We start from the raw sequence: 45343 nt of genomic DNA on the forward strand, positions 1-45343 counted from the left end.
ACTGTGTACGGGAGTTGGCGGCGGGCGACGCCCGCGCCGCGGCGGTCTGGCAGCAGGCCGTGGCCGCGCTGGCCGACGGACTGGTCACCGCCGTCACGCTGCTCGATCCGCGCACCGTGATCATAGGCGGCGGGCTTGCCGAGGCCGGCGAAGTCCTGCTGGCACCGCTGCGGGCCGCCATCGGGCGCCGCCTGACCTTCCAGCGAGCACCGGCCGTCGTCCCGGCGGCGCTCGGCGGGACGGCGGGCTGCCTGGGTGCCGGCCTGATGGCCTGGGACCTGCTCGACACCCTCGGCTCCTGACGGCACTCGGACCGCCAACTCACCGCCCCCGTACGGCGCTTCGCCAGGAGCGCCGTACGGGCACCTGCCGGACCCGGTCGGCCGTTCGGAACCGCCCGGGTCGTGCCGGCGCCTCACCAGATCCCTGCCAGCGCGGCGACCTCGGACTGCACGGACAGGTGCTCCCATGCCTCCCGGTCGCGGAGGTAGACCGGCTGCGCCGCCTCGATCGACCGGGTCTCGGCGCCGCCCGGCGTCAGCTTCCAGCGCACCGAACCGCTCACCGGGCGGGCGCAGGAATCCATGAACGACTGGGTGGCCGACCGCAGTTCACCGAACCAGCGTCCCTCCAGCGCCTCTCGCACCCACAGCTGCTCCAGGTGCATCTTCTCCCGGATGGTCTCGGCCGCCAGCACCGCCGCCTCCAGGTGCCGGTAGCTGCGCAGCAGCAGCCAGGCGGCCGGCATCTCGCGGATCTCCAGCACCTTCTCGCCGCCGCCCAGGTGCTCCAGCCCGCTGTACCGGCCGATGCCGAACGCGCCGACCCGCCGGTTGAGTTCCTCGATCAGCCGGATCATCGGCAGCTCCACGCCGTCGACGGCCACGGGGGTACCGCCCTCGAAGCGCACCTCGACGGTGTCCTCGGCGGAGTCGGGCCGACGTGCACTCCAGTGGTACATGTACTCGGGGACGGCGTGCTGCTCGGGGTCGTCCAGGAAGCCGGACTCGAACTCGCGGCACCAGAGGTTCGAGTCGCCGCTGACGACCCGTTCGCTCATCTGCGCCAGCCCGACCTCCTTCAGCTCCTGGATCTTGACCTCGCGGTCGACCGGGTCGAGGTCGTACGGGCTGCCGTAGGCGCCCTCGAAGCCGAGCAGGTCGAGGGCCCCGTTGAGCCGGCGCAGGGTGTTCTGGGAGCGGTTGGCGGTGTGCAGGATCGCCGCCGCGCCCAGCTGCCCGGCCAGCTCGACGGCGAACTGCGCGATCAGTGGGCGGCTCAGCGTGGAGCTCACCGGGTGGGTCCCCAGATAGACGGCCTGGCTGACGATCGCGGCCCGCACGAACTCGTCGGCGAAGATCTGGCGTCCGTCGACGACGTGCAGCCGGACGCCGAGCTCGTCGGCTATCCGCTGCTTCTGCGCGCTGGTCTCGTCCCCGCCGAGCTCCACGCTCAGGGCGTGGATGTCCTGGAACCCGGCGTTCTTCAACCGCAGTAGGAGGTAGCTGCTGTCCAGACCTCCGCTGAAGAGGGTGACGACGGGGGCCTGCGCGGGCAGCGCGTCGGTCGACAACTGGCGGAAGGAGCGGATCCGACGGTTACGGCGTTGCATGCTGGTCCTTCGGAACAGGTGGAGGAATGTGGGTCTGCTGGGGCCGGGGCGGTGAGGCGGGGCCTGCGGGTCAGTCGTCGGAGTAGGTGCCGAAGGACGAGACGGTCTCCGGCCACTGCCGCCGCTGCCACTCCCGGAGTTCGGGGTACGTCGCGTGTGCGGGCACGACCACCAGGCGCTCGTCGAACCACTGGGCCAGCGAGTCGCGCCGGCTGCGGAACTCCTCCCGGGTGGCCCCGCTCAGCACCACCTGCCCGACCGCCTCGGTGGTGCTCGCCAGTGCGTCCGCCATCTGGAATCCGTAGGGAAGTTCGAGCCGCAGGTACTCGACGCCGGGCAGCGCGCGCACCTCGGCCGGGGACGGATAGCCGACCAGGACACCGGGCCGGTTGTTGAGGTAGGTGGAACCCACCGTCTCGGGCCGGACCGAGGGCTTGATCTGCGGGTCGACACCCGAGGCGCAGCGGATCGCGGCCACCGCCAGGTCGACGCCGAACTTCGCTTCCACCAGCTCGGGTTGGAGCAGTCCGCCGGTCCGGGCCGCGCACTCGCCGAACACCAGCTTCCCGCTCTCCTGCTGGTGGAAGAGCTCCATGTGGAACACGCCGCGGTTCAGGCCGAGCGCCCGCAGCGCGGGCTCCGCCACCGAGCGCGCGAGCTCGTAGACGCCGGCGTCGGCGGTCGGGTCGAAGACCTCCACCTGGAGCGCCCGGCTGAACTCCACCGTGCTCAGGCAGGGCTCGCCGTAGGTGCTCACGCTGAAGAACTGGAGTACTCCGTCGAAGACCACACCGTCGACGATCCACTCGTCTCCCGGCATGAACTCCTCGAGCACGAAGGTGCGTTGCGGCATCCCGCTGCGCCGGTACTCGGCGCCCTTGGCGTGCAGTCCCGCCGTGCCCTCGACGACCGAGGTGTTCTTCGTGCCGGCGCCGGCGATCGGCTTGAGCACCGCCTTGCCGAACTCCTGGACCCCGGACCGGTCCGGGTGGTGGACGTCCTCGATGACCTGGGACTTCGCGACCTCGATGCCCGCCTCGGTCAGGGCCTGCTTCTGCAGCCACTTGTCCCGGAAGCGCACGGCGACGTCCGCCTCGACAGCCACCGAGATGCCCAGCACCTTGGCCAGTGCCGCCACGGTGACCAGGGCCATCTCGTCGCCGGTGTGGATGCAGCTGAAGTCACGGTCCGTCAGGCCCGCCCGGTGGAGGCTGAACAGCACGCTCTCCACGCTCGATGTGTCCTCGCTGAAGACCTTCTCGACAATCTGCGGGATTTCGATGAAACCCCAGTCGTGCAGACCTGGTCCGTACACCACGACGGGGTCGATGTCATTTCGGAGACAGGCCCGGATCAGGTAGGGGTCCGCGCCGATGATCAGGGCCGAGGGCCGGTTCTGCGACATGGCTGTTCCTTTGTTCTGAGGTCGATTCAGCTCGCTGAATTCATCCACTGCACACGGGACCGGCTCGGGCCCGGCGGGGGCGAGGATAAACGGGATTGCCGGAGCCAGGGCTGCGACCCGACGGTCGGCCCGGAATTCCGCGTGGGAACGGTGGAGGTACTAGCTGAGTTCCGTCACAAACCGCTCATGAAAGGTATGGCAGGCACATCTGCCGCCATCAGATCTTCGCTCGACGCACACCAGTCGACCGTTCATAACGTCCATCCCCCTGTCGTACGGCGCGGCAGCCTCAGGGCTCCCACCCGACTCAGGAGGCGCTGGCGATGCGGCACTTGACCATGATCCACCAAGTGGCAACTTTATGCAATGGCACATTTCACATGCGACTTTGCCACGTATCCGTCGCTCTATGTCCAGATACGTCCATATATTTCCCGTCGCCATCGGCACCTCGACCGACGCGACTCGGGGCAACCACTCCGGATCGACCGGACAGGCCCGCCGGCCCGCCTGATGATCCGTCAGCGAGCAGCACCGCCCGACCTGAGCACGTCGCGCCCCGAGCCCGACCCGCATCGCCGCACTGACCTGCGAATTCGCCCGGATACCCACTCCCGCAAATCACCGACCGCCTCGGTCGGTCGACCGATGAGATTCCATGAAATCGCTACAATCGCTGACACATCGGACAAAGTCGATCATTGCCATGATTTCGCATAAGGAGCTTGCGGGACGCCGTGTGATCGCTTAGTTTCCTTGAGGCCCTGGCCTGCGAGTCGTCTGACCGCAATTCCAGTGAACCGTTCCGAATTCCGCGTATTCCTTGCCTGAATACCGCCGGATCGCGGGGCTTCGGCGCCCCGTTCGAGCGTCCCGGAAATCCCGGATCTCACTCTTTCCGCCAGTGCCAAGAACCCGTCCGGCCCCGTAGCGGCCAGTTGTGTACGGATTCCGCCCGGGTTGCTGCCATGAGAAAACGGAGTCAGCCAGTGATGCACCAGAACGACGGCCCGGCCGGTCTCCGGCCGGGAGTCACCATCCACTCCCTCGTCGAGCGGCAGGCCGAGCTGGCCCCCGACCGGACGGCCGTGGTCGCGGGCTCGGACACCCTGACCTATGGCGAGCTGAACGCCCGGGCCAACCGGACGGCCTGGCAGCTGCGCGAACTCGGCGTCGGCCCCGGCACGTTGGTGGGTATCTGTGTCGAGCGGTCGGCCGACATGATCGTCGGTCTGCTCGCGGTGCTCAAGGCCGGCGGTGCCTACGTCCCGCTCGACCCCGGTTATCCGGCGGAACGGCTGGACTTCATGCTGCGGGACAGCGCCGTCCCGGTGATCGTCAGTCAGCACCGGCCGGCCTCCGCACTGCCGCCCCACGACGCGGCGGTGCTCCTGCTGGACGACAAGCTGTTGGACGGCGAGCCGACCACCGCCTACCCGGCGGAGAACCCTCCCGTCATCGGCCGGTCCGACCTCGCCCATGTCATCTACACCTCCGGGTCCACGGGAACGCCCAAGGGCGTGCTCGTCCCGCACAGCGGCGTGGTCAACCTGGTCACCGCCCAGAACTACGTCTCCATCACACCGGACGACCGCATCGCCGCACTCGCCACGCTGTCCTTCGACGCCTCCACCTTCGAGATCTGGGGGCCGCTGGTCAACGGCGCCACCTGCGTCGTCTACACCTTCGGCGGCGACGACCTGTCGAGTCTTTGCGAACAGGTCCAGCGCGACGCCGTCTCCGTCCTGCACCTGACCAGCCCGGTCTTCCGGCTGCTGGAGCCCGGCCACTTCCGGGCGATCTCGGGCGTCCACACGCTCCTGTTCGGTGGGGACTCCATCCGGTCGCACTCCGCCGACCTGGCCCGGGAGTCCTTCACGGGTCGGCTCGTCCACCTGTACGGGCCCACCGAGACCACCGGCTTCGCCACCTTCCACGACGTCCGGGCCACCACCGGTGACACCGCGATGATCCCGATCGGCGGTCCGATCGCCAACGTGCACGTCCGCGTCCTCGACCCGGCGGGCGAACCCGTCCCTGACGGGGAGTCGGGCGAGCTGTACGTCGGTGGACACGGGATGACCCGCGGCTATCTGGGCCGTCCGGAGCTCACGGCCGAGCGTTTCGTCGCCGAGCCGTTCGGGCCCGTCGGGTCCCTGCTGTACCGCACCGGTGACCTCGTCCGACGCGGCGAGGACGGGGCCCTTCGGTTCCTGGGCCGCCTCGACCGCCAGATCAAGGTGCGTGGTTATCGGATCGAACCGGGCGAGATCGAGGCCGCGTTCACCCGGCATCCGCTGGTCCAGGACGCGGTGGTGGTGGCCCGGGACGACGGCGCCGGCGACAAGCGCCTGGACGCGTACCTCGTCCCCGTAGGGCGACGGGCGGATCCGGACGGCGATCCGACGGCCGTCCGCGAGGCCGACCGACAGCTGGTGACCGAGCTCCGCCGGCACGTCACCGACCTGCTGCCGCGCTACCAGCACCCCGCTTCGATCACCGTGATCCCGGCCGTCCCGCTGACCGCGAACCTCAAGGTGGATCTGGCGAGGCTGCCGGAGCCGGCCGAGGAACGCAGTCTCACCCAGGACGCCCCGGTGCACCCGCGCAGCACCGTGGAGACCGCCCTGGCCGCACTCTGGGCCGGCCTGCTCGGACTCGCCGAAGTGGGGATCGACGACAACTTCTTCGAGATCGGCGGTGACTCCGTCTCGGCGGTGCAGATGGCCACGGCAGCGAGCCGGGCGGCCGGTGCCCCGGTCACCGTGCGCGACGTGTTCAGGTTCCCCACGATCCGTCAACTGTCCGCGCTGACCGGCCAGGTGCTGGAGAACGGCGGAGTGCTCTCGGCCGCCGCCCCGGCCACGACGAGGAGTTCCGAGTGAAGAGCGGCACGTCGTTCACCGCCCCGATGACCAGGGCGCAGAAGTTCCAGTGGTACGTCGAGAAGGGGCTGGCCGAAGGGCTCCGGCCGCTCCCGGCCTCGACGACCGAGACAGCCGAGTCGACCGCCCGCCGCCTGGTGCGCGCGCTGGAGGACCGGTTCGAGATCCTCCGCACCTCGCTCGAGGTCGTGGACGGCCGGCTTCTGCAGCGGGTCCACGCAGCGGGCGCACCGCTGGGGGCGGTCGAGGTCGGCCCCGGCCGGACCGTCCAGCAGTGCATGGCTGCCCTGGTGGACGAGTTCAGGACCCGGGAGCACGGTCGGGTCGGCCGGTTCCTGGTCCGGTTCCACCTGCTGCGGGACGGGGAGCTCGGCTGGCTGGCCGTGGTCGCCGACAACGTGGCCATGGACGCCGGGTTCCACCGCGTGGTGGACGAGGCGATCACCGAGGTCCTGGCCGGAACACCTGCCCCGGACTCCCCCGCAGGACTCCAACCGGCCGAGACGGCCCTCCGCGAGGCGGGCCCCGATGGCCTGGCCGAGCGGAACCGGGCGCTGGCACGGCTGCAGAAGCACTTCGCAGCGGCGCCGGCCCGCCTGCATCGCGGCCGCCCGTCCAGTGGCGGGTACGAGGGCCGCTTCTACCGCAGCACCCTGACCCTGCACGGCGCCGACCGACTGCTCGGCCGTGCGATGTCCAGCGCCGGGCTGCTGCCGTCGGCCCTGGTCCTGGCGGCGTTCTCCGAGTTGATGTGTCGGCGCGCCGGGAGCGACGCCTGCACCGTCAACGTGTCGCTGGACAACCGCCACAACGGCGAACTGCGGCGCGTGCTGTGCGCCACCGCCCAGCGCAGCCCCGTGACACTGCGTCGGCAGGACCAGGGCCTGCTCGCGGCGGCCGCCGACGTTCAGCAGGCCCTGGTCGCGGGACATCCCGACCACGGCAGGTACGACCCCTTCGACCTGATCCGGGAGCGGGTCGAGGCCCAGCACCGCCGGGGCATCGGCCTGTCCACCGATCTCGCCTTCAACTTCGTGCCGCCGCCTCAGGGTTGGACCGAGCTGATCGAGTCGGCCGACCGGGAACCGGCCGAGCACACCGGGCCCGCCTCGGCGCTCGGGTCACAGACCACCGACGAGATCTCCTACGAGTACGGGGCCAGCCTGTCGGTGCGGTGGTCCGGCCCGCACACCATCCGGCTTTCGGTGCACGGCGACTCGGACGTGCTGACGCCCGATCAGTGCGCCGCGCTGCTCGGCGGCATCGAGCTGGTCCTCGAACGGGTGGCTGCCGGTCAGGACTGCGCGATGGCGGACATCGCGGAGGAGGCCGGGCTCGACCGGCTGCACCCGGGTGGCTCCGAGCTGCGGGCCGACGACCGGTGGCTCGACCTCCGGGCGATGGAGCAGCGACTGCTCGGCCTGTCCGAGGTGGAGCGGGCCGAGCTGATCCTGCAGACCGATGACGAGTCGGGCGCTTCCTGGCTGACGGCTCGTGCCACGGTGGCCGCCGGAGCCGCGACCGAGCCGCTCGACCTTCGGGAGGAGCTGCTCCAGGCCGTCGAGACAGGCGAGTTGGCGGCCGTACCGGACTGGTACGAGATCCTCCTCGCCGACAGCTCGGACGCGGCGGACCCACCCGTGGTCCGCAGCGGTGACGGCCGGACGGTGGCCGGACGGCCTGCGGTCACCGACCGGGAGCTCGCGGTCCTCGCCGTCCTGACGGAGTCCCGGCTGGTACGGGAGCCGGATCTCGACCTCAGCTACGTCCGGGCGGGCGGAGAGCTGGACCGGTACTCGGAGTTCGCGGACCGGCTCCGGCAGCGCGGCTACCTGCTGCCCGGCTTCGGCCGGGTCTGCGGGATGCGCACCCTGCGCGGCCTGGCTCGAGATCTGAGCCGACTCGAAGTCACGAACACCCCTGTTTCCTCCGGCAGTTGAGCCGACCACCGTCGGCTCATCGAATCCTTGGAGAACCCATGACGATCACCCAGGCAGCGCCCTTGCTCTCCCAGCAGGAGATCGACACCTTCTGGCGGGACGGCTACCTGCTGGTCCCCGGCGTCCTGAGCAGGCAGGAGGCCGGGCACTACGCCGGCCTGATCACCGACCTGCTCCCGCGTGACCTGCACATCCCGGAGCACTGGGAGGCCTATGACGGCCGGTTCAAGCCGTTCCGGACCCCCGGCAACCAGACCTTCGACGGGCCGGAGTTCCTGCCGCTGTACCAGAACGAGCGGCTCTACCGGCTGACCGCCGAACTCCTCGGCCACCAGCGGCTGTTGGTCCGGGACGGCTCCGTCGCCATCACGATGCGCAACGACACCCCGCACCCGGGCGAGCTGAGCCAGGACCTGCACATCGACCCGGCGGTGCCCGAGGACGTGGACGAGTTCCTCTTCACCTCCGAGGAGGTCGAGCTCGGTGGCTGCTACTACTTCACCGACGTCCGGCCGGGCGGCGGCGGCATCCATGTCGTGCCGGGCGGCCACCGCATCGTCGAGGAGCAGGCCAGGGCCGTCCCACGCGGCCGGCAGCTGCACGACAAGTGGCGGAACATCGCGGGCCTGGAGACCGTCGAAGTCACCGGGGAGGCGGGCGACTTCGTCCTGACCCACCATCTGATGCCGCATGCCGCATCGCACAACCGGCGGCCGGAGGCGCGGATCGCGCAGTTCTTCCGCTACGCGCGGGACGACCAGCCCTGGGGCAACGGCGACCGTCCGGGCGACCGTCCGGTCGGCCACCACTACAGCGACCTGCAGACCGCGGTGATGACCCCGCTCGGGCGCAAGCTGCTCGGGGTCGACCCCTGGTAACAGCACTCCCCCGCACCACCATTCGCATCCCCGAGCAGGTCGTCGGCGTTCCGGCCGGCGGCCCCGGGGGAACCATTCGGGCACCCAGGAGATCATCACCGTGACGGTAAACGGGCGAAGCGGCCTGCAGGACCTGTACGTCGACCATGTCGTGCTGAACGTCGAGGATCTCGGCGCGAGCGCTCAACGGTTCGCCCAGGTCTACGGATTCGGGACGTACGCCACCTCGGAGCAGGGAGCCGAGGCGAGCTCCCGCGCCGTCGGCCGCGGCCGAATACGGCTGGTCCTCACCCAGGCGCTGGCCGAGGACCACCCCGCCGCCGACTACACCCGCCGGCACGGCGACGGCGTCGCCGACATCGCGCTGGCGACACCGGACGCGGCCGGCGCCTTCGAGGAGGCCGTCCACCGGGGCGCCCGGCCACTGGCGGAGCCCGCACAGCAGGACGGCGTGATCACCGCGACGATCGGGGGTTTCGACGACGTACGGCACACCTTCGTCCAGCGCCTCGACCACACCGGGTCCGGCCGGCTGCCGGGCTTCGTCCCGGCGCCCGGCCGCCCGGACGAGCTGGACACCGGTCTGCTGGAGATCGACCACTTCGCGGTCTGCGTCGAGGCAGGCCACCTGGACGCCACCGTCGACTTCTACGAGCAGGTGCTGGGCTTCCGGAACACCTTCACCGAGAAGATCGTGGTCGGCGCCCAGGCGATGGACTCCAAGGTGGTGCAGTCCCCGTCCGGAGCCGTGACGCTCACCCTGATCGAGCCGGACACCAGCCGCGATCCGGGCCAGATCGACCATTTCATCAAGAACCACGGCGGCGCCGGCGTCCAGCACATCGCGTTCCGAACGACGGACATCGTCCGCTCGGTGGGCACCATGCGCGACCACGGCCTGGAGTTCCTGACCGCCCCGGCCGCCTACCACCGGATGCTCGGCGACCGCCTCCGGCCGGCCCGGCACACAGTCGCGGAGCTCGGCGCGCTGAACATCCTGGCCGACGAGGACTACGAGGGCCAGCTCTTCCAGATCTTCACCCGCTCGACGCACCCGCGCAGGACGCTGTTCTTCGAGGTCATCGAGCGCGCCGGGGCCACCACCTTCGGCAGCGGCAACATCAAGGCGCTGTACGAGGCCGTGGAAGCGGAGAAGCTCGGGTGACCACCATCGACGACCGCACCACCACCTACACCTCCGTCGCGCTGGCCGACATCCGCGCGGCCGCCCGGGCCGTGCTCGATCCGCAGGTCTGGGACTTCGTCGAGGGCGGCAGCGGCACCGAGTCCACCCTCGCCGCCAACCGCACCGCCTTCACCGAACTCACCGTCACTCCAAGGGTGTTGACCGGTGTCACGGCCGCCGCCACCACCACCCGGCTGGTCGGGACCGAGGCGGCCATGCCGGTCGCCGTCGCGCCGATGGCCTACCAGCGCCTGCTGCACGAGGAGGGTGAACTCGCCGCCGCCCGCGCCGCCCGGGCGAGCGGCGTCCCCTACGTCGTCAGCACGCTGAGCAGTCACCGGCTGGAGGACATCGCCGCGACCGGCGCCGACACCTGGTTCCAGCTCTACTGCCTGCGGGATCCGGCCCGGAACCACGAGCTGATCCGCCGGGCCGAGGAGGCCGGCTGCCGGGCCCTGATGGTCACCGTGGACGTGCCGCTGATGGCCCGCCGACCGCGCGACGTGCGCAACGGCTTCGCCCTGCCCGCGCACGTCCAGGCCGCGAACCTCGCCACCGGCCCGGGCACCGAAGCCCACCGGCGGGTCGACGGTGCCTCGGCACTCGCGGTGCACACCGGCGCCGCCTTCGCGCCGGGTCTGACCTGGCGGGATCTGGAGGGCCTGCGCCGCCGGACCTCACTACCCCTGGTGGTGAAGGGAGTTCTCGATCCGCGGGACGCCCGCGCGGCCGTCGACATCGGCGCCGACGCCGTGGTGGTCTCCAGCCACGGCGGCCGCCAGTCGGACGGCGCGCCGCCCAGCATGCGGGCTCTGCCGGCCGTCGCGCAGGCGGTGTCCGGAGACTGCGAGATCCTGCTGGACAGCGGCGTGCGCAGCGGCCTCGACGTACTCAAGGCGCTGGCGCTGGGAGCCCACGGTGTCCTGCTCGGCCGTCCGGTCCTCTGGGGCCTGGCCGCCCACGGCGAGGACGGGGTGGCGGCGGTGCTCTCCCTGCTGCACACCGAGCTGGCCGAGGCGATGACCCTGGCCGGCTGCGCGGGCCCCGCAGCGGCGGCCGCGCTCCGTACCGAAAGGCCGGGAACCCGTGTCTGACACGCCACTCGCGGACCTGCTGACCGCCGACCTGCACAGCTCGCTGGAGGACCCTGCGCTCGGCTCGATGAACTTCCTCAACGAGGTGACCTCGCGCTACCCGCAGGCACTCTCCTTCGCCGCCGGGCGCCCGGTCGAGCGCTTCTTCGACCTGGAGTCGGTGCTCGGCCGCCTGCGCACCTTCGGCCGGCATCTCACCGACGACCTGGGGTACTCACCGGCCGAGGTGCACCGCACGCTGTGCCAGTACGGCCGTACCAAGGGCATCGTGCACGAGCTGATCGCCCGCCAACTCGCCCGCGACGAGGGCCTGCTGGTGGACCCGGAGTCGGTGGTGGTCACCGTCGGCTGCCAGGAGGCGATGTTCCTGGTACTGCGCGCCCTGCGGGCGGACGAGCGCGACGTGCTGCTCTCGGTGTCACCGATGTACGTGGGCCTCACCGGAGCCGCGCGGCTCGTCGACCTGCCCGTGCTGCCGGTGGCCGCCGGCCCGGCCGGGATCGACCTGACCGACCTGACGGCCCGGATCCACGCTGCCCGGGCCGAGGGCCTGCGGCCACGCGCCTGCTACGTGATGCCCGACTTCGCCAACCCCTCGGGCCTCAGCATGGACCCGGCCCAGCGGCGCGAACTGCTCGCGGTGGCCGAGCGGGAGGACATCCTGCTGCTGGAGGACAACCCGTACGGCGTCTTCCACAGCGGCGACGGGACGCCTCCCACGCTCAAGTCGCTGGACACCTCCCGTCGGGTGGTCTACCTCGGCTCCTTCGCCAAGACCGTGCTGCCCGGCGCCCGGGTGGGCTACGTCGTGGCGGACCAGCGGGTCGCCGACGCCGACGGACGGACCGGGCTGTTCGCCGACCAGCTCTCCAAGATCAAGAGCATGGTCACCGTGAACACCTCACCGATCGCCCAGGCGGTCATCGGCGGTGCCCTGCTCGAACACGACTTCAGCCTCGAGCAGGGCAACCGCCGCGAACGGGAGATCTACCGCGACAGCCTCCACCGGCTGCTGGCCGGTCTGGAGAGCAGGTTCGGCGGCCGCCCCGGCGTCAGCTGGAACGTACCCACCGGCGGCTTCTTCGTCTGCGTCACCGTGCCGTTCCCGGTCGACGACGCCCTGCTGGAGCACTCGGCCCGCACGTACGGCGTGCTCTGGACACCGATGCGCCACTTCTACAGCGGGGCTGGCGGCGAGCATCAACTCCGCTTGTCCATCAGTTCCCTGACAGATCATCAGATTGACGATGGGCTCGATCGGCTTGCCGCCCTCTTCGCGGAGCAAGGACTTTGGACCGGCCAGGACATGGCGTTGGGCTCTGAGTAAGCGCTGGTCAAAGGAGCAGGGTGGAGGCATCGGGACCTACGCCGAGGCCTCCGCCCCGGGCAGGACCTGCACCGTCTCAACAGCAGGGGAAGCAGCATGAGTTCCACACTCCAACGCGCCTCGCAGCCACCCGCCGGCGGCTCTTCCTACGACCCGGAGGACTACCGGCCCGGCCGCACCGTCACGGTGTGGGAGCCGGAGGACCAGGTCTTCTGGAAGTCGGTCGGCAGACGCGTCGCCACCCGGAACCTGTGGATCGCGGTGCCCGCGCTGCTGGTGGCCTTCGTGGTCTGGCAGGTCTGGTCGGTCACCGCGACCAACCTCAAGGACGTCGGCTTCGACATCTCGACCTCGCAGCTGTTCTGGCTGACCGCCGTCCCCGGCCTGACCGGCGGCACGGCGCGGATCCTCTACACCTTCCTCGGCCCCCGGATCGGCCAGCGCCGGTTCACCGCGGTCTCCACCGTGGTCCTGATCGCCCCGCTGCTCTGGCTCGGCATCGCCATCCAGGACACCTCGACCTCGTTCGGCGTGCTGGCCGTCATCGCCGCGCTCTGCGGCTTCGGCGGCGCGAACTTCTCCTCCTCGCTGGCCAACATCGGGTTCTTCTTCCCGAAGCGGGCGAAGGGCAACGCGACCGGCATCAACGGCGGTCTCGGCAACCTCGGCGTCTCGGTCGTCCAGCTGCTCACCCCGGTGCTGATCACCTCCTCGATGCTCGCGCTCGGCTCCGCCCAGCACAGGGCGGACGGCACGCCGGTCCACCTGCAGAACGCCGCGTTCGTCTGGATCCCGGTCCTGATCGTCCTCGCCCTGGTCAGCTGGTTCGGCCAGAACGACCTCAAGGTCGCCTCCACCCCCTTCAGCCGGCAGCGGGTCATCTTCCGGCGCAAGCACACCTGGCTGATGACCTGGCTCTACGTCGGGACGTTCGGTTCCTTCATCGGCTTCGCCGCCGCGCTGCCCCTGCTGATCAAGACCACCTTCCCCGCCTACTCGGTCGCCACCTACGCCTGGATGGGCCCCGCGCTCGGCGCACTCGCCCGGTGGGCCGGCGGCTGGATCGCCGACAGGTTCGGCGGAGCCCGGGTCACCGTGCTGTCCTTCGTGGGGATGGCCGCGTCCATCGTCGGAGTCATCACCTTCCTGCCCACCGGCGGCAACGAGGGCTCCTTCTACGGCTTCTTCGGCTGCTTCCTGGCCGCGTTCCTCTTCTCCGGCATCGGCAACGGTTCGACGTTCCGTCAGATCCCGGTGATCTTCCGGGCCCAGCATCTGAAGGGCCTCACCGAGGGCACCCCCGCCCACGACCAGGCCCTCAAGCAGGCCGAGATGGAGTCCGGAGCCGTCACCGGCTTCACCGCCGCGATCGCCGCCTACGGGTTCTTCTTCATCCCCGCCATGTTCGCCAACTTCGCGGTCACCAGCGCGATGTGGGGCTTCGTCGCCTTCTACCTCAGCTGCACCGTGGTCACCTGCTGGTACTACGCCCGCCGCGGCGCCGAGTACCCCAGCTGAACCGGCCGACCGACTGACGACGGCGCACGCGCGTAGCGCCCGCCCGGTCACGCCCCCGTGTGCGGGTGCTCGCACCTCCGCACGCCGGTTGACCAGGCGGTCGGGGAACGGATCCACCGGGGATACCCGCAGTGACCCGATCATGCGAACCCAGGAGTCTCCGGTGACCGAATCGCTTCCCCCGAGCGGCCTTCCGGCCGCGCCGACCGGACCGACCGTGGTGTTCGACGCCCCGTTCTCCGACCGTAGGCAGTGGGCGGCCGGCATTTCGTCCGCCTACCCACCGGGCGGCCTCAACCCCGACGACAACAAGCTGGACCATCTGGTCCCCGGCTACGGGCCGGAGGGGGACCGGTTCACCGCCGTCCGCGAGACCCCGCGCCGCTGGAAGACCCCGCTGGTGACCACCGAGAACACCGAGGGCGGCTTCGAACTGCGGCCGGGCGACCTGCTGGAGGCGCAGTGCCTGCTGCCGGCCGCGCAGGGCGTCTGGCCGGCGCTCTGGACCTGGGGCCGAGACGTCTCCCCGGGCCACCCGCAGCCGGGCCACGGCGAGGTGGATGTCTTCGAGTACCACGACGACCACCCGAGGATGCTGGAGCTGAGCAACCACGTCCGCCCCGGCAACCCGGCCTACCTGGACGGCTTGGTCACGCCGGGGCAGTGGCTCACCATCGGTTGCCGGTTCGGTGCCGACTCGGTGCACTGGTCGGTGGACGGCCGCGAAGTGTACGCCGACGGCCGGGGCGTGGGCCCCGCCTGGCGTGCCTGGATCATCGTCAACCTGTCCGTCGCGGGCGGGCAATGGGGCCACCGCAGACCTCGGGCAGACGTTCGCCAGCTCTCCTGGCGCTGCCGAGAGCTGCGAGTCCACCGCTGGAAGTGAACAGCCCAGCGGCCGGACCGGCGAGCTTGCTAGGTTCGCAGCATGTCGAACACCCTGCGCGTCATCGTCCACATCACCACTCGGCCCGGCCGAGGAGCCGAGCAGATCGCCGCATTCACCGCACTGGCACCGGTCGTTCGGGCCGAGGCCGGTTGCCTGCAGTACGACCTGCACACCGTGAACGACGACCCGGACCGCTTCGTCCTGCTCGAGGAGTGGGCCTCGGCGGAGGCCCTGCAGCAGCACGACGCCTCGGCCCACATGGTCGCCGCCGATGCCGCCAACAAGGCGTTCCGCGCCGGTCCGGCCGAGGTCGTCCTGCTCAGCCCGAATCCGGTGGCCTGACTCCGGTGGCCTGACTCCCGGCGGTCGGCCTCAGACCATCAGCGGCACCGGGTGGATCTCGTCGGCCGGGTGCCCGGTCCGCTCGTGGATCCGCTGGACCGCTTCCTTGGACGGCGCCTCGGACAGGCAGTACACGACGCCCGCCTCCGGATCCGCCCAGGCCTGCTCGAAGTGCACTCCCTCGTCGGCCTCGATGGCGAGGTCCGCCATGTGGGCCGCGCGGAGATCCTCCGCCGTGATGCCGGTCATGTTCTGGTGGACATCCATGAACTTCGCCATCGTCCCAACACCTCCGGAGTCCGTCGGCCGGCCCGGCCGGGCACGGCCTTCCCTGACTCCAGGGTGCGCCGCCCCGGACGGCTCGGCACGACAGCATCGCCCGGCGCCGGGCCAGGTCCGTACGGGTGGACTCGCCGCGCCGGTGTCGGGGTTGACCGGGTGCGGGGCCGGGGCGGGTGATGACGTGGGCCTCGCAAGGTCCCCGCCCACCGGAAGAGGCCCCGCCATGCGCCGTGTCCGCGCCCGTCGACTCGCCACCGCCCTGCTCGCCCTCGCCACTCTGGCCCCGCTCGCCCTGACCTCGCCCGCTGCCCAGGCGCTCCCCCGGACAACAGCCGTCACCCGGAGCGCCCACCCGGCCGGCGCTCCCCACCAGGAGCTCGATCCCGCTCTGGTGGCCCGCCTCGACGAGGCGATCGCGAGCACCCGCCAGGAAGCCGGCATCCCCGGCGTGACGGTCGGCCTGTGGCTGCCCGGCCGGGGCACCTACATCCGCTCGACCGGGGTGGCCGACACCGCGACCGGTACACCGATGACGCCCGATCTCAACATGCGGATCGGCAGCGAGACCAAGACCTTCACCATCACCGCCCTGCTGGAGCTGGTGGACGAAGGCCTGGTCGGGCTGGACTCCCCGATCTCCGCCTACCTGGACTGTGTCCCCGACGGCGAGCACATCACGATCCGTCAGATGGCCGAGATGCGCAGCGGCCTGTTCTCGTACACCGCCGACGACGACTTCGTCCACGACCTGCTCAGCGACCCGACCCGGCCCTTCACCCCGCCGGAGCTGCTGGAGTACGCCTTCCGCCACCCGAACGTGTTCGCACCGGGCTCGGCGTTCCAGTACTCCAACACCAACACCGTCCTGCTCGGCCTGGTGGTGGAGAAGCTCAGCGGGATGCCGCTCGCCGACTTCATCCAGCAGCGCGTGACCGGCCCGGCCCACCTGCACCGCACCTTCCTCGCGGCGGGCACCGAGTTCCCGGAGCCRCACGCGCACGGGTACACCCGGCAGACGCTGTCCGGCGAGGTCGCCGACACCACGGACTGGAACCCGAGTTGGGGCTGGGCGGCCGGTGCGATGATCTCCGACCTGCACGATCTGCACCACTGGGCCAAGGTGGTGGCCACCGGCACCCTGCTCTCCCCGGCCACCCAAGCGCAGCGGGAGAAGTTCCTTTCGATCCCCGGCTTCGACGATGCCGGGTACGGACTGGGCCTGTTCCGGACCCACGGCTGGGTCGGGCACAACGGCTCGCTGCCCGGCTACCAGAGCGTGACGATGTACCTGCCGGAGCAGGACGCCACCATGGTGGTCCTGCTCAACACCGACATCCCGCACGCCGGTTCGGCACCGAGCACGCTCATCGCCCACGCGGTCACCTCGATCGTCACCCCGGACAACGTCTACCAGCTCCCGTCCGAGAACTGACCGGGTTCACTCCGGCCCAGCAAAGGAGTTGAGCGTGATGTGGGCCAGGGCCTTGTCGTCGTGGATCTTGCCGCGGGGCCACTTCATCGCGCCCTGGTCCCCGGCCTCCGCCTCGTGGACCGCGTCGACCAGCCACTGCGGGCCGGCCCGTCGGCAGTCCTCCACCAGGGTGGCCCAGCCCGCGAGTTGGTAGTCGTCCACCAGGGAGCTGACTCCGTCGGTGGCCAGCAGCACGTCGGTGAGGTCGGCCAGCGGCCAGGAGGCGGTCACGGCGTGCAGCCCGGCCTCCGGCTCCGCCTCCGCGATCCAGTAGCCACCTTCGCGGTTGATCACCGTGTACTGGAACTCCCGTAGTTCCTGCATCAGTTCACGGTGCCGCGGGTCGAAGCCGGACCCGGCCGCCAGTCGGTTCCGGTACTCGGCCAGCTGCGGGCGGGGCGCGACCAGGTCGGCCAGGCGGTCGTCCCGCAGTTCGTGCACCGCACCGTCCCGGCCGTACGCGACGACGGGGCTGTCGCCGAGCACCGCCGCGTCCAGTCGGTCGCCGCTGCGGCGCAGCACCGCCACGGTTGCGGCCGGGCTCCGGCCCGGGAGCAGCCGGTGTTCGGCGGCGACCGCGCGGATCGCCTCGGCCAGCACCACCCGCAGGTCCGGGCCCGCACCGTCGCCGAACGCGCGGGCGAGCTCCGCGCCGAGGGTGCGGGCGTACCAGCCGCCCCGGGGCTCGTCGCCGGTCACCGTGGACACACCGTCGAGGACGATCACCGCATCCGGCAGCACCACGATGTGATCCTCGGTCAGCCGCCCCGGGGTGCCCGGCCGTTCACCCGTGCGCACCACCCAGCCCGCGCCGCCCTGCTGTCCGTCCACCCTGCACTCCTGTCCGATCGCCGTTCCGCGTTCAACCAACGAATACTGAACGGCCCCTTGACGCCTTGACACTCCATGGATTCACTGGACCCGGCAGGCCCGCCCCCACCCTACGGGCCCCGTCCCCCACCCCGGCAGCACCGCACGGTGTCCAGCCCTTCCGCATCGTGGGAGCGCTCCCACCGTTCTCTGCCGGGCCCGCAGCAGAGAGGACCGCGACGTGCTCCACCCCGTACGCCGCCTGCGCGATGCCCTGTTGACCATCGCCCTCGCGTCGACCGCACTCATCGCCCCCGGCGCCGCCGCCCAGGCCGCCACTACACCCACCACCAGCGTCTCCACCGCCGGTGCGACCGGCTCCGGCTACTGGCACACCAGCGGCCGGCAGCTCCTCGACGACGGCAACCGCCCCGTCCGGATCGCCGGTATCAACTGGTTCGGCTTCGAGACCGCCAACTACGTCCCGCACGGACTCTGGTCCCGGGACTACAAGAGCATGATCGACCAGATCAAGTCGCTCGGCTACAACACCATCCGGCTGCCCTACAGCGACGACCTCTTCAGCGGCACCTCGCCGGTCAGCCTCAACACCTCGGGCGGCCTGAACGCCGACCTTCAAGGACTGAACTCACTCCAGGTGATGGACAAGATCGTCGACCAGGCCGCAGCAACCGGACTCAAGGTGATCCTCGACCGCCACCGCCCGGACTCCAGCGGGCAGTCGGCGCTCTGGTACACCGCCGCCGTGCCCGAGTCCGCCTGGATCAGCCACCTCACCAACCTGGCCACCCGGTACGCGGGCAAGCCCGCCGTGATCGGCATCGACCTGCACAACGAGCCGCACGACCCGGCCTGTTGGGGCTGCGGCGACCCCGCCCTCGACTGGCGCCTCGCCGCCGAACGGGCCGGCAACGCGGTGCTCGCAGCCAACCCGCAGCTGCTGGTCTTCGTCGAGGGCAACCAGACCTTCAACGGCAGCTCGTACTGGTGGGGCGGCAACCTCCAGGGCGCCGGCCAGTACCCCGTCCGGCTCAACGTGGCCGATCGGCTGGTCTACTCCGCGCACGACTACGCGACCAGCGTGGCTCAGCAGAGCTGGTTCAGCGACCCGTCCTTCCCGGCCAACCTGCCGGGCGTCTGGGACCGCAACTGGGGCTACCTGTTCCAGCAGAACATCGCCCCGGTGTGGGTCGGCGAGTTCGGCACCACCCTGCAGTCCACCGTCGACCAGAAGTGGCTGAAGGCGCTGGTGCAGTACCTGCGGCCGACGGCCCAGTACGGCGCGGACAGCATCAGCTGGACGTTCTGGTCCTGGAACCCCAACTCCGGTGACACCGGCGGCATCCTGAACGACGACTGGACCACCGTCAACACCACCAAGGACGCCTACCTGACGGACGTCAAGGCCCCCGGCTTCGGCCCGGTCGGCGGTGGCGGTGGCGGTGACGTGCAGGCACCGTCCGCACCCGCCGGGCTCGCCGTGACCGGCAGCACCGCGAGTACGGTCTCGCTCTCCTGGACCCCCTCGACCGACAACGTCGGCGTCACCGGGTACGACGTCTACCGTGGCGCGACCCTGGCCGGTACGGCGACCGGCACCTCGTACACCGACACCGGCCTGACCGCCGCCACCACGTACTCCTACACCGTGCGGGCCAGGGACGCGGCCGGCAACGTCTCGGCCGCCTCCGCCGCCGTCAGCACCACCACGGGCGGCAACGGCGGCGGCAACGCGGGCTGCACGGCGGGGTGGCACCTGGACAACCAGTGGACCCCGGGCTTCACCGCCACCGTCACGGTGACCGCCACCACTGCCACCAAGTCCTGGACCGTGCACTGGACTTGGCCGAACGGCCAGCAGCTCACCAGCTCCTGGAACGCCACCACCCAGCAGACCGCAGGCTCGGTCACCGCAACCAACCTGGCGTACAACGGCACGCTGACACCCGGCAGTTCGACCTCCTTCGGCCTACAGGGCACCTGGACGGGCGCCAACACGGCCCCGGCCCTCACCTGCACGGCCACCTGACCGTCCGACACCCGGTGGCGGGGCACCACCCCGCCCCGCCACCGCCCCCACCCGAACCGGCTTAGGCCGCCCTACAGTTCGTCCTCGTAGGGGTCGCCGTAGGCCGCCTGCCGGAAGGCCACTTCGTCTTCGTCCTGTTGGCTCGGCAGACTCCACGTGTGCGGCCAGGGATTGTCGATGGGCCCCGTCATTGCTGTGTCCGGACACGCAGAGCCTGGACCGACCATTCGAACACTGGAGCCAGACTCTCCGGGGCCGACCAGTCGTTGACCACTGCGAGCAGCTGGAGGTATCGCTCTCTGCGGGGGTCGTTCACGCTCTCCAGCCGAGTCGCCAGCCGGCGGCGAAGCTCGAGGTCGTCGGGGAGACTCAGGAGGTGCGCGTAGTGATCCGTGAGCGCCGCGACGACGGGATCGGCCTGGGGCGAGGCAGGGTCGATGCCGGCGGTCAGGGCCGGGCCGACCTGGTCACGGACGATTGCGGGGAGGTCGCGGCGCGGGCCCGTGGTGCTTCGGGCCTGCTCGGCTGCCTGGTCCTCGGCCATCCGGCGCACGCAGACTCGGAAATCCGGGTCCTGGGACAGTTCGGCCAATTCCACCCACGCCTGAATCTGCTCCGCCTCCGGGTTGTCCGGCAGCTCCGGGGTCATCGAGCGCATGGCCCCCGCGAACACGGGCGCGGCGTCCAGACCGCCGAAGACGGCGTCGAGGAAATCGTCGATCAACTGTCGGCGTTCGTCCTCGGAGAGCTGGGCAAGCCTGTGCATAATATCCGTCTCCTCGGGGGTTGACCCGCGTTTGGCCACCGCCGTCAGCACCGCGCGCCGCAGGCGCAGGGTGCTGATCTGTACCGCCAGCGCTTCGGCGTGCGCTGCGGCGACCTCGGGAAATGAGAGCTCCCGGTCCATGACCTTCCGGATCGTGGGAAGGTCCAGTCCCAGTTCGCGCAGGGTTCGCACGAGGTCCAGGCGTGCAGCGGCAGCGATGTTGTAAAGGCGGTAGCCGGCCGGGCTCCGGTCGGTCGGCGCCACGATTCCGCGATCGGAGTAGAACCGGATGGTCTTGACCGTGAGGCCGGTCCGCCGGGCCAGTTCGCCGATCGAGTAGAGCGTGTCGTCGTCCATGCCCCCACCTTCGGGTCTCCCCCTGGTGGAGACTCAAGCCCATCAGTCTGCCGACAGCCAACCACTCCTCGTCCCTGACGGGTAACCGGCCGGCAAGCGTCGCCATGCTCCGCGACGGCGCCTTCTACGAGTCCCGGTGCGCTGCCTGACTGTCCGTACGGTCCCGACGGGTGACGTTTCGTGCGGGTCGGCGGTCACCAGGCCGGTGTCCGGATCCTCCCGGCCGATACTGCCGACATGACAGCCACCCGCCCGACGCCGCTGCTGCGCCTCGCCGCCGTCACCGCCGTCACCGCGCTCCTCGCCCTCGGTTCCCCCGTCACCGCCACCGGCGCCGCAGCGAGCGACGGCAGCCACCGCCGACCCTGCGTCAGTTCCCCGGTGCCCGGCGGCGGCCCCGCTCTGGACGTCCTGCGGATCGCCGAGCAGGCCAAGGCGGAGCTGGACCTCAAGTCCGTGATCCTGCGGGTCACCGACCACGGCCACGAGGTCGTCACCGCCGCGCTCGGCGAGTCGATGACGGGTGTCCCGGCCGACCCCGCCATGCACTTCAGGAACGGCAACATCGCGATCAGCTACCTGGGCACGGCGCTCCTGCGACTGGTCGACGAGGGCACGGTCGGCCTGGACGATCCGGTCGCCCGGTGGCTGCCCGACCTGCGGCACGGCGACCGGATCACCCTGCGGATGCTCGCCGACTCCACCTCGGGACTGGTCGACTACGTCACCGCCTCCGGCTTCTCCGAGGCCGTCTACGCCGACCCGTTCCGCCACTGGACGCCCGAGGAGCTGGTGGCCATCTCGACGGGTAAGGAGCAGTGGTACGACCCGGGGACCAACTGGAGCTACTCGCACGCCAACTTCGTCCTCCTCGGTGCCGCCCTGGAGAAGATCACCGGGACTCCGCTGGACGTCCTGCTCCAGCAGAAGATCATGGGCCCGCTGGGCCTGACCGAGACTCGCAACAGCTTCACGCCCGACATCCCGACGCCCGTCCTGCACGCCTTCACCGCCGATCGCGGGACGTACGAGGAGTCCAGCTTCTGGAACCCCTCGTGGACCACCGCCCCCGGCGCGGTGCAGACCACCGACATCTGCGACCTGACCCGCTCGGCCGCCGCCATCGGCTCGGGCGAGCTGCTCTCCCCGGCCGCCTACCGGGAGTTGCTGAACCCGGGGACGGTGGGTCTGGGCCATTCGACCGAGAAGTGCCCGGAGACGGTCTGCCTCACGCAGACCGAAGCCACCCACTACGGGATGGGCCTGCTCGTCCTGAACGACTGGGTCTCCCAACACCCGTTGTTCTTCGGCTACTCCGCCTCCCAGAACTACCTTCCGTGCGACCACCTGGCCATCGCCGTCTCAACCACCGACGGCCCCCACGCCCCGGGCGGCCACAGCGCCCACACGATCGCCCAGCGGATCTCCGCCGCCCTCGCCCCGGACCACCCCATCCCCGACTTCGGCTGAACCTCACCGACCGTCAGCCCGGTCCGGCGCGCCGGCGCCCCGATCGTGAGGAGTCCGTCGTCGGCCATGCCCCCACCTTGGCGTCTCCCGATGCGGGAGACTCAAGCATGGACTCTCGTTTTCTTGGCATCGCCGAACTGGCCGAAACCCCGTCCGTGGCGGTCGTGGTCGACGTGATGCGTGCCTACACCGTGGCCGCCTGGGCCTTCGCCCGGGGAGCGGAGAAGATCGTGCTGGCCGAGTCGCTGGACGAAGCCCTGGCGCTCAAGTCCCGCCATCCGGACTGGGTGGCGCTCAAGGACGGTCCGGCCGCGCCCGGCTTCGACCTCGTCAACTCGCCGGGCCTGCTGCGCTCTGCCGACCTCGGCGGACGGACCGTTGTGCAGAAGACCACGGCGGGGACGGTCGGCGCCCTCGCCGTCAAGGAGGCGTCGCTGGTGCTGTGCGCCGGCTTCGTGGTGGCGGAGGCAACGGCTCGGCTCCTGCGGACTCGCGGGAGTGACAGCGTCACGTTCGTGGTCACCGGCGAAGACGGCCAGGCCGACGAAGACCTGGCGTGTGCTCAGTACATCGCCCGGAGGGCCACCGAGGCCGAGACGGATGCTGCCGAGTTCGTCCGCCGCGCCGCCGGGTCCCGTGCCGCCACCGAGTTGGCGGAGGGGGTGCGCCAGGGAGTGCATCCCGACGACATCGCGCTCTGTCTCGAGGTCGACCGGTTCCCCTTTGCCATGGTGGCGACCTTGGAAGGCTCGCTCATGGTCCTGCGTCCACGCGCGATGCCTGCACCGGCTGACGCGGACCCGGCCTGAGCGAGCGCCTGTCAGGACAGTTGCTCGCGCGCCTGGCTCAGCGCCGAGGCGAACCCGGCCGCCACCTCCACCGGGTCGGTGCCCTGGGCCTCCACCTCGGTGTAGCCGCGCGGCTGCCGCTCGATCCGGATCCGGCAGGGTAGCGCGGTGTAGGAGCCGGACTCGAACTCCCAGCGCAGCCGCTGCCCGGCCCACTCCCCGCTGAGCGAACCGTCCTGCTCGACCGTGGCCAGCAGGTAGTGGACGGTCCGGCAGTCCGGTACGCGGTCCCAGACCGGGCTCGGGCCGGCCCACTCGTCGGGCTGCTCGACCAGGCGGGCATAGTCCTGCGCGGGGGCGTCCTCACCGATCTGGGAGTTCCACAGCGCGGTGATCTCGTCGGCGATCGCCCGGGTCGCGACGCGCAGGGTGTGGACACCCGCCCGGAGGACGTACCCGGGCTCGGGCTCCGCCCCCGACGCCGTGGGGCTCTGCGGGTTGTCGGTCACGCTCTGATCCTCCCTCAGAAATGCCGTCGGCCTGCTGTTCAGCGCGCCGTCGTCCCACCCGGGCGTACTCCGTCGACGACGAGCGCCAGCAGCCGACCGGCCTCGGCCGCGCCGTCCGGATCGTGCTCGGTGGCCAGCGCGATGGCTCCGACCAACTTGAGCAGCTGGACGACGGTGACCTCGGGGCGCACCGCGCGGACCTGCTGCGCCTGCACGAGCAGTTCGCCCCCGGCGTTCACGATCATCGCGTGGCAGGTCTCCCCCAGCGTCGGGTCGCCTGCGCCGGTACCGGGCATCAACGCTGCCCCGAGGCCCCTGTTGGTCGCGGCGTGTGCGCCGACGGCGTGCAGCCAGCTGACCAGTGCGTCCCCCGGTTCGGACCCGGCGGCCAGCTCGGTGGCCTTGGCGCAGAGGGTCTCCACCCGGTCCCTGAAGACGGCTTCCAACAGCGCCTGCCGGGACGGGAAGTGCCGGTGGAGGGTGGCCGAGCCGACCCCGGCGTGCCGGGCGATCTCCTCCAGGGAGGCCTCGGTGCCGTGTTCGGCGACCGCCGCTCCGGCAACGGCCAGGATCCGGTCGTGGTTGCGCCGCGCGTCGGCGCGCAGGGGCCGCTTCGGCGCTTGCGCGGTGACGTCCTGGGACACGGGAGCTCCTGACGGCTTGCCAACCGGGGTGGTCCTCCATATCGTACCGAAAGCAGAAACGGGGGACCACCCCACTTAGTGCTCCGGGAGTGACAGTGGACAGCAACGGAAGGCCCGAGCTCGGGCGGATCGGGATCTGGGCGGGCGAACTCGACGACTGCACGGCCGCCGACGCCCGCGAGGCGGTGGCCACGGTCGAGGACCTCGGCTTCGGCACCCTGTGGTTCCCCGAGACCGCCGGACGCGAAGCGATGACCCAGGCCGCGATGCTGCTGTCGCAGACCCGGCGGATCGTGGTGGCGGCCGGCGCTGCGGACATCTACGCGCGGGACGCCGTCACAACGGCCGCCGCGCAGCGCACACTTGAGGAAGCCTTCCCCGGGCGCTTCCTGCTCGGGCTCTGGGACAGCCACCCCACCTTGGCCGAACAGGTCCGCGGCCACCGTTTCGGTCCCCCGCTGCCCACCATGCGCGCCTACCTCGACGCACTGGACACCGCACCGTTCGGACCGCCCGGCACCGCGCCCTCGCCCCATCGCGTACTGGCGGCCCTGGACCCCGCCATGCTCGCTCTCGCAGCCGAACGGGCCTGGGGCGCCCAGGTGTTGGGCATGCCGGTCGAGCACACCCGCACCGCCAGGGCCGCCCTGGGCCCCACGGCGCTGCTCGCCGTCACCCAGCTCTGCGTACTCGGCCCGGACCGCGCACGCACTGCCGGACCCGCCCGCAGCACCACGGTCGCGGCACTGCCCAACCGCCGCGCCCTGCTGCGCGATCTCGGGTACGAGGTCGTCGACCCGCCCGGCGACCGGCTGGTCGACGCGATCGTGGCCCACGGCACCGCCGAGGACATCGCCCGCCGCGTCCACGAACACCTCGACGCCGGGGCCGACCACGTCAGCCTCCATCTCCTCACCGCCACGCCCGGCACCCCGCCCACCAGGCAGTGGCAGCAGCTCGCAGCGCACCTCCTGCCCTGATCCGACGGATCGTCAACGATGCCGGTGCGGAAGCCAGTTCGAGCACCGGCGGCCAGGCCGGCTCAGCGATCCGCCCAGTGCGGGCAGACCGGCTGGTGCCACCGGGTCCGCACGACGGTGCCGCCGAGCAGCCGGTGTTCGCTGCTCCAGGTCCGGCAGCACTGCGGCCGTACCGGCGGGATCTCACGCCTGGGAGCCGGAGTCGGGTGCAGCGGGGCCGGGTACACCGGGGCCGGACCGGCCGCGAACAGTCCACTGCTCGGAGTGGTGGCCGACGAGGGTCGGGCACCGTGGCGGCGCCTGCGCGCCGAAGGGGAGGAAGTCGTCACATCCAGCCCCTCCCACCAACGGCCACCTCCCAACCCGCCCGTCACCCGAACAGGCGACGGCCACGGCGGCGCGGCAGCGCCGGCCCGCGGTCAGTCGTGGTGGGCACCGAGTTCGTCCAGGTAACGCAGCCGCCGGATGCAGGCCCGGGCCCCGAACTCGGCGGTGTAGACGTCGACTTCGCCGCCCGCCTGGACCCATCGCCCGGCCTGCCAGTCCACCACCGCCCAGGCCTCGCGGCCCTGGTCGTCGGGGGGCATCCGCACCACCTCGTACCGAGGCGCAGCCCCGGCCGCCGGCGGATCGTCAGCAGGCCGGGCTACCGTCCCGGAGAGCTCGGGGCGCACCTCGGACCGTGGCAACAGGCTTTCTGGGCCCCCGCTCGTCATGCTCACCACAGTAGAGGAACGGCGTCGCTGACACTGTGTCAATGGATCACTCCACACAAACAGGCCCACAGGCGTCGCGCCCGGGCTGTGATCAACCTGTCGATCGGCCCCCATCCGCATGAGTGAATTCCCGGTTTCGTGGTGTGACCGCCGCCATACCTGGCTAGAACCCCACCCGTGACCTTCGGAAGTACGTATACGGCGTACCCGCCGGGGTTGTGCCGGGCTACCGGCAGCACGCTCTCCCTGAGTCTTCCCGAAGGAGAAGGGCCTCATGAGCAACAGCATCACGGGCGAAGCGCCATCCGGGCTTCGCGCCGACATCCGGCACCGGTCCGATGGCAGCCACCGGATGTACGGCATCCATCTGCGCTGGCAGATCGGGGACAACACGCCCGACCACCCGAGCTGGCCCCCGCCGGAGGACTGGAACAACGGCGACGCGCCCTACCCCCACCGGTACGAGGTGTGGGTGAACGGCGAGGCGAGGCAGACCGTCGACCTCCACTGGCGGGCCTGGGACTGGTCCCCGTCCAACACCCACTGGGTGGATCTGGGTGAGAACCCGGACGCCGAATACCGCGTGAAGATCCGCGCCAGGGTGGCCGGCCAGTACACCCCGTTCACCAACGAGGAGACTGTCCAGCGGGACGACGCCCAGCCGTGGTCGGCTCCGGCACCGCCGCGCAACGCCCCGGCCGCCACTGATGCCTCCGCTGCCTCGCCCCGGCACGGCACCGTCGACCACCCGCGCAGCCGGGCCGCTGCGGCGATCCGGGACGAGGACTCCTCCCCGATCTGTGTCGAGGCACGGCGGGCGAACACCAGCACGGACTGGCACGAGGTCCTGCCGGGCCGCGAACGGATGCTTGCCGACTACCCGTGGAACAACGACCTGCGCTACCTGGAGTACCGCAAGTTCTTCGAGGGCAACACCGTCGCTTCCACGGGCAACAAGGCGTACCAAGGTCTTGACCTGGTCCCGGACGACAGCCTGGGCGACTGGCCCGTGACCGTCCTGGACGCCGGCTCCGCCAGTCACACCTTCGTCTACGACTACATGGCCTATCACGACGGCGACTCCTGGTCGCAGCGGTGGTTCATCACCCGTCAGGGCTGGCACCCGACCGACGGCCTGTCCTGGGAGGACCTGGACTCCACGCCGTTCCTGGTCGAGGTCCAGGGCGCCGCACGGGAGGAGGACTCCACCAGCTGGGAGTTCTCGACCCTCCCGCACCGAACCGGTCGCGCCGCGATCGTCCACGTCTGGGGTGGCCACGGCGGCCCCGACACACCCGACGGCGGTAACGGCGGCAAGACGGGCGAGTTCTTCCTGTCCGTGTGCGACGTGAACTTCCAGTAGGGCAGCAGGGCATGGGTTGAACCCGACCGGGTCCGGCCTGTCCCCTGTCCACCCTCGTGACCTGCCCGGCCGGATGGCCGGGCCAGCCCGAGCCGCTGCAGGCCGTCCAGCACGGCGGGCAGCGCGTCCACGGTGCCCTGATGACCCATGTGCAGCGCCACGACCGAGCCGCCCCGCACCGAACGGAGCAGCCGCCGCTGCAGCAGGTCCGCGCCCGGGTCGCTGTAGTCACGCGGGTCCACGTCGAAGGACAGGCAGTGCTCGTACCCCACCAGCCGGGCCTGCTCCCGCACCATCGAGTTAGCGTACTGGGTCGCCGACGGCCGGAACCAGCGTCCGATCGAACCGGTCAGCCTGCGCAGGCGCTCGGCGCACTCCGCTATCTCCGCATGCGCCTGATCGGGGGTCAGGGCGATGATGTCGAGGTGGTTCTGGGTGTGGTTGCCGAGTTCGTGACCGCCGCGCAGGATGCGTTCCGCCATCTGGGGCTGCTGGTCCAGCCAGCGGCCCACCGCCAGCACCGTCAGCCGCACGCCGTGCTGCTCGGCCCGCTCCAGCAGCGCCGTCGCCTGGGCGGGGTCGCCCTCGCCGTGGAAGGTCAGCGCGACCTCCGCACGACCGCGCGGCCCGCTCACCACCTCCCCCGGCGTTCCCGGTGCGAGCGGCGCCACCACCGGGACCACGGCGGCGGGCGGCGACGCCACCGGCGTGGGCGTGGGCGCGGCGGCCGCTCCGGTCGGGGTGGGCGACGGGCGGAGCGAGTACCCGGCCGAACCTTCCGGCGGGTCCACCGGCCCCGGGCCACCCGTGCTCCGGGTCGGGCCGGGCGCACACGCCGACAGCGCGCCGACGGCGGTCACGGCGGCAAGCCGGGCGGCGGTGCGCAGCACAGAGCGACGGTCAGCAGTCATCGCGACCAGCATAAGGACAGCGAAACACCCGTACGAATCGGAGGCACCCGACCGGACCAGTGCCGCCCGCTCGACTTGGCCGAACTCCGTCATCATGACCGAATATTGACCATTTTGCGGGCGAGTCGTGGGCCACCGCGCTCCTATCGTCGGCCGCATGCCCCCACAGCTCCGCCGACCGGCCGCCGCCACGCTCCCCGTCCTGCCCTACCGCAAGCCCACCCGGGGCCGCGACTACTGGGTCCTCGACGACGTACTGCCCAACATCGACGAGGTCCGCGCCCGCTGCCTGGCGGTCGAGCACTGGGACGAGGGCTACCCGCACAAGCCCGAGGCCTGGCCGGGCCTGCGCACCATGCCGGGACTGCTGCCCGCCGAGCTGGCCCACATCGAGGCCCAGGTCCGGAAGGCCACCGGCGCACCTCGGGTCTGGGCCCTCACCGAGGCCGAGGGCGGCACCTTCAACCACAACTGCGTCCAGGTGGTCGGAGCGGGCGAGTGCGAACCCCGCCCGCACACCGACTCCCGCGCCCTCTGCCGGTACGCCGCCGTCCTCTACCTCAACCCCGACGTACCCAAGCAGTGCGGCACCAGCTTCTACCGCCAGAGTTTCCCCGGCGGCCGCCTCGGCGGAAACCTGGTCACCGCCCCGCACAACAACCTGGTCGACGCCCTCGGCACCCGCTTCGTCCCCGCCGACTCCTTCACCGAGGACGTCGCGGTCCCGCACCGCTACAACCGGCTCCTCCTCTACACCGCCAACATGATGCACACCGCCAGCGCCTACTGGGGCAGCACCCTGGAGGAGAAGCGCATGACGGCCGTCTTCTTCTGGATGGCCTGACCCGACCGCGGCCTGCCGTCGGGACGGTCAGAGCACGTCGTCGAACTCCCGCAGCAGCCGGGCCTTGGCGCGGGCGCCGACCACCGACCTGACCGGTTCGCCGTTGCGGAAGAGCATCATCGTCGGCATCGAGAGCACCGCGTAGGTGGCCTGGGTCTGCGGATTGCGGTCCACGTCCAGCTGCACCACCTTGAGCCGGTGCGCCTCCTCGCGGGCGATGTCGGCCAGCACCGGCGCCATCATCCGGCACGGCGGGCACCAGTCGGCGGTGAACTCCACCAGCACCGCTCCCTCGGCCGCCAGCACCAGCTCGGCGAAGGTCTCGTCCGTGACCGCGTCCACCCCTGTGATCTGCACTGCTGTCCCCTTAACTCGTTTACTCGGTTTCCTGTACGACGGCCGGCGGCCGGACCGTCAGCTCGCAGAGCGGCGGCCGGTCGACGGCGGTCGCCAGCGCGTCCCGCGACTCACGGGCCCGGGTCAGCTGGGCCCCGACCTGCTCGCGGACCTCGTGGAGCCGGGCGATGCACTCGTCCAGCTCGGCGAGCTTGCGCTCGTAGACCTCCAGCGAGGCCGGGCAGGAGTCGCCCTCCGGGTGGCCCGCCTGGAGGCACTCGACGAACGGCCGGGTCTCCTCCAGGCCGAACCCGAAGTCCTGGAGGGTGCGGATCTGCTGGAGCAGCCGCAGGTCCTCCTGGCTGTACGCCCGGTAGCCGTTGCCGGACCGCCGGGCGGGCAGCAGGCCCAGCTGCTCGTAGTACCGCAGCGTCCGGGTTGTCGTGCCCGCCCGCTCGGCCAGCTCACCGATCCGCATCACCCGCTCCTTCCGGGGTGCCTCTCCGCACCGCCTGGGACGACGGTAGACCTTGACCCTGACGTCAACGCCAGCGCCCCGAAACGGCTACAGCCCGGAACCGCCGCACCGGCCCGGTGGTGCTCAGTTGTCCTCGGTGCTGTCGGACTCGGCCTCCGCCGCCGCGCTCTCGGCGGCGTCGATCTTCTGCTGCATGTCCTGGACCTGGGCATCGTCGGCCCCCGCCGACTGGCCCGCCCGGTCGGGTGTGCCCTGGCTCCCGCCGGTCGGCCCGCAGCCGGTGAGCGTCAGGACCGCGAAGGCCGCGAAGGCGGCCGCTCCGAGGCCGAGGTGACGGCGGGTCACTTGGCCGGGGCCTGGGTGTAGCCCTGGGCCGCGCACCAGGTGGCGACGGCCTTGAGGTCGTTCTGGCGGGTCTGCAGCGTGGGCAGCAGGTTCTTCCGGAACGTCAGCCGGCCGCTGAGCAGGGTCTGGATCTCGGTGTGGCCGGCGGCCTTCGCGTTGGCCACCCGCTGCTCCATCCGGGCCACCGAACCGTTGACGGTCGCGTCGCCCTTCAGCCGGGTCAGCGAGGCGTTGATGCGCTGCTCGGTCTTGGGCAGCCGCTTGCAGACGGACTTGGCGCCGTCGCCCTTCGGTGCGGTCGCGGGCTTGGTCTCGGCCTGCGCCGGCACGGCCACCAGCAGCGTGCCGGCCAGCGCGAGTGCTCCGGTGAGGACGGCCTTGCGGTTGCTGAGCATGGCTGGATCTCCTTCAGCGACAGGTGTGTTGGGCCCGTGGCCGGGCCGATCGTGAGGAGGGTAGCGCCGCTTCTTGTGGATTCCTTGTGAGCCGCTCGGGCCCTCGGGCCCGGCCGGCGGCCCGTCAGGACCGGTCACCGGCCAGCCAGTCCCGGCGCATCGAGAGCTGTACGGGCAGCTCCAGCGTCGGCGCGTCGGGGCGCAGCAGCGGCAGCCGCACCTCGAATCGGCTGCCCGTCCCGCCCGGCCCGGGGGCGACCGTGACGGTGCCCCGGTGCAGCGCGGCCTGCTGGGCCACCAGGGTCAGCCCGAGCCCGGAGCCGGGGCTGTCCGGGCGGCGGTGGAACCGAGTGAAGACCGCCTGCCGCGCCGCCGGCTGGATGCCGGGGCCGCAGTCGTCCACGGTGAGCACCGCGTACTCGCCCTGGGTGCTCAACCGTACGGCCACGGTGGCGGGTCGGTCCGGCAGGTGGCCGTGCACCACGGCGTTGCCGAGCAGGTTGGCGAGCAGGATCCGCAGTCCGCTCTCCCAGCCGAACACCCCGACTTCGGCCGGGCTCTCGGCGGTCAGCCGGATCTCGGGGTGCCTTCGCCGGGTCTCGCCGGTCGCGTCCCCGACCAGGTCGGCCAGGTCGATCGGGGCGAACGCCGACACCTCCACCAGGTCGCCCTGGGCCAACGTCCGCAACGCGGTGAGCAGTTCCTCCAGCCGGGCGTGGTCCGCGCGGAGATCGCGGACCACCTCGGCGCGCTCCCCGGCGGGCAGGTCGGGGTGCGCCGCCAGTACGTCCAGGTCGGTCCGCATGCTGGTCAGCGGGGTGCGGAGCTCGTGCGAGGCGGCGGAGGAGAACGACCTGGCGGTGTCCAGCGCCTGGGCCGTCCGGGCCGCCTGCTCGTCGTAGCGGGCCAGCAACACGCTGATGGCGGTGGCGAGTTCGTCGACCTCGGTGATCCGGCTCCGCCCGGGGGCGGACGCTGCGGCGAAGGCGGCGGCCCCGGCCTGCGGGTCGAGTTCGGCGGCCCGGCGGCTCAGCCGCCGGATCGACAGGGTGGCCCGCCGGGCCAGCCCGAGCGCGACCAGCCCGGAGACCGGCGCGGCCAGCACCGAGACCAGCAGCACCCGACGGCGTACGGCGGCGAGCTGCGGTCCGTCGGCGGCGTACGGCGCGATCAGCCACAGCGTGCCTGGCGCCGTACCGTCCACCCGAACGGTCAACACCCGCCAGGCGTCACCGTGTTCGCGTACGGTGACCGGCCCGCCGGGCAGGCTGGGCAGCCRGGCCGGGTCGGTCGGGGACGGGCCGCCGGCCAGCACCACGACACCGTCCGCAGCAACCACCCGTACCCCGGAGTCGAGCGCGTCGCCGAGGACGCGGCGGCTCTGGTTCTGCTCCACCTTGGGCCGTCCGCCGCGGTCGGCGTTCAGCAGTGCACGGGCGGCGGGCAGCACGGCGCCGGCCCGCTCGTGCAGCCTGGCGTCCTGCTGGCCACGAAGATCCCGGTTGACCAGGCCGAGCAGCAGGGCGCCGGCGCCCAGCACCAGCAGCGGCACAACCACCGTGACCGACAGGGCGATCCTGCTGGAGAGCTTCACGAGCCGGCCTCCGTACCGGACGCCGTGCCCGGCCCGTCGGCAGGCAGCCGCAGGACGAAGCCGACGCCGCGCACGGTGTGGATCAGGCGCGGCCGCCCGCCCTCCTCCAACTTGCGCCGCAGGTAGCTGACGAAGGTGTCGACCGCGTCGGTGCGCACCTCGAAGTCGTAGCCCCAGACCCGGTCCAGCAGGGTGTCCCGGCTCAGCACGATCCCGGCGTTCCTGACCAGCTCCACCAGCAGCTCGAACTCCCGCCGGGTGAGGTTGAGTTCAACGCCGCCCTGGTGCACCTGCCGGGTCTCCTGACTGATCACCAGCGACCCCGCCCGGAGCGTCGTGGACGGCGGCGCGGGCCGTCGCCGGAGCAGCGCGCGCAGCCGCAGCACCAGCTCCTCCAGCGCGAAGGGCTTCACCAGGTAGTCGTCCGCCCCGGCCTGCAGGCCGCTCACCCGGTCCGCGAGTTCGTCCAGCGCGGACAGCATCAGTACCGGCGTCTCGTCGCCCTGCGCCCGCAGGCTGCGGCAGACCTCGGTGCCGGACCGGCCGGGCATCGAGACGTCCAGCACCAGCACGTCCGACGCCGCCTCGGCCAGCAGCCGCAGCGCGTCCGCGCCACTCTCCGCCGTCCGCACGGTGAAGCCGCTCAGCCGCAGCCCACGTTCCAGCGACCGGCGGATGGCCGCGTCGTCGTCCACCACCAGGACCCGTCCGGCGGTCATCGGCTCTCCTCCCGCCCCGGGGCCTGTGCGTCGCAGGGGCGCCCTACGCTCTCACGCCACCGGTCGCGTGCGTAGCCGGGGGTCGGGTGCCGGGGCACCCGAGGCCGTCAGTTCGCCGCCGGCGGCCACTCCCGCGCCAGCAGCCCGAAGACCACCTCGTCCTGCCGTCCGCCGGGAAAGGCCGCCGCCTCCCGCAGGATCCCCTCCCGGACGAACCCCAGGCGCTCGGCCACCTTCTGGCTCCGCGTGTTGGCGGGGACGGTGCGCAGCTCTACGCGGTCCAGTCCGAGCGGGCCGAAGGCGTGGTCGAGCAGCGCGGTGACCGCCCGGGTGACCAGCCCGCGCCCCTCGAAGGCGGAGTCGAGCCAGTAGCCCACCTCCCCGCTGCGCGCGGGGCCGTTGATCAGCAGGTTGACCGCTCCCGCCAGGCGCAGGCCGTCCTCGGCCCGGACGGCGACGGCCAGCGGCAGTTCCGTTCCCGCCAGCCACCCCTGTCCTCGCAGCTCCAGATCCGCCCGGGTCGCGTGGAGCGTCGGGGGCCGGTCGAATCCCGGGAACCAGGACGCGAGCCGCTCGTGATTGGCCGTCAGCAACGCTTGGTACGGCTCCGCGATCGCCACTGTGCGCGGTATCAGGACTGCATCRTCCCCGAGCGGCCAGGTAAACAACTCAGCGGTCACAACAGGCACTTCTTCCCCCGGACAACAGCCGTCCCGCCATTCTAGAGCGGCTGCCGCCAGGACGCCCTGGAATTGGCGAACCCGAGGGCGGGACCGAGGACGGAAAAATGGCGGCGCCACGATCGGCATCTTGGAGGTGGAGATAGGAATCGAACCCATGTACACGGCCTTGCAAGCCGCTGCCTCGCCTCTCGGCCACTCCACCGGACGGTTCGGTTCCCAACCTAGACCGTGCCGCCGGCGAATTCCCGCCGCAACACGCCGAACCCTCCCCGCAATTGGACGAACTCCCCTTCGAATCAATCCGGAGATATCGACCACACCACCCCCACTGTCCTATTCGACCCCGCCTGTTGCGCCCGGCGACCACGTCCATCGGCGGGCCCACCGGTAACCTGGCGCGGCACCAGCGTCCGATCAGCGAGGATGGGATTCACGCGTGACCGTCAAGGACTCTCGGCCGACCTTTTCCGTGGGCCCCGTATTCACCGGACCGGCCACCCGATGCCAGTACAAGAGTCTGCCGCTGCGTGACCTGCCCCCGCTGGGCATCGTCCGCCAGGCCCGGCTGGCGATCGAGGACTCCCGCGAACGGCGCTCCGGCGTCCCGGCGCCCGGCAAGCCCTCGGCCTACTCGGCCGGGGACTGGGTGCGGGTCAAGGACGCCGATGCCGTCCGCGCGACGCTGGACGGCCAGGACCGGCACCGCGGCCTGTGGTTCACGGGCAGTCAGTGGTCGTACTGCGGCCGCACCTACCAGGTCGAGCACGTCGTGCGGCGGATGGTCGACGACCACTACCGGATGCGCCGGCTCTCCGCCACGACCAGTCTCAAGGGCGCGACCTGTCTCGGGGCGGACCGGTCCGAGGGCTGCGGGCTGGCCTGCGCCCTGCTGTTCCGGGACGAGTGGCTCGAGCCCTCCACCGAGGCGGCCGCCGAACTGCTGACGCCCGCCCGGTACGTGACGGTGCGCAGCCTCGAGCAGATCCGGGCCACCCTGGACGCCGACGGCCGGCTGCACGGTGTGCCGTTCCAACCGGGCATGGCGCGCTTCGCGGGCACTCGTCACGGGGCAACGCCGGTCCTGCACCGGTCACTGGCCCGCTGGCAGCGACCCGTCGGCGGCGACTGGTACGTGCTGGACAGCCTGCGCTGCGGCGGCGAGCCGTTGCCCCTCACCGGCTGCGACCGGCAGTGCGCGCTGCTCTGGCACTCCTCCTGGCTGCACCTCGACGTCACCCCTGGCGAGTAGCCCGAGCGCGGACGTCGTCCCCCGCCCCGACCTCCCTTGCCGGGACACCGACAAAACGGCAGGCTCCGTTCGCCTGTTCTTCACCTGAGAAGCGCGGCCGTGTCCACCGCCCCACTCCTAGGGTTGCGGGCGCCCGGACACCCCCTCCGCCTCGCCGACTCGCCCGAAGGACATCTGCCATGACGACGCCTCAGTCAGCTCCGTCCGCCCCCTCCCGTCCCCGCCGCAAGCTCACCGCCGTCGCCGCCGCCACCGCCCTGGCCGCCGGTTCGCTCGGCCTGTGGGCCGCCACCAGCGGCAGCGCGCAGGCCGTCGTCGGCCTGCCCGCCCCGGACCACGTGGTGGTCGTGGTGATGGAGAACCACGCCTACTCGCAGATCATCGGCAGCTCCAGCGCGCCGTACATCAACAACACCCTCAAGGCGGGCGGCGCCAACCTCACCGCCTCCTACGGCCTCACCCACCCGAGCGAGCCCAACTACTACATGCTGTTCTCGGGCAGCGCCCAGGGCCGTACCGACGACAGCTGTGTGAGCGTCGGCTCGATGTCGGCGGCCAACCTCGGCTCCGAGCTGATCGCGGCCGGCAAGACCTGGGGCAGCTACAACGAGGGCCTGCCCAGCCAGGGTTCGACCACCTGCAGCAGCGGCAAGTACGCCCAGAAGCACAACCCCTGGTTCGGCTTCAACAACGTGCCGACCAACACCGCGTACACCATGACGCAGTTCCCGACCGACTACACCACCCTGCCGAAGGTCTCCTTCGTCGTGCCCGACCTGTGCAACGACATGCACGACTGCTCGGTCGGCACCGGTGACACCTGGATCAAGAACAAGCTGGGCGCGTACGCCACTTGGGCCAAGACCCACAACAGCATCCTGGTCGTCACCTTCGACGAGGACAACCGGCTCTCCGGCAACAAGATCGCGACCGTGTTCTACGGCGAGCACGTGACGCCCGGCAGCAGCTCGGCCACCACGTACAACCACTACAACGTGCTCCGCACCCTGGAGGACCTGGCCGGCCTCTCCGCCCACGCGGGCAACGCGGCCGGCGCCGCCGACATCACCGGCATCTGGAACTGACGCCCGTGTACCTCGCGGACTCCCGCAGCACCAAGGCCCCCGCCGTCCCGGACCAGCGTCCGGGGGGTTCGGGCTGCTGGACGGGATCAACAACGGCGTCGGCGCCCTGGTCCGGCTGCTCGGCGGACACCTCGCGGACCGCGGCGGCCGGGGACCGAAAACGGTGGCGGCGGTGGGCTACGGGCTCTCCGCGCTCTGCAAGCCGCTGCTCCTGCTGGTGCACACCGTCCCGCTGATCGGCGCGGTGCTGGCGGTTGACCGTACCGGCAAGGGCCTGCGCACCGCGCCCCGGGACGCGATGATCTCGCTGGCCACCCGACCCGAGCACCGGGGGCGGGCGTTCGGTGTGCACCGGGCGATGGACACCACCGGTGCGCTGCTCGGGCCGCTGGTCGCCTTCGCCGTGCTGCGAGCCACCGTGGACGGGTACGACGCGGTCTTCGCGGTCAGCGGCTGCGTCGCCGTGCTCGGGGTGCTGGTCCTGCTGCTCTTCGTACCGACCGCCCGCCGCAACGAAGTTGACCCGACGCCCAAGCCCTCGCTGCGCGACTCGCTCGACCTGCTCCGACTGCCCGGCCTGCGCCGGCTCGGGGTGTGCGCCGCGCTGCTCGGCCTCACCACCGTCAGCGACTCCTTCCTCTACCTGCTGCTGCAGCGTCAACTCGGGCTCGCCACCCACCTGTTCCCGCTGCTGCCGCTCGGCACCGCCGCCGCCTTCCTGCTGCTCGCCGTCCCGTTCGGCGCCCTCGCCGACCGGATCGGCCGCCGCCGGCTGTTCCTGGCCGGGCACGTCCTGCTGCTGCTCGCCTACGCGTTGGTGCTCAGCCACAGCTCGGCCGTCCTGCTGGTGCTGGTCCTGCACGGCGGCTTCTACGCGGCCACCGACGGCGTACTCGCCGCAGCCGCCGCCAACGCCGCGCCGGACGACCGGCAGGGCTCCGCCCTCGCCCTGGTCGGCACCGGACAGGCGCTGGCCCGGTTCGCCTGCTCGCTCGGCTTCGGCGCGGCCTGGAGCGCCTGGGGCGGTCACACCGCGCTCGCCATCACGGCAACAGCTTTGGCCTGCACCGCAGTTGCCACCTTCTTCCTGCTCCGCAGCTCCGCCGACGAGGTCACCGTATGAAGAACTCCACCCGCCTGCTGGTCCTGCTGCTGGCCGTCGTCCTGCTCGGCGGCATCGGCACCGGCGCCGTGCTGTACGCCGCCGACCGGGCCGACCGCCGCGACGAGGAGCAGGCCGGCGGCCCGGCCGTCCGGTCCGGCTCGGTCTCGCTCAAGGCGCCCGGGCGGCAGCTGGTCTTCCGCAACCTGGCCTGGGGCCCGCACCGGGACGAGATCGTCACCGTCCCGGCCGGGCAGCCGGACGGCGAGCGGACCGCCTCCGGCCTCAAGTGCCTGCGTTTCCATGCTGCTTCGGGCACCGGTATCTGCCTGCAGGCCGTCCACGGCGCACTGGAGGACAGCTACCGCACCGTCCTGCTGGACGCCGAGCTGCACGAACGGCACGTCTTCCCCGCCGCCGGAATCCCCACCCGGGCCCGGGTCTCGCCCTCGGGTCACCTGGCCGCCTGGACGGTCTTCGTCAGCGGCGACTCCTACGCGGGCACCGACTTCTCCACCCGGACCGCCATCGTGGACACCCGGACCTGGGCGCTGGACGACACCCTGGAGACCTACGCGATCGTCAAGGACGGCCACCCGTACCAGGCGCACGACACCAACATCTGGGGTGTCACCTTCGCCGACGACACCCGGTTCTACGCGACGCTGGCCACCGGCGGCCAGACCTACCTGGTCCAGGGGGACGTCACCGCACGGACCCTGACCACCCTGCACCAGAACGTCGAGTGCCCTTCGCTCTCCCCCGACGGCACCCGGATCGCCTACAAGAAGCGTGCCCCCGAGGCCTCCACCGACGCCCCCTGGCGGCTCTACGTGCTGGACCTGGGCACCATGACCGAGACCCGCACCGCCGAGCAGCGCAACATCGACGACCAGGCACTGTGGGCCGACGACCGGACCCTGGAGTACGCGCTGCCGGGCGACTTCGGCGCCGACCTCTGGTCCACCCCCGCCGACGGCACCGGCGCCCCGCGCCAACTGCTCACCGCCGCGGTGTCGCCCGCCTACCTGGGCTGACCCGACGCCGCGAGGCAGCGCGGTGGGGTCGAGCTTGGTCAGCACGTAGCCGAGCACCAGGATCAGCACGATCGGCAGCACCGGCCAGAGCGGCTGGCGCCAGGCCGGGGCGTTCTTGTGGTGCTTGCTGCGGGAGAACAGCGAGGCGACGGCGACCAGCAGGTAGAGGGCGGCTACGGCCACGCCGGTGATGCCGGCGAGCAGGTCCTGCGGTACGAAGCAGAGCACCGCACCGGGGATTCCGACCGCGAGGGTGGAGACCCAGGGGGCGTTGAAGCGATTGAGCGTGCCGAACGCCTTGTTCGCGGGCTCCGGCCAGGCCTTGTCACGCCCGGAGGCGAACAGCACCCGGGAGTTCTGGATCACCATGACGATGCCGGCGTTGATGATCGCCAGCGCGATGCACAGGCTGACGAAGGTGCCGACCGCCGAGCCCGACCAGCCGGCCACCAGCTCGGAGATGTTCCCGGCGGAGAGCGCGTCAAGGTCGGGCGCACCGACGGTGATCGCGATCACCGGGACCAGGATGACCACCACGGAGAGGCCGAGCGTCCACAGCACGGTGCGGGCCACGTTGCGCCGCGGGTTCTCCAGCTCCTCGGAGAGGTAGATCGCGGTGGAGAAGCCCTGGGTGACGAAGAGCGCGGTGCCCATCGCGGCCAGGATCGCCCCCATGGCGACCGTACTGCTGACGCCGGGGCCGGTGCTGACCACGCCGTGCAGCAGGCTGCTGGCGCCGCGCTCGCTGTGCGAGAAGCCGAGGAAGGAGACCACCGCGCAGGCAATCACCTCGAGCACCAGGAAGATGCCGGTCAGCCAGGCGTTCGCCCGCAGGTCCAGCAGGCCCGCCACGGTGGCCGCGATCATCACGGCGGCGCCGGCGATCCGGGGGTCGACGTTGACGATCGGTGCCAGGTATTCGGAGGTGCCGATGGCGATCAGCGAGGGCACGATCATGACGACGATCAGGGACTGGATGAACACCAGCCAGCCGGCGAACCGGCCCGCCAGGGTGCCGACCATCGCGTACTCGCCACCGGCACTGGGGATCAGGGTGCCCAGCTCGGAGTAGCAGAACGCCACCGCGATGCAGATCAGCGAGCCGATCCCGATCGCCATCGCGGTGTAGGTGCCCAGGTCCTTGAACAGCCCCGGCACGATCACGAACAGGGACGACGCGGGCGTCACGCACGACAGGGTGAGCAGCGTGCCACCCACCACGCCGAGCGAGCGGGAGAGCCGCTTCGGCGCATCTGCGGGCGCCTGGGTGGCCACCGCCGACACCGGGATGGTCGGGTCAAGCGTGTCGGTCATGAGGTGGTTCCGATCGGCTCGGCGCGACAGAGCGCGCGGTAGGGCGGTGTTCACCGGGAGCGGTATCTCCTCCAGAGGGCTGATGCCGGCGTTAGATGCTGTCGCTCCCGGGTCGCCATGGAAGCTGGCCGATGGCGTGCCGTCAACGGCCGAAATGCTTCGGAATTCGTTGCCGACCAGCGGGTTTCTCCCCGGAGCGGTCACCGACAGTGATCCAAGCCGTCCGGCAATTCCCGGGTCCTAGCGATGGATCAGCGATGAATCCATGGTGAACAGCCGACGAAACCTGTGATCGCGCATCATTGCTTGGGCGTCGCCCGTCCGCCCGGCACGCCGCCGCGGGCACCGGTCGCACGACGATAACCGCAGCTCAGAGCCGGGAAGTCGTCGATAACGTTTCAGCCAGCGGACGATCTCCACCACGCCCTGTGTCGAACCATCCACTCGACGCCACAATGAGCGCCATGAGAATGATCTACGCGCTGGCCGGGCTGCTGGTCCTGCTGTTCACCGTCGCGAGCATCCTGCGCACCCTGGTGGTGCCGCGCGGCCTCTACTCCGCACTCGTCCACCGGCTCTGGTCGGTCCTGCGGGCGATGCTCCGCGCGATCTCGCCGTTCGGCGGCTACCACATGCAGGACCGGGTGCAGACCTGGCTGGCCCCGCTGATCCTGCTCGGCATGCTGGCCACCTGGCTGGCCGGGATGCTGGTCGCCTACACCCTGCTGCTGCACGGCTTCTCCGAGCTGGCCTGGTCGGTCTCGTTCCGGGAGGCGGGCTCCAGCCTGTTCACCCTCGGCTTCGCGAGCGGTGAGCGCCTGCACCTGTCCGCCCTGGACTTCCTGGCCGCCGCCACCGGACCGCTGGTGATCGCCCTGCTGATCGGCTACCTGCCCACCCTGTACGGGGCATACAACCGCCGGGAGGTGGAGGTCACCCTGTTGCAGTCCCGGGCGGGTGAACCCGCTTGGGGCCCCGAACTGCTGGCCCGTCAGTCGCTGGTGGACACCGAGACCGCACTGCCCCAGCTCTACCGCGACTGGGAGCGGCTGGCCGCCGACATCGGCGAGGGCCACTCCAACTACCCGGTACTGCTCTCCTTCCGCTCACCCCAGCCGCACCGCAGCTGGGTGGTCGGCCTGATCGCCGTGATGGACGCGGCCGCCCTGCAGCTCGCCGTCTGCCCGAAGTCCGCCCCGCCCGAGGCCCGGCTGGTGCTGCGGGCCGGCTTCACCGCGCTGCGCGACATCGCCAGGACCCAGCGGATCGCCTTCGACCCGGACCCGAGCCCGGACGGCCCGATCCGGCTGACCTACGAGGAGTTCGACGCGGCCGTCGCCCTGGTCACCGCCGGAGGCATCGGCGGTGAGCGGACCTCGCCCGAGGCCTGGCCGCACTTCCGTGGCTGGCGGGTCAACTACGAGTCCCTGGCGCACGAACTGGCCCGCCGCACCGACGCCGTACCCGCGCTCTGGACCGGACCGCGCGACTTCCCCGCCGCCCCGATACCGCCGAGCCGCCCGGCCGACCGCCGCCCCCGGCAGCACAGCTGAGCAGCGCTTCTCCGACGCACGGTCAACTCCCGGCCCCGGTACGCCCGGAGGCCGACACACCCGTGCGTCAACGATCCACCTGCCGGGTCCACCCGGCGGCCCGACGGCCGCCGGGCCCGGCCCAACAGCCAATTCGGTCCGAACAGTTGACCTCCTTGATGCGGGCATGGCAGCTTTCTCCGGCCTGGGCGTTCCCAACCGGTTGCACGCCCGGCGATCCCCCACAAGGAGACCCATGCTCAAGGGACTTACCGCCGGACTCGGCACCGCCGCAGTCGTCGCGGGTCTGCTGACGTCCGCCGTCTCGCCCGCACAGGCCGTCCAGGCAGGCGATCTGACGTCCACCATCGCGCTGAGCAACTGCTCGGCCTCCCTGGTGCGTTACCCCACCTCGGTCGACGCCGACCGGGCCATGATGCTCACCAACGGGCACTGCCTGCCGACCATGCCGAACGCCGGCCAGGTGATCCAGAACACCACCGCCAGCCGCTCCGGCACCCTGCTCAACGCCGCCGGCTCCTCGCTGGGCACCGTGAACGCGGACAAGGTCCTGTACGCGACCATGACCGGCACCGACGTCGCGCTCTACCAGCTGACCGACACCTTCGCGTCGATCACCACCAAGTTCGGCGCCACCGCGCTGACCATCAGTGACACCCACCCGGTCGACGGCTCGTCGATGTTCATACCCTCGGGCTACTGGAAGCAGACCTGGAACTGCTCGGTCAACGGCTTCGTCGACACCCTGCGCGAGGACCAGTGGACCTGGCGCGACTCGCTCCGCTACAGCGCCGGCTGCAACACCACGCACGGCACCTCCGGCTCACCGATCGTCGACGCCACCAGCAAGCGGGTCGTCGGCATCAACAACACCGGTAACGACGACGGCGCGATGTGCACGATGAACAACCCGTGCGAGGTGGCGGCCGACGGCACCACCACCGTCACCAAGGGCCAGAGCTACGGCCAGGAGACGTACTGGTTCACCACCTGCCTCGGCACCAACCGCGCCATCGACCTCAGCGTCAGCGGCTGCCTGCTCACCAAGCCGGCCGGCACCAACGTCTCGGTCGCCAACCCGGGCAGCCAGACCACCGCGCTGAACGGCTCGGCCAACCTGCAGATCAGCGCGAGCGGCGGCACCGCCCCGCTGACCTTCACCGCCACCGGTCTGCCGACCGGTCTCTCGATCAGCTCCACCGGCAAGATCACCGGCACCGCCACGGCCACCGGCACCTACAACGTGACCGTGACCGCGAAGGACGCCGCCAACAGGACCGGCAGCGCCGCGTTCAGCTGGACGGTCACCGGTGGCGGCGGCGGCACCTGCACCCCGGCGCAGCTGCTCGGCAACGCGGGCTTCGAGACCGGCACCGCCGCCCCGTGGACCACCACCTCGGGCGTCGTGGACAACAGCACCTCCCAGGCCGCGCACTCCGGCTCCTGGAAGGCCTGGCTGAACGGCTACGGCTCCGCCCACACCGACAGCGCCACCCAGACCGTCACCATCCCCGCGGGCTGCCGCGCCACCCTGAGCTACTGGCTGCACATCGACACGGCGGAGACCGGCAGCACCGTCTACGACAAGCTGACGGTCACGGCCAACGGCACCTCGGTCGCCACGTACTCGAACGTCGACAAGAACACGGGCTACGCCCAGAAGACCGTCGACCTCTCCTCGTACGCGGGCCAGTCCGTCACCCTGAAGTTCAACGGGGTCGAGGACTCGTCGCTGAAGACCAGCTTCGTGATCGACGACACCGCGATCCAGACCAGCTGACCCCTCGTCACTGATCCAGTGCTGCGCCCGGCGGTCACCACCGCGAGCCGGTCCCGGAGCCGGAGGTCGAGGAGGACGGCGAACCGCTGACCTGGTGCGTGAACGACTGCCCGCTCGACGGATCGACCACCACGATGTCCTTCAGCGGCGACGGGGCCGGGCTCACCGCCACCACGTCCTGCTCCTTGAACGACGGCCACGGCGTGCCCGAGTAGGCCGGCGGGGTCGCCGACAGCACCGGCGGCAGCAGCGGGTTGCCGCAGGCACAGCGCACCCGGGGCAGCCCCCGGGCGTCGATCAGCACGGCGGTGCCGCTCTGCAGCACGGCCTGGTACGGCGTGGCGACGCCGTTGGCGAAGCCGTGGTTGGTGACCCGGGTGTCCACCCGCAGCACCACCGAGGTGAGCGAGCGGAGGTAGTCGCCGATCGCGGCCGGCTCGATCCCGGCCACGGCCGCCCAGGCCCTGGCCTTGTCCTGATTGGCGTTCAGGAACTCGGCCAGCCGTGGCACGTCGCAGCTGGCGGTCTGCTGGCTGCCCCCGTACAGACCGGGATCCGAGCCCTGCACGGTACGGCCGTCGGTGCCGGTGGCCGAGACGGTGCCCCCGGAGGAGGCGGCGGTCGACGCGTTCGAGACGACCGCGACCGAACCGGTGAACGGATCCGGGCCGGTGGCCGCGACCGGCTGCAACGCGACCTGCGGGGCGGCCTCGGTCCGGGTACCGGAGTCACTGTTCGTCAGCACCACGGTCAGCACGGCTGCGGCCACCACCACGCCGGTCACCAGCGCGATCATCCATGGCCTGCGCCACCAGGCCCGGGGCGGCCGTCCACCGGAGGCCGTGACCAGGGTCCGGCCACCGCCTGGCGGCTGCGCGCCCCCGCCGGTCGAGCCCGCACCCACCGAAGCAGCACCGGCCGTACCCGCACCGGTCGGGCCGCCGGCGGTCGCCGCGGCTTCCGACGGCTCCCCGCTCGGCGGTGACCCCTCCTCCGAGGGCTCGGAGAGCGGCCCGGACGGCGGACCGGACGCACTCCCGCCCGAGGTCGGCCGCCTGGTGGCCTCGCCCGGCTCGGTGGCCGGGCCGGTCGGGGGCACCGTCGGCGGGCCGGACGGCGGCTCGGACGGCGGCGGTTCGGACGGCCGCTCGGACGGCGGCGGTTCGGACGGCGGTTGGGAACTCACGGCCTGCCTCCACAACTGGTCTCCCCCGCTGCCTCATTGTCCCGGCGCCCGCCACCGGCGGCTCGCCGGACACCGCCGGGTGGCCCAAGCTGGGTGACAGGATCACGGCACCGCACGTCCGCCAGGAGGCGCCATGCTGCCGACCGGGAACTCCGGCAGACCAGGCAGACGGGCCGGCGCGCTCGGCCCCTGGACGGACGCGCTGCTCGCCACCTGCGTCACCCTGCTGGCGATGTCCGCGCTCGCCGCACTCGGGCTCTGGCTGGCCGGTGCGGGCGACCTGCCCGGGTCCGCGTTCCCCGCCGTCGTCGCGGCCACCGTACTGATGGCGGTCGGCGTCCCGGTCCAACTCACCGGCGACGCCGACTTCCTGGCCGATGCCCATGGCGAACTCTCGGCTCTGCCGCTCTCGGTGACCCTGCTCGGCGCGCTGACCCTGGCCGGGCTGTTCCTCCGCCCGCTGCGCCTGCGGCCGGGGGCGACCCCCGGCGAGCTGGCCGGCCGGGCGGCCCGCACGGCGGTGCTCTGGCTCGCCCTGCTGCTCCTGCTCCGGGTGCCCGCCCATCACAGCTTCACCATCCGGACCGGCGACCCGCTCGCCGACACCCTGGCCGAGGCGTTCGACGCTGCGCCCACCGCCGGCTTCCGGACCGGTCTGCTACCGACCGTCGGCCTGGGCCTGCTCTGGCTCGCGCTGGTCCTGCTGCTTGCCGTACTGACGAGCCGGGGCGCGCCGCTGCCCCCGTCCCTGCGCCGGTACCGGACGGCCGCCCGGCCCGCCGCCCACGCGGTGCTCACCCTGCTGCTCGGCACGGTGGCGCTCGGCCTGGCAGCCGGGCTGGTCTCGGCCGCCGTGGACGGGCATCCGCGCCAGACCCTCGCCGTGGTCCTGCTCGCCCTGCCGAACCTGGCCTGGCTGGCGCTCGGGCTGGGCTTCGGCGCCTCCTGGCACGGCTCGGTCAGCGGCGACCTCGGCCTGCCGATGCCTCAGCTGCTGACCGACGTCCTGCGCACCCCGGACGGCCGGGAGGTCACGCTGGACCTCCCGGCCCTGGCCGCGCAGGACGGCCGGGCCTGGCTGCTCGCGGTGCTGGTCGCCGTCCTGCTGCTGCTCACCGGCCTGGGCGCGGCCCTGCTCTCCCCGCCGGGCCTGCCGCTGTGGCGGTACGCCGCGCAGCTCGCGGCGGCGCTGGCACTCGCCATGCTGCTGATCGGCCTGCTGACCCGGATCTCGGTCGAGCTCGGCCTCTCCCTGCTCGGCTTCGACACGGCGGGCGGCGGAGTCTCGCTGGAGGCACGCCTGCTGCTCTCCGTCCCCCTGGCAGCCGTCTGGGGCGCCCTGGTGGGCCTGCTCGGCGCGCTCGCCGCCCGCCGCCTCCGGCGCCGCACCCCGGACGGCCGGGATCCGCAGCGTTAGGGCCTGCCCGCAGGCGCGGCCGGAGCCCGGGGC

At 71.5% G+C, this 45343-nt stretch carries 39 protein-coding genes, 1 tRNA gene and 3 pseudogenes; 24 read left to right on the forward strand and 19 right to left on the reverse strand.

Going from position 1 to position 45343, the window contains the following annotated elements; genetic code table 11:
- Window positions 1-302, forward strand: a 302-nt coding sequence (locus ACXJMZ_RS26305; protein WP_457032518.1) for an ROK family protein, incomplete at its 5' end; no start/stop codon positions are given.
- A gap of 113 nt (window positions 303-415) precedes the next feature.
- Here ACXJMZ_RS26305 and ACXJMZ_RS26310 read toward each other — a convergent pair.
- A complete protein-coding gene (locus ACXJMZ_RS26310; RefSeq protein ID WP_457032519.1) occupies window positions 416-1612 on the reverse strand; it encodes an argininosuccinate synthase-related protein in 1197 nt (398 codons plus the stop codon).
- Between the two features lie 70 nt (window positions 1613-1682).
- Window positions 1683-3017, reverse strand: coding sequence for an ATP-grasp domain-containing protein (locus ACXJMZ_RS26315; RefSeq protein WP_457032520.1), 1335 nt, complete (start codon window positions 3015-3017; stop codon window positions 1683-1685).
- Between the two features lie 992 nt (window positions 3018-4009).
- Here ACXJMZ_RS26315 and ACXJMZ_RS26320 point away from each other — a divergent pair.
- From ACXJMZ_RS26320 to ACXJMZ_RS26360, 9 genes are all read left to right on the forward strand, one after another.
- Window positions 4010-5902 (forward strand): non-ribosomal peptide synthetase, encoded by a 1893-nt coding sequence (locus tag ACXJMZ_RS26320; RefSeq protein ID WP_457032521.1) that lies wholly within the window; start codon window positions 4010-4012, stop codon window positions 5900-5902.
- Complete coding sequence (locus tag ACXJMZ_RS26325) at window positions 5899-7842, forward strand: hypothetical protein (RefSeq protein WP_457032522.1); 1944 nt, start codon at window positions 5899-5901, stop codon at window positions 7840-7842. Before ACXJMZ_RS26320 ends, ACXJMZ_RS26325 begins: the two co-directional genes overlap by 4 nt.
- 38 nt (window positions 7843-7880) lie before the next feature.
- A complete protein-coding gene (locus ACXJMZ_RS26330) occupies window positions 7881-8720 on the forward strand; it encodes a phytanoyl-CoA dioxygenase family protein (protein ID WP_457032523.1) in 840 nt (279 codons plus the stop codon).
- A gap of 100 nt (window positions 8721-8820) precedes the next feature.
- Window positions 8821-9885 carry a 4-hydroxyphenylpyruvate dioxygenase gene (gene hppD, locus ACXJMZ_RS26335; protein WP_457032524.1) on the forward strand — a complete coding sequence of 355 codons (1065 nt, stop codon included), beginning with the start codon at window positions 8821-8823 and terminating at the stop codon, window positions 9883-9885.
- On the forward strand, window positions 9882-11000 hold the full coding sequence (locus ACXJMZ_RS26340) for an alpha-hydroxy acid oxidase (RefSeq protein WP_457032525.1): 1119 nt from the start codon (window positions 9882-9884) through the stop codon (window positions 10998-11000). Before hppD ends, ACXJMZ_RS26340 begins: the two co-directional genes overlap by 4 nt.
- The gene (locus tag ACXJMZ_RS26345) at window positions 10993-12327 is read left to right on the forward strand and encodes an aminotransferase-like domain-containing protein (RefSeq protein ID WP_457032526.1); all 1335 of its coding nucleotides are present in this window, start codon (window positions 10993-10995) and stop codon (window positions 12325-12327) included. The genes ACXJMZ_RS26340 and ACXJMZ_RS26345 overlap by 8 nt, the downstream gene beginning before the upstream one ends.
- Before the next feature lie 96 nt (window positions 12328-12423).
- Complete coding sequence (locus ACXJMZ_RS26350; protein WP_457032527.1) at window positions 12424-13845, forward strand: NarK family nitrate/nitrite MFS transporter; 1422 nt, start codon at window positions 12424-12426, stop codon at window positions 13843-13845.
- 163 nt (window positions 13846-14008) lie between these two features.
- Complete coding sequence (locus tag ACXJMZ_RS26355) at window positions 14009-14731, forward strand: glycoside hydrolase family 16 protein (protein ID WP_457032528.1); 723 nt, start codon at window positions 14009-14011, stop codon at window positions 14729-14731.
- Between the two features lie 42 nt (window positions 14732-14773).
- Window positions 14774-15076, forward strand: a complete 303-nt coding sequence (locus ACXJMZ_RS26360) for a putative quinol monooxygenase (RefSeq protein WP_457032529.1) — start codon at window positions 14774-14776, stop codon at window positions 15074-15076.
- 30 nt (window positions 15077-15106) lie between these two features.
- Here the strand turns inward: ACXJMZ_RS26360 and ACXJMZ_RS26365 are convergent, their stop codons facing one another.
- Complete coding sequence (locus ACXJMZ_RS26365; protein ID WP_457032530.1) at window positions 15107-15355, reverse strand: SCO4226 family nickel-binding protein; 249 nt, start codon at window positions 15353-15355, stop codon at window positions 15107-15109.
- 226 nt (window positions 15356-15581) lie between these two features.
- Between ACXJMZ_RS26365 and ACXJMZ_RS26370 the strand changes: the two genes are divergently transcribed.
- Window positions 15582-16790 carry a serine hydrolase domain-containing protein gene (locus tag ACXJMZ_RS26370; RefSeq protein ID WP_457032531.1) on the forward strand — a complete coding sequence of 403 codons (1209 nt, stop codon included), beginning with the start codon at window positions 15582-15584 and terminating at the stop codon, window positions 16788-16790.
- Between the two features lie 6 nt (window positions 16791-16796).
- On the opposite strand, the gene ACXJMZ_RS26375 is transcribed toward ACXJMZ_RS26370, so the two are convergent.
- Window positions 16797-17660, reverse strand: coding sequence for a protein phosphatase 2C domain-containing protein (locus tag ACXJMZ_RS26375; protein WP_457032532.1), 864 nt, complete (start codon window positions 17658-17660; stop codon window positions 16797-16799).
- Window positions 17661-17880: 220 nt separating this feature from the next.
- Between ACXJMZ_RS26375 and ACXJMZ_RS26380 the strand changes: the two genes are divergently transcribed.
- Window positions 17881-19689, forward strand: a complete 1809-nt coding sequence (locus ACXJMZ_RS26380) for a cellulase family glycosylhydrolase (RefSeq protein ID WP_457032533.1) — start codon at window positions 17881-17883, stop codon at window positions 19687-19689.
- Window positions 19690-19876: 187 nt separating this feature from the next.
- On the opposite strand, the gene ACXJMZ_RS26385 is transcribed toward ACXJMZ_RS26380, so the two are convergent.
- Entirely contained in the window at window positions 19877-20812 is a 936-nt protein-coding gene (locus ACXJMZ_RS26385; protein ID WP_457032534.1) for a MerR family transcriptional regulator, read from the reverse strand.
- Window positions 20813-21049: 237 nt separating this feature from the next.
- Between ACXJMZ_RS26385 and ACXJMZ_RS26390 the strand changes: the two genes are divergently transcribed.
- Both ACXJMZ_RS26390 and ACXJMZ_RS26395 read left to right on the forward strand, forming a co-directional pair.
- Window positions 21050-22282 carry a serine hydrolase domain-containing protein gene (locus tag ACXJMZ_RS26390; protein WP_457032535.1) on the forward strand — a complete coding sequence of 411 codons (1233 nt, stop codon included), beginning with the start codon at window positions 21050-21052 and terminating at the stop codon, window positions 22280-22282.
- A 107-nt stretch (window positions 22283-22389) separates the two neighbouring features.
- A complete protein-coding gene (locus ACXJMZ_RS26395) occupies window positions 22390-23091 on the forward strand; it encodes a 2-phosphosulfolactate phosphatase (RefSeq protein WP_457032556.1) in 702 nt (233 codons plus the stop codon).
- An 11-nt stretch (window positions 23092-23102) separates the two neighbouring features.
- Here ACXJMZ_RS26395 and ACXJMZ_RS26400 read toward each other — a convergent pair whose 3' ends face one another.
- Window positions 23103-23579, reverse strand: coding sequence for a hypothetical protein (locus ACXJMZ_RS26400; protein ID WP_457032536.1), 477 nt, complete (start codon window positions 23577-23579; stop codon window positions 23103-23105).
- A 38-nt stretch (window positions 23580-23617) separates the two neighbouring features.
- Window positions 23618-24223 carry a TetR/AcrR family transcriptional regulator gene (locus ACXJMZ_RS26405; RefSeq protein ID WP_457032537.1) on the reverse strand — a complete coding sequence of 202 codons (606 nt, stop codon included), beginning with the start codon at window positions 24221-24223 and terminating at the stop codon, window positions 23618-23620.
- 95 nt (window positions 24224-24318) lie between these two features.
- On the opposite strand from ACXJMZ_RS26405, the gene ACXJMZ_RS26410 reads away from it, so the two are divergent.
- The gene (locus tag ACXJMZ_RS26410; RefSeq protein ID WP_457032538.1) at window positions 24319-25203 is read left to right on the forward strand and encodes a TIGR03620 family F420-dependent LLM class oxidoreductase; all 885 of its coding nucleotides are present in this window, start codon (window positions 24319-24321) and stop codon (window positions 25201-25203) included.
- Window positions 25204-25622: 419 nt separating this feature from the next.
- Here ACXJMZ_RS26410 and ACXJMZ_RS26415 read toward each other — a convergent pair whose 3' ends face one another.
- On the reverse strand, window positions 25623-25790 hold the full coding sequence (locus ACXJMZ_RS26415; RefSeq protein ID WP_457032539.1) for a hypothetical protein: 168 nt from the start codon (window positions 25788-25790) through the stop codon (window positions 25623-25625).
- Between the two features lie 403 nt (window positions 25791-26193).
- Here ACXJMZ_RS26415 and ACXJMZ_RS26420 point away from each other — a divergent pair, with 403 nt between their 5' ends.
- The gene (locus ACXJMZ_RS26420) at window positions 26194-27282 is read left to right on the forward strand and encodes a lytic polysaccharide monooxygenase auxiliary activity family 9 protein (protein ID WP_457032540.1); all 1089 of its coding nucleotides are present in this window, start codon (window positions 26194-26196) and stop codon (window positions 27280-27282) included.
- A gap of 272 nt (window positions 27283-27554) precedes the next feature.
- Here the strand turns inward: ACXJMZ_RS26420 and ACXJMZ_RS26425 are convergent.
- Window positions 27555-28352: pseudogene (locus tag ACXJMZ_RS26425) on the reverse strand (polysaccharide deacetylase family protein); the annotation flags it as partial.
- On the opposite strand from ACXJMZ_RS26425, the gene ACXJMZ_RS26430 reads away from it, so the two are divergent.
- Window positions 28351-29037, forward strand: a complete 687-nt coding sequence (locus ACXJMZ_RS26430; RefSeq protein WP_457032541.1) for a DUF6445 family protein — start codon at window positions 28351-28353, stop codon at window positions 29035-29037. The pseudogene ACXJMZ_RS26425 and the gene ACXJMZ_RS26430 overlap by 2 nt on opposite strands.
- Before the next feature lie 27 nt (window positions 29038-29064).
- Here the strand turns inward: ACXJMZ_RS26430 and trxA are convergent, their stop codons facing one another.
- The 8 genes from trxA to ACXJMZ_RS26470 all read right to left on the reverse strand — a co-directional run bounded on the left by trxA (window position 29065) and on the right by ACXJMZ_RS26470 (window position 33789).
- Window positions 29065-29394: a thioredoxin gene (gene trxA, locus ACXJMZ_RS26435; RefSeq protein ID WP_457032542.1), complete on the reverse strand. Its 330-nt coding sequence runs from the start codon at window positions 29392-29394 to the stop codon at window positions 29065-29067.
- Window positions 29395-29413: 19 nt separating this feature from the next.
- Complete coding sequence (locus tag ACXJMZ_RS26440; RefSeq protein WP_457032543.1) at window positions 29414-29851, reverse strand: MerR family transcriptional regulator; 438 nt, start codon at window positions 29849-29851, stop codon at window positions 29414-29416.
- Between the two features lie 123 nt (window positions 29852-29974).
- On the reverse strand, window positions 29975-30196 hold the full coding sequence (locus ACXJMZ_RS26445; RefSeq protein WP_457032544.1) for a hypothetical protein: 222 nt from the start codon (window positions 30194-30196) through the stop codon (window positions 29975-29977).
- Window positions 30193-30591, reverse strand: a complete 399-nt coding sequence (locus tag ACXJMZ_RS26450) for a hypothetical protein (protein WP_457032545.1) — start codon at window positions 30589-30591, stop codon at window positions 30193-30195. The genes ACXJMZ_RS26445 and ACXJMZ_RS26450 overlap by 4 nt, the downstream gene beginning before the upstream one ends.
- Window positions 30592-30715: 124 nt before the next feature.
- Window positions 30716-32185 carry a sensor histidine kinase gene (locus ACXJMZ_RS26455; protein ID WP_457032546.1) on the reverse strand — a complete coding sequence of 490 codons (1470 nt, stop codon included), beginning with the start codon at window positions 32183-32185 and terminating at the stop codon, window positions 30716-30718.
- Window positions 32182-32904, reverse strand: coding sequence for a response regulator transcription factor (locus ACXJMZ_RS26460; protein ID WP_457032547.1), 723 nt, complete (start codon window positions 32902-32904; stop codon window positions 32182-32184). Before ACXJMZ_RS26460 ends, ACXJMZ_RS26455 begins: the two co-directional genes overlap by 4 nt.
- 107 nt (window positions 32905-33011) lie before the next feature.
- Window positions 33012-33524, reverse strand: a complete 513-nt coding sequence (locus ACXJMZ_RS26465) for a GNAT family N-acetyltransferase (RefSeq protein WP_457032548.1) — start codon at window positions 33522-33524, stop codon at window positions 33012-33014.
- 191 nt (window positions 33525-33715) lie between these two features.
- Window positions 33716-33789, reverse strand: a tRNA-Cys gene (locus ACXJMZ_RS26470).
- A gap of 267 nt (window positions 33790-34056) precedes the next feature.
- On the opposite strand from ACXJMZ_RS26470, the gene ACXJMZ_RS26475 reads away from it, so the two are divergent.
- The 4 genes and pseudogenes from ACXJMZ_RS26475 (at window position 34057) to ACXJMZ_RS26490 (ending at window position 38060) form a co-directional block, all read left to right on the forward strand.
- Complete coding sequence (locus ACXJMZ_RS26475; RefSeq protein WP_457032549.1) at window positions 34057-34836, forward strand: hypothetical protein; 780 nt, start codon at window positions 34057-34059, stop codon at window positions 34834-34836.
- Between the two features lie 179 nt (window positions 34837-35015).
- Entirely contained in the window at window positions 35016-35921 is a 906-nt protein-coding gene (locus ACXJMZ_RS26480) for an alkaline phosphatase family protein (RefSeq protein WP_457032550.1), read from the forward strand.
- Window positions 35922-35985: 64 nt separating this feature from the next.
- A pseudogene (locus tag ACXJMZ_RS26485) lies at window positions 35986-37044 on the forward strand (MFS transporter); the annotation flags it as partial.
- Window positions 37041-38060, forward strand: a complete 1020-nt coding sequence (locus tag ACXJMZ_RS26490) for a TolB family protein (RefSeq protein ID WP_457032551.1) — start codon at window positions 37041-37043, stop codon at window positions 38058-38060. The pseudogene ACXJMZ_RS26485 and the gene ACXJMZ_RS26490, both read left to right, overlap by 4 nt.
- Before the next feature lie 15 nt (window positions 38061-38075).
- Here ACXJMZ_RS26490 and ACXJMZ_RS26495 read toward each other — a convergent pair.
- Window positions 38076-39374, reverse strand: a pseudogene (locus ACXJMZ_RS26495) (APC family permease); the annotation flags it as partial.
- A gap of 464 nt (window positions 39375-39838) precedes the next feature.
- On the opposite strand from ACXJMZ_RS26495, the gene ACXJMZ_RS26500 reads away from it, so the two are divergent.
- Window positions 39839-40927 carry a hypothetical protein gene (locus ACXJMZ_RS26500; RefSeq protein WP_457032552.1) on the forward strand — a complete coding sequence of 363 codons (1089 nt, stop codon included), beginning with the start codon at window positions 39839-39841 and terminating at the stop codon, window positions 40925-40927.
- 235 nt (window positions 40928-41162) lie between these two features.
- Window positions 41163-42707: a putative Ig domain-containing protein gene (locus ACXJMZ_RS26505; protein WP_457032553.1), complete on the forward strand. Its 1545-nt coding sequence runs from the start codon at window positions 41163-41165 to the stop codon at window positions 42705-42707.
- 34 nt (window positions 42708-42741) lie between these two features.
- Here the strand turns inward: ACXJMZ_RS26505 and ACXJMZ_RS26510 are convergent, their stop codons facing one another.
- Window positions 42742-43893: a DUF6777 domain-containing protein gene (locus tag ACXJMZ_RS26510; protein WP_457032554.1), complete on the reverse strand. Its 1152-nt coding sequence runs from the start codon at window positions 43891-43893 to the stop codon at window positions 42742-42744.
- Between the two features lie 133 nt (window positions 43894-44026).
- Here ACXJMZ_RS26510 and ACXJMZ_RS26515 point away from each other — a divergent pair, with 133 nt between their 5' ends.
- The gene (locus ACXJMZ_RS26515; protein WP_457032555.1) at window positions 44027-45310 is read left to right on the forward strand and encodes a streptophobe family protein; all 1284 of its coding nucleotides are present in this window, start codon (window positions 44027-44029) and stop codon (window positions 45308-45310) included.
- The last annotated feature ends 33 nt before the right edge of the window (window positions 45311-45343 follow it).

This window comes from Kitasatospora sp. P5_F3, assembly GCF_054049135.1.

Excerpts from the sequence above, each read along its gene's own strand:
- ACXJMZ_RS26415 (WP_457032539.1), bottom strand. The coding sequence starts at position 25,790 with ATGCCCCCCGACGACCAGGGCCGCGAGGCCTGGGCGGTGGTGGACTGG.
- ACXJMZ_RS26320 (WP_457032521.1), top strand. The coding sequence starts at position 4,010 with ATGCACCAGAACGACGGCCCGGCCGGTCTCCGGCCGGGAGTCACCATC.
- ACXJMZ_RS26515 (WP_457032555.1), top strand. The coding sequence starts at position 44,027 with ATGCTGCCGACCGGGAACTCCGGCAGACCAGGCAGACGGGCCGGCGCG.
- ACXJMZ_RS26385 (WP_457032534.1), bottom strand. The coding sequence starts at position 20,812 with ATGGACGACGACACGCTCTACTCGATCGGCGAACTGGCCCGGCGGACC.
- ACXJMZ_RS26500 (WP_457032552.1), top strand. The coding sequence starts at position 39,839 with ATGAGAATGATCTACGCGCTGGCCGGGCTGCTGGTCCTGCTGTTCACC.
- ACXJMZ_RS26350 (WP_457032527.1), top strand. The coding sequence starts at position 12,424 with ATGAGTTCCACACTCCAACGCGCCTCGCAGCCACCCGCCGGCGGCTCT.
- ACXJMZ_RS26395 (WP_457032556.1), top strand. The coding sequence starts at position 22,390 with ATGGACTCTCGTTTTCTTGGCATCGCCGAACTGGCCGAAACCCCGTCC.
- ACXJMZ_RS26330 (WP_457032523.1), top strand. The coding sequence starts at position 7,881 with ATGACGATCACCCAGGCAGCGCCCTTGCTCTCCCAGCAGGAGATCGAC.
- ACXJMZ_RS26505 (WP_457032553.1), top strand. The coding sequence starts at position 41,163 with ATGCTCAAGGGACTTACCGCCGGACTCGGCACCGCCGCAGTCGTCGCG.
- ACXJMZ_RS26480 (WP_457032550.1), top strand. The coding sequence starts at position 35,016 with ATGACGACGCCTCAGTCAGCTCCGTCCGCCCCCTCCCGTCCCCGCCGC.
- ACXJMZ_RS26420 (WP_457032540.1), top strand. The coding sequence starts at position 26,194 with ATGAGCAACAGCATCACGGGCGAAGCGCCATCCGGGCTTCGCGCCGAC.
- ACXJMZ_RS26390 (WP_457032535.1), top strand. The coding sequence starts at position 21,050 with ATGACAGCCACCCGCCCGACGCCGCTGCTGCGCCTCGCCGCCGTCACC.
- ACXJMZ_RS26310 (WP_457032519.1), bottom strand. The coding sequence starts at position 1,612 with ATGCAACGCCGTAACCGTCGGATCCGCTCCTTCCGCCAGTTGTCGACC.
- ACXJMZ_RS26460 (WP_457032547.1), bottom strand. The coding sequence starts at position 32,904 with ATGACCGCCGGACGGGTCCTGGTGGTGGACGACGACGCGGCCATCCGC.
- ACXJMZ_RS26360 (WP_457032529.1), top strand. The coding sequence starts at position 14,774 with ATGTCGAACACCCTGCGCGTCATCGTCCACATCACCACTCGGCCCGGC.
- ACXJMZ_RS26450 (WP_457032545.1), bottom strand. The coding sequence starts at position 30,591 with ATGCTCAGCAACCGCAAGGCCGTCCTCACCGGAGCACTCGCGCTGGCC.
- ACXJMZ_RS26440 (WP_457032543.1), bottom strand. The coding sequence starts at position 29,851 with ATGCGGATCGGTGAGCTGGCCGAGCGGGCGGGCACGACAACCCGGACG.
- ACXJMZ_RS26315 (WP_457032520.1), bottom strand. The coding sequence starts at position 3,017 with ATGTCGCAGAACCGGCCCTCGGCCCTGATCATCGGCGCGGACCCCTAC.
- ACXJMZ_RS26365 (WP_457032530.1), bottom strand. The coding sequence starts at position 15,355 with ATGGCGAAGTTCATGGATGTCCACCAGAACATGACCGGCATCACGGCG.
- ACXJMZ_RS26430 (WP_457032541.1), top strand. The coding sequence starts at position 28,351 with ATGCCCCCACAGCTCCGCCGACCGGCCGCCGCCACGCTCCCCGTCCTG.
- ACXJMZ_RS26490 (WP_457032551.1), top strand. The coding sequence starts at position 37,041 with ATGAAGAACTCCACCCGCCTGCTGGTCCTGCTGCTGGCCGTCGTCCTG.